The 57671-nt window shown below is 56.4% G+C and carries 43 protein-coding genes and 2 pseudogenes (2 of these 45 only partly in view); 19 read left to right on the forward strand and 26 right to left on the reverse strand.

The genetic code is table 11. From position 1 onward, the window contains the following. The 8 genes from K3169_RS01315 to K3169_RS01350 all read left to right on the forward strand — a co-directional run. Positions 1–3245, forward strand: the 3' portion of a protein-coding gene (locus K3169_RS01315) for a hypothetical protein (protein ID WP_263269648.1). The gene continues 94 nt to the left of window position 1, outside the view; 3245 of the gene's 3339 nt are visible here — the last part of the coding sequence; its start codon lies off the left edge, out of view; the stop codon is at positions 3243–3245. Continuing rightward, positions 3242–4459: an RHS repeat-associated core domain-containing protein gene (locus K3169_RS01320; protein ID WP_263269650.1), complete on the forward strand. Its 1218-nt coding sequence runs from the start codon at positions 3242–3244 to the stop codon at positions 4457–4459. The genes K3169_RS01315 and K3169_RS01320 overlap by 4 nt, the downstream gene beginning before the upstream one ends. Positions 4460–4651: 192 nt before the next feature. Further along, positions 4652–5434 carry a MetQ/NlpA family ABC transporter substrate-binding protein gene (locus K3169_RS01325; protein WP_231676515.1) on the forward strand — a complete coding sequence of 261 codons (783 nt, stop codon included), beginning with the start codon at positions 4652–4654 and terminating at the stop codon, positions 5432–5434. A gap of 316 nt (positions 5435–5750) precedes the next feature. Beyond that, positions 5751–6647 (forward strand): TauD/TfdA dioxygenase family protein, encoded by an 897-nt coding sequence (locus K3169_RS01330; protein ID WP_122705931.1) that lies wholly within the window; start codon positions 5751–5753, stop codon positions 6645–6647. 15 nt (positions 6648–6662) lie between these two features. Further along, positions 6663–7541, forward strand: a complete 879-nt coding sequence (locus tag K3169_RS01335) for an ABC transporter ATP-binding protein (RefSeq protein WP_027898470.1) — start codon at positions 6663–6665, stop codon at positions 7539–7541. 149 nt (positions 7542–7690) lie between these two features. Then, positions 7691–8557, forward strand: coding sequence for an ABC transporter permease (locus K3169_RS01340; RefSeq protein WP_027898471.1), 867 nt, complete (start codon positions 7691–7693; stop codon positions 8555–8557). Positions 8558–8698: 141 nt separating this feature from the next. Then, positions 8699–9706 (forward strand): ABC transporter substrate-binding protein, encoded by a 1008-nt coding sequence (locus K3169_RS01345; protein ID WP_099269193.1) that lies wholly within the window; start codon positions 8699–8701, stop codon positions 9704–9706. Between the two features lie 484 nt (positions 9707–10190). Beyond that, positions 10191–10403, forward strand: a complete 213-nt coding sequence (locus K3169_RS01350; RefSeq protein WP_095092925.1) for a DUF6124 family protein — start codon at positions 10191–10193, stop codon at positions 10401–10403. Positions 10404–10651: 248 nt separating this feature from the next. Here the strand turns inward: K3169_RS01350 and K3169_RS01355 are convergent, their stop codons facing one another. Together K3169_RS01355 and K3169_RS01360 are read right to left on the reverse strand one after the other, a co-directional pair. Continuing rightward, a complete protein-coding gene (locus K3169_RS01355; RefSeq protein WP_122397554.1) occupies positions 10652–11824 on the reverse strand; it encodes an AAA family ATPase in 1173 nt (390 codons plus the stop codon). 96 nt (positions 11825–11920) lie between these two features. Beyond that, complete coding sequence (locus K3169_RS01360) at positions 11921–12919, reverse strand: Abi family protein (RefSeq protein ID WP_255878985.1); 999 nt, start codon at positions 12917–12919, stop codon at positions 11921–11923. Positions 12920–13282: 363 nt separating this feature from the next. Here K3169_RS01360 and K3169_RS01365 point away from each other — a divergent pair, with 363 nt between their 5' ends. From K3169_RS01365 to K3169_RS01380, 4 genes are all read left to right on the forward strand, one after another. After that, positions 13283–14401, forward strand: coding sequence for an efflux RND transporter periplasmic adaptor subunit (locus tag K3169_RS01365; RefSeq protein ID WP_027899914.1), 1119 nt, complete (start codon positions 13283–13285; stop codon positions 14399–14401). Next, positions 14398–15465: an efflux RND transporter periplasmic adaptor subunit gene (locus K3169_RS01370; RefSeq protein ID WP_263269656.1), complete on the forward strand. Its 1068-nt coding sequence runs from the start codon at positions 14398–14400 to the stop codon at positions 15463–15465. The genes K3169_RS01365 and K3169_RS01370 overlap by 4 nt, the downstream gene beginning before the upstream one ends. Beyond that, positions 15462–18560: an efflux RND transporter permease subunit gene (locus K3169_RS01375; protein ID WP_263269658.1), complete on the forward strand. Its 3099-nt coding sequence runs from the start codon at positions 15462–15464 to the stop codon at positions 18558–18560. Before K3169_RS01370 ends, K3169_RS01375 begins: the two co-directional genes overlap by 4 nt. A 381-nt stretch (positions 18561–18941) precedes the next feature. Continuing rightward, complete coding sequence (locus tag K3169_RS01380) at positions 18942–19400, forward strand: REP-associated tyrosine transposase (protein WP_263269660.1); 459 nt, start codon at positions 18942–18944, stop codon at positions 19398–19400. Positions 19401–19524: 124 nt separating this feature from the next. On the opposite strand, the pseudogene K3169_RS01385 reads toward K3169_RS01380, so the two are convergent. The 14 genes and pseudogenes from K3169_RS01385 to K3169_RS01450 all read right to left on the reverse strand — a co-directional run. Next, positions 19525–19614 (reverse strand): annotated as a pseudogene (locus tag K3169_RS01385) (SAM-dependent methyltransferase); the annotation flags it as partial. Positions 19615–20087: 473 nt separating this feature from the next. Further along, on the reverse strand, positions 20088–20579 hold the full coding sequence (locus K3169_RS01390; protein WP_231676476.1) for a hypothetical protein: 492 nt from the start codon (positions 20577–20579) through the stop codon (positions 20088–20090). Between the two features lie 205 nt (positions 20580–20784). Then, positions 20785–21411 (reverse strand): class I SAM-dependent DNA methyltransferase, encoded by a 627-nt coding sequence (locus tag K3169_RS01395; protein WP_099269185.1) that lies wholly within the window; start codon positions 21409–21411, stop codon positions 20785–20787. 41 nt (positions 21412–21452) lie between these two features. Further along, on the reverse strand, positions 21453–22097 hold the full coding sequence (locus tag K3169_RS01400) for a methionine ABC transporter permease (RefSeq protein WP_027899910.1): 645 nt from the start codon (positions 22095–22097) through the stop codon (positions 21453–21455). Then, a complete protein-coding gene (locus K3169_RS01405) occupies positions 22087–23217 on the reverse strand; it encodes a methionine ABC transporter ATP-binding protein (protein ID WP_231676470.1) in 1131 nt (376 codons plus the stop codon). The genes K3169_RS01400 and K3169_RS01405 overlap by 11 nt, the downstream gene beginning before the upstream one ends. Before the next feature lies 1 nt (position 23218). After that, positions 23219–23956 (reverse strand): annotated as a pseudogene (locus K3169_RS01410) (MetQ/NlpA family ABC transporter substrate-binding protein); the annotation flags it as partial. A gap of 190 nt (positions 23957–24146) precedes the next feature. Then, on the reverse strand, positions 24147–25505 hold the full coding sequence (locus tag K3169_RS01415; RefSeq protein ID WP_263269665.1) for an LLM class flavin-dependent oxidoreductase: 1359 nt from the start codon (positions 25503–25505) through the stop codon (positions 24147–24149). Then, positions 25505–26710 (reverse strand): SfnB family sulfur acquisition oxidoreductase, encoded by a 1206-nt coding sequence (locus tag K3169_RS01420; RefSeq protein ID WP_263269667.1) that lies wholly within the window; start codon positions 26708–26710, stop codon positions 25505–25507. Before K3169_RS01420 ends, K3169_RS01415 begins: the two co-directional genes overlap by 1 nt. A 24-nt stretch (positions 26711–26734) precedes the next feature. Then, positions 26735–27982 carry an SfnB family sulfur acquisition oxidoreductase gene (locus K3169_RS01425; RefSeq protein ID WP_122396366.1) on the reverse strand — a complete coding sequence of 416 codons (1248 nt, stop codon included), beginning with the start codon at positions 27980–27982 and terminating at the stop codon, positions 26735–26737. A gap of 432 nt (positions 27983–28414) precedes the next feature. Further along, positions 28415–29149 (reverse strand): hypothetical protein, encoded by a 735-nt coding sequence (locus K3169_RS01430; protein WP_099269203.1) that lies wholly within the window; start codon positions 29147–29149, stop codon positions 28415–28417. A gap of 579 nt (positions 29150–29728) precedes the next feature. Next, the gene (gene tcyN / locus K3169_RS01435; RefSeq protein ID WP_027899903.1) at positions 29729–30472 is read right to left on the reverse strand and encodes an L-cystine ABC transporter ATP-binding protein TcyN; all 744 of its coding nucleotides are present in this window, start codon (positions 30470–30472) and stop codon (positions 29729–29731) included. 2 nt (positions 30473–30474) lie between these two features. Further along, positions 30475–31143 carry a cystine ABC transporter permease gene (gene tcyL, locus K3169_RS01440; RefSeq protein ID WP_027899902.1) on the reverse strand — a complete coding sequence of 223 codons (669 nt, stop codon included), beginning with the start codon at positions 31141–31143 and terminating at the stop codon, positions 30475–30477. Next, positions 31140–31937: a cystine ABC transporter substrate-binding protein gene (gene tcyJ, locus K3169_RS01445; RefSeq protein WP_263269670.1), complete on the reverse strand. Its 798-nt coding sequence runs from the start codon at positions 31935–31937 to the stop codon at positions 31140–31142. Before tcyJ ends, tcyL begins: the two co-directional genes overlap by 4 nt. A 289-nt stretch (positions 31938–32226) precedes the next feature. After that, positions 32227–33222, reverse strand: a complete 996-nt coding sequence (locus K3169_RS01450; protein ID WP_263269672.1) for a D-cysteine desulfhydrase — start codon at positions 33220–33222, stop codon at positions 32227–32229. A gap of 194 nt (positions 33223–33416) precedes the next feature. Between K3169_RS01450 and epsC the strand changes: the two genes are divergently transcribed. The 5 genes from epsC to betT all read left to right on the forward strand — a co-directional run bounded on the left by epsC (position 33417) and on the right by betT (position 44485). Beyond that, entirely contained in the window at positions 33417–34370 is a 954-nt protein-coding gene (epsC, locus tag K3169_RS01455) for a serine O-acetyltransferase EpsC (protein ID WP_099269177.1), read from the forward strand. Between the two features lie 130 nt (positions 34371–34500). Then, the gene (tssI, locus tag K3169_RS01460) at positions 34501–36582 is read left to right on the forward strand and encodes a type VI secretion system tip protein TssI/VgrG (protein ID WP_263269674.1); all 2082 of its coding nucleotides are present in this window, start codon (positions 34501–34503) and stop codon (positions 36580–36582) included. Beyond that, entirely contained in the window at positions 36582–37364 is a 783-nt protein-coding gene (locus tag K3169_RS01465; protein ID WP_263269676.1) for a DUF4123 domain-containing protein, read from the forward strand. The genes tssI and K3169_RS01465 overlap by 1 nt, the downstream gene beginning before the upstream one ends. A 3717-nt stretch (positions 37365–41081) precedes the next feature. After that, complete coding sequence (locus tag K3169_RS01470; RefSeq protein ID WP_263269678.1) at positions 41082–42152, forward strand: hypothetical protein; 1071 nt, start codon at positions 41082–41084, stop codon at positions 42150–42152. Positions 42153–42529: 377 nt separating this feature from the next. Next, positions 42530–44485: a choline transporter BetT gene (betT, locus tag K3169_RS01475; protein WP_206361689.1), complete on the forward strand. Its 1956-nt coding sequence runs from the start codon at positions 42530–42532 to the stop codon at positions 44483–44485. Between the two features lie 330 nt (positions 44486–44815). Here the strand turns inward: betT and K3169_RS01480 are convergent, their stop codons facing one another. The 8 genes from K3169_RS01480 to glnA all read right to left on the reverse strand — a co-directional run bounded on the left by K3169_RS01480 (position 44816) and on the right by glnA (position 52300). Next, complete coding sequence (locus K3169_RS01480) at positions 44816–45559, reverse strand: SDR family oxidoreductase (protein ID WP_263269679.1); 744 nt, start codon at positions 45557–45559, stop codon at positions 44816–44818. Between the two features lie 412 nt (positions 45560–45971). After that, on the reverse strand, positions 45972–47408 hold the full coding sequence (gene ntrC / locus K3169_RS01485) for a nitrogen regulation protein NR(I) (protein WP_027902131.1): 1437 nt from the start codon (positions 47406–47408) through the stop codon (positions 45972–45974). Beyond that, positions 47405–48490, reverse strand: coding sequence for a nitrogen regulation protein NR(II) (gene glnL / locus K3169_RS01490; protein WP_027902132.1), 1086 nt, complete (start codon positions 48488–48490; stop codon positions 47405–47407). Before glnL ends, ntrC begins: the two co-directional genes overlap by 4 nt. A gap of 23 nt (positions 48491–48513) precedes the next feature. Beyond that, positions 48514–48714 (reverse strand): hypothetical protein, encoded by a 201-nt coding sequence (locus K3169_RS01495; RefSeq protein ID WP_161628614.1) that lies wholly within the window; start codon positions 48712–48714, stop codon positions 48514–48516. A 101-nt stretch (positions 48715–48815) separates the two neighbouring features. Continuing rightward, a complete protein-coding gene (locus K3169_RS01500; RefSeq protein ID WP_263269683.1) occupies positions 48816–49463 on the reverse strand; it encodes a DUF4124 domain-containing protein in 648 nt (215 codons plus the stop codon). Beyond that, positions 49447–49971: a DUF4124 domain-containing protein gene (locus K3169_RS01505; RefSeq protein WP_263269685.1), complete on the reverse strand. Its 525-nt coding sequence runs from the start codon at positions 49969–49971 to the stop codon at positions 49447–49449. The genes K3169_RS01500 and K3169_RS01505 overlap by 17 nt, the downstream gene beginning before the upstream one ends. 78 nt (positions 49972–50049) lie before the next feature. Further along, complete coding sequence (locus K3169_RS01510; RefSeq protein ID WP_263269687.1) at positions 50050–50616, reverse strand: chorismate mutase; 567 nt, start codon at positions 50614–50616, stop codon at positions 50050–50052. 277 nt (positions 50617–50893) lie between these two features. Continuing rightward, positions 50894–52300: a glutamate--ammonia ligase gene (gene glnA, locus K3169_RS01515; RefSeq protein WP_095100975.1), complete on the reverse strand. Its 1407-nt coding sequence runs from the start codon at positions 52298–52300 to the stop codon at positions 50894–50896. Between the two features lie 334 nt (positions 52301–52634). Between glnA and thiI the strand changes: the two genes are divergently transcribed. Further along, positions 52635–54089, forward strand: a complete 1455-nt coding sequence (thiI, locus tag K3169_RS01520) for a tRNA uracil 4-sulfurtransferase ThiI (RefSeq protein ID WP_231667308.1) — start codon at positions 52635–52637, stop codon at positions 54087–54089. Between the two features lie 144 nt (positions 54090–54233). After that, on the forward strand, positions 54234–56054 hold the full coding sequence (gene typA / locus K3169_RS01525; protein WP_095100978.1) for a translational GTPase TypA: 1821 nt from the start codon (positions 54234–54236) through the stop codon (positions 56052–56054). Between the two features lie 189 nt (positions 56055–56243). Here the strand turns inward: typA and K3169_RS01530 are convergent, their stop codons facing one another. Then, positions 56244–56699 (reverse strand): YkgJ family cysteine cluster protein, encoded by a 456-nt coding sequence (locus tag K3169_RS01530; protein ID WP_027899672.1) that lies wholly within the window; start codon positions 56697–56699, stop codon positions 56244–56246. A 213-nt stretch (positions 56700–56912) separates the two neighbouring features. After that, positions 56913–57671, reverse strand: the 3' portion of a protein-coding gene (locus K3169_RS01535) for a GTPase/DUF3482 domain-containing protein (protein WP_263269690.1). The gene runs 630 nt beyond the window's last position; 759 of the gene's 1389 nt are visible here — the last part of the coding sequence; its start codon lies off the right edge, out of view — the gene reads right to left on this strand; its stop codon occupies positions 56913–56915.

Here is a 57671-nt window from a genome sequence, read left to right on the forward strand (position 1 = left end):
TCGCTGACAAAAAAGTTCAAGACTTGAAAACCAGTCGTGTCGGTGATGAATTGATTATCGAGCACAAATCAGGCGTCGTAGAGATATTGTCTAACCCGGCGCTTAACTGGGATGAGTGGATTGTTTCTAAACTCTATTCTCCGGAAGGTCGGGTTTTAAATTTCTCATACCGTGTCGTCGGCGGCCGGCGGATGCTGCGTGAGATTCGAGATGAAAGCCAGACGTTATTAACTGTCGATGTGCTTGACGGTTCATCGAGAGTCTCCAGTATCTCCCTATGGCCTGACAGCCCAACGGACAAGTTGGTGTTTACTCTTCAGATTCAGAATAACGAGCTTACCAAAATCACCCTGCCGCTGGAAAATGATAAAGCAGCGTCATGGCGTTTCACTTATCAACCTGTTGGTGGCCTGCGGCTAATCAGCAGGCTCGAGTTGCCCACTGGGGGCGCTGAGCAAATTACTTATAGGGCTATGGAGTTTCGGTTGCCTGCCGGAGCCCCGGTCAGGACTTTACCTGCGGTAGCTTCTCACGTCACTTATCCCCGCTCTAACCAGCCCGTGATAACCAGAAACTATAGTTACTCCAGCCGTAATTATCTGGGTAATGGGTCCAGCGCTCCTTGGCGAAATGACGGCGATAACCTTTATCGGGCGCCGGGTAATTACGAGTACGAGGTTAACGAACACCTGATGTTGGGGGTCGGATCCGCTGCGCGTGTTGTGCGCAGAACCAAGCGTGTCTACAACCGCTTTCATTTGCAGGTTGAGGAGACGGTCAATCAAAACGGCAAAACCGTGCGCACCCTTACCGAATATCACGCAAGGACAGGTGAGAGCTTTGAGAATCAACCCGGAAATTTCCAATTGCCCGCAAAGGTTGAGGTGTCCTGGTTTGATACTGCTAAACCCGATGTCATCCGCAAGGAAACCACGCTGACTGACTACGATGAAATGGGCAACATCCGCAGAAAAGAGTCGCCATCCGGGATTACAGAGGTTTTCAAGTATTACCCTGTAGGGGCATCCGACGGATGCCCGGCAGATACGTTCGCAAGAGAGCGCTGGCTCAAGTCCAAAACCCTGATACCCGCACCTGATTGTGCCCCCGCTCCCACGCTTGTCACGCAATACCGCTACACCGAACTCCCATCAGCCAGCCCCGAGCGGGGAAGCTTTTTGACACTGGAGCAAGAGTCTTTATTCCAGGGCGGTCAAGTAACGCCACTGGTGACCATCGCCCGACACTACGAAGCCGACCCCAAAAGCAAATTCCTGGGTCGCGTCAAGCGCAGGATCGAGACGGTTGAAGGCAGCAGTACGATTACGGAATATCGCTATGAGTTAAAGGGCGGCACTCTGTGTACGCAAACTACCTTGATGGCCAAGGATCGCACTGTCAGCACCCAATCCGTTTGGCAAAACGTTTTGACCGGGGCAGAAGTAAAAGTAGTCGAACAGATGGGCGTTGCCCTGGATACGATCTATGACCGGTTAGGGCGCAAAACCTCTGAAATGCTGGCACCTGAAACCCCCGGCCAGGTTTCCAGAACGCACAGCTACCAGTTGGCAAACACGTTGGCTGACGAGGTATCCACCCTCACCACAGCTCCCAACGGTGCTCAAACGCTGACACGGCTTGACGGGTTGAATCGAAAAATTGCCGTTGAGGTTCAGGACGTCGACGCTGTCGGTCAACCCATGCGTGCCGTTTACAGCGCCAACTACGATGGACTTGGCCAGTTGGCTGAAGAAACCAGCACTGACTGGCTCGACGGCGAAGCTGTTCAATTGAAGACCCGTTACACCTATGACGATTGGGGTAATCGCGTCTCGACCATCGGCCCGGATGGAGTCATCAGTCACGATCGACTCGATCCAGTCACGCTCGTCCAGACTCAGGGTATTGATCAGGCTGGTAAAACGGTCATCAGCAAAAATTTGTTTGGTAAAAACGACACGGTCGAACGCTTTGATCGCAAAGGTGTTTCATGTGGCGCCACGGAGTATATCTACGATGGCCTGGGGCGATGTGTTCAGCAAATCGATCCTCAAGGACGTACGACCAGGTTCGTGTACGACTTTGCTGACCGCCTGGTCATCACGCAATTGCCCGACGGCACACGGATCAAAAGAGCATTCTTGCAACGTAGTACGGAAGACCTGGCGACCCATATCTGGGTCAATGAATATCTGGCAGGTGAGCGTACCTACGACGGCCTGTTACGAGTGACCAGCATCACGGTCGGTGGACGCACTGAAATCTTCACGTACGTGGGTGCTCAGCCAAACCCGGCTACCCACGTCAAAGCCAGCGGTAAAGTCATTTCCTATCAATATGACCCGTCACTGAATAATCAGATGACTGAGCGCAGCGTTGCCGGTGACAGCAATCTCGCCGCCAGCTTCCGCTACGACAATGCTCACGCGAAATTGATTCAGGCCTCCTGCCCGGGCAACCATCAGCAGCGCATTTACCTGCCGTCCGGCAAGCTGCAAAACGACCAGATAACTGAAGCTCAGGGCACACTGGATGCCACGCATCGCACCTCTCTTAAAGGCTTGCCACTGGAATATGTAGATGCCGCGGGGGCTAAACAGATCACCCACTATGATGCGCTGTGTCGGATTGCCAAGGTCGTAAGGGGGGCTGTCACAGCGGACTACAGCTATGACTCATTCGGGCGTGTCAGCAAAATCGAAACGGTCGACAGCCAAAGTAAACGCACACTTGTCACGCAGCTTGAATACGACGACTTCGGCCGTGAGGTGCGTCGGGTGCTGACGGTTGACTCCAGTCAGCCGGAAGAACTGTCCCAACAATTCGACAATAAAGACAAGCTCATCAGACGCATCTTGCAGCGCGGAAGCACCGTGCTGCGTGATGAGCAATTTGCCTATGACTCTCGCGGTCGTCTGGAACACTACGAGTGCACCGGCCTGCATTTACCGGTGGATGCGGCGGGCAAAGAGATTCTTGTACAGGACTACTTGTTCGACGAACTGGATAACGTCCGCCAGTTGAAAACCGTGTTCACAGGTGGCGAGAACGTCGCTACTTATGAATATGAAAACTTCGACAAAACCCAATTAAGCCGCGTTCGCCATAGCCATCCGGACTATGCCGGGCAACAGGCGAAATTTTCTTACGACCGAGACGGTAACCAGCTCAATGATGAGCGCGGTCGTAGCCTGAGCTATGACGGCCTGGGCCGTCTGGAATCGGTCTCGGAGGCACAAGCATGAATCAGTTGATCAGTTATCGCTACGACGCTCTGGATCGCTTGATTGGCGTAGAGCCAGCGGGCGCTCCCGCCAGTACGCGAGTTTATCGGGATGGCCGAATCGCCACGCAATTGCAGGGCGCAAAGCAGCATAGCCTGATGGAGTCGGGTGGCCATGTTTTGGCTCAGTCGACCCACTCAGGTAGCACGGTGGTCAACAGCCTGTTGGGCTGCGATCAGCAGGGCAGCGTTTTGCAGTCGGTCACGGGCAATCAGATACAGCGCAGTGTCTACACCCCTTATGGCGGCAGTGCCATCGAAGGCGGGCTGCAAAGCTTGCTGGGCTTTAACGGCGAGCAACCCGACCCGGTGACCGGTTGCTATTTGCTGGGCAATGGTTATCGGGCTTACAACCCGGTGCTGATGCGTTTTCATAGCCCCGACACGATGAGCCCATTTGATTCAGGGGGCATAAACCCTTATGCCTATTGTGTGGGTGATCCGGTCAACATGACTGACCCGACCGGACATTTCTCTTTCAAGAAGTTTTTTAAAGCCCTGTTAGGCATCGCCATATCTGTCGCCGCCATCGCTCTTACTGCGGTCACCCTCGGCGCCAGTGCGCCGTTGACCGGGCCGGTTATATTCCTCGCGGCGCTTAGCATTACTGCTGACATTATCCAGATTGCAGGTGAGGTGGTGTCGTTGGCGGCTCCTGATTCCAAGGCCGGGGACATTTTAGGATACGTGGGCCTTGGCCTTGGGTTGGCGTCTCTATCGGGCACCTCTGCGGCGAAGGTGGCGGCCAAGCGAGGCAGTCAAGCGGCGGCGCGCTTCATCAACAAAGGGGCCGGTGCGGCTGCTGCGGCCCGGCAAGGGGCGATCAAAGTCAGTAACGGCAAGGCTATGCAAAGTTTTACCGGGACCGCAAAACTGGGGAAAGGTGCGAGGAATACGGTCGCGCTACAAAATCGCTTTCTTATGGCTACAAAGCTTTCCGGCTACGTGGAAATCGTCGATTACTCATCTGAAGCTGTCGACTTGATTGGTGACCTGACCAGCGGGAGTGACAAACCCGCAGTAGCCAGTGGGCAAGGTGAGAGTGTTTCGACCATTGACTCATTCTTACGCGGCGATCCGGAGCAAGGCGCGCCAGGGGTGAGGCAAGTCAATATCAAGCCAGGCGACTTCCTCACTGCGGATCAAGATCGCATGGTGGCAATACGTGAGTTCTGAATAGCGCCATGAGTTTCGATTGTTGGGCGTCTGTTCTTCAAAAAAAGCATAAGCAGTTAGAAAAAAAGTATTGTATTGGAATAAAAAATATCGGTAATGTCCGCTCCACGCCCCCGACCGCGCCAGCAGTCGGGGGCAACTCATTGAAGAGCTGTCGTACAGACCGACCTCGATTTTCTCTAAGGACATTGCATGAAAAAGACATTGCTGTTGACCGCTCTGGCGGCCGTATTTTCGGTAAGCGTGGCTCAAGCAGCCGAGAAACTGGTGGTCGGCGCTACGCCGGTTCCTCACGCGGAAATTCTCGAACTGATCAAGCCTGACCTCGCTAAAGAAGGCGTGGATCTGGAAATCAAGGTGTTCACCGACTACGTGCAGCCAAACGTACAACTCAATGAAAAGCGTCTGGACGCCAACTACTTCCAGACCAAGCCTTACCTGGATGGCTTCAACAAAGGCAAAGGCGCAACGCTGGTGACCGGTGTTGGCGTACACGTTGAACCGTTCGGTGGCTACTCCAACAAGTACAAGAACATCGCTGACCTGCCAGAAGGCGCAACCGTCGCCATCCCTAACGAAGGCAGCAACGCCGGTCGTGCCCTGCTGCTGTTGCAGAAAAATGGCCTGATCACACTGAAAAACCCGACCGACGCACTGGCGACTCCGAAAGACATCGCCACCAACCCGAAGAAGCTCAAGTTCCGCGAGCTGGAATCGGCCGTACTGCCACGCGCACTGGGCCAGGTTGATCTGGCGCTGATCAACACCAACTACGCGCTGGAAGCGAAGCTGAACCCGAAAAAAGACGCGTTGATCATCGAAGGCGCTGATTCGCCTTACGTGAACTTCCTGGTGACCCGTTCCGATAACGCTCACACCGACGCTATCGAGAAACTGTCCAAGGCCCTGACCAGCCAGAAAGTAAAAGACTTCATCAACAAGAAGTACGAAGGCGCGGTACTGCCAGCGTTCTGATTGCCAAGCTGAACACGAAATACCCAACGCCGACGCTGGTAACAGCGTCGGCGTTTTTGTGCGTGGGTTATCGCGCCGGCACAAATCCCTGTGGGAGCGAGGCTTGCCCGCGATAAAGGCACCGCAGATATCAGGTCTACCGCGTTCAGCCTTATCGCGGGCAAGCCTCGCTCCCACAGGGATTGGCGCCAAACCCTGCGTCTCAAATACCCCTAGCTCAATCCGGACTATCCATATGCAATAACGATATTTAAATTTCGATTCTTATACCTATAAAGTCGTGGCTCATTACCACCAGTCTTCTGGAGTCCGAGCCATGTCGTCAGCGTCTCTCGCGTCATCACCCGTTCAAGCTGCATCTCAACAGTTTGAAGTGCGTCCGTTCGCCGCTAACGTGGGCGCAGAGATCCTCGGGCTCGACCTGTCCCGACCGCTGAATGACGCCGACTTCGCTCGCGTACATCGCGCGCATCTGGATTACCACGTCGTGGTGTTCCGCGATCAGCAGATCACCCCGCAACAGCAGATCGACTTCAGCCGCCGTTTTGGCGTGTTGCAGATCCACGTGCTCAAACAGTTCCTGCTCGCCAACCACCCGGAAATCCTCATCGTTTCCAACATTGTGGAAAACGGTCAGCCGCTGGGCCTGGGCGACGCGGGCAAGTATTGGCACTCCGATCTTTCCTACAAGGAGCTGCCAAGCCTCGGCTCGATGCTCTACGCGCAAGAACTGCCAAGCGAAGGTGGCGACACCTTGTTCGCCAACATGCACCTGGCCTGGGACACCTTGCCTGAGCATTTGCGCAAAGCTGTTGAAGGCCGCTCTGCCGTGCACAGCTACACCTCGCGCTACCGCGACGGGCACAACGCTCAAAACTGGCGGCCAACCCTGACTCCCGAGCAACTGGCGCAAGTCGTTGTGGTCAGCCATCCGATCGTGCGCACACACCCTGAAAACGGTCGCAAAGCATTGTTTGTCAGCGAAGGCTTCACCACGCATATCGTCGGTCTGCCGGAAGACGAGAGTCAGCAGATTCTCAACGAACTGTACGCGCACAGCGTTCGGCCAGAAGGGGTTTATCGCCACAAGTGGGCACCCAACGACATGGTCTTCTGGGACAACCGCTCGCTGATCCACCTGGCGGGCGGCACGCCTGACCATCTGCGTCGCCGCCTGCATCGCACGACCATCCAGGGCGATGCGCCGTTCTAATACCGGGAGCTTTTAATGACTGTTCTGCAAAGCCACACGGCTAGCGCAAATTCGCTTGCGCAACAGGTCGATCAGCCCGCTGCTGAAGCCCTGCTGCAAGTCCAGAATGTAAGCCTCGAATACCGCACGCCCGAGCGTGTGGTGCGGGCGACTCATCAAGTCAGCTTTGAAGTGGATCCGGCGGATCGCTTCGTATTGCTCGGCCCTTCGGGATGCGGCAAATCAACCTTGCTCAAGGCTGTGGCCGGTTTCATCAAACCCAGCGAAGGGCAGATTCGTCTGGCGGGTACTGAAGTGCATGAGCCGGGCCCGGACCGGATCGTGGTGTTCCAGGAGTTCGACCAACTGCCGCCCTGGAAAACCGTCATCGAAAACGTGATTTTCCCGCTGCTGGCCTCTCGCACGTTGAAGCGCAAGGAAGCACTGGAGCGCGCGCATTACTACCTGGCGAAAGTCGGTTTGAGCGCGTTCGCAGATGCTTATCCGCACACCTTGTCGGGTGGCATGAAAGCCCGTGTGGCGATTGCCCGCGCCTTGGCGATGCAACCGAAAATCCTGCTCATGGATGAGCCGTTCGCTGCTCTTGACGCTTTGACCCGTCGCAAGATGCAGGAAGAGCTGCTGGAGCTGTGGGAAGAAGTGCGCTTCACCCTGCTGTTCGTCACGCACTCCATTGAAGAAGCACTGGTTGTGGGCAACCGCATCCTTTTGCTGTCGCCGCATCCGGGCCGCGTTCGCGCTGAAATCAACAGCCATCAATATGACCTGAAGAGCCTCGGCGGCGTTGGTTTCCAGCACACCGCCCAGCGTATTCACCGGCTGCTGTTCGATGAAGGCGAAGAGCAGGCGGTCGACCGCGAGCTGAACTTCCAGGACATCCGGATCGCTTATTAACTTCTGCTTGCTGGCGCTGTTCCCTGTGGGAGCCGGGCTTGCCCGCGATAAGGCTGGATGCGGTTTATTTTAGATCGCGTGGACCTTATCGCGGGCAAGCACAGCTCCCACAGGAGAACAGGGCCAGCAGATACCAAGAGAACACACCCATGAGCCTGTCCCCCCCAATCCGTGAAGAATACGAAGTCACGCTGGAGCCTTTCACACAGGAAGACCTGGCCCGTGACATCCCGTTGGTGCAACGCATCTGGCAAGTGAGCTGGGTGCGTAAAACTGTGATCCTGATCGTGCTGGCCATCCTTTGGGAAGTCGCCGCGCGGATTCAGAACAACGACCTGTTGCTGCCCAGCTTCCTGCAGACCGCTGCTGCTTTTTACGAAGGAATTCTTTCTGGCGAACTGATCAGCAAGGTCTGGATTTCCCTGACCGTGCTGATCCAGGGCTACCTGATCGGTATCGTCCTGGCCTTTGCCCTGACTACGCTGGCGGTATCTACCCAGCTGGGTCGCGACCTGCTCGGCACCCTGACCGCGATGTTCAACCCATTGCCTGCTATTGCGCTGCTGCCACTGGCGCTGCTGTGGTTTGGCCTGGGTCAGAACAGCCTGATTTTTGTGCTGGTGCACTCGGTGCTGTGGGCGCTGGCGCTCAATACTTATGCCGGCTTTCTGGGTGTTTCGGAAACCCAGCGCATGGCCGGTCGCAACTATGGCCTCAAGGGCTTGCGCTTTGTCTGGCACATCCTGATTCCGGCTGCGCTGCCGTCGATTCTGGCGGGCCTGAAAATCGGCTGGGCGTTTGCCTGGCGGACCCTGATCGCGGCCGAACTGGTCTTCGGCGCATCGTCCGGCAAAGGCGGCCTGGGCTGGTACATCTTCCAGAACCGCAACGAGCTGTACACCGACAAAGTTTTTGCTGGCCTGGCTGCCGTCATCATGATCGGCCTGCTGGTGGAAAACCTGCTGTTCGCCAACGTCGAGCGCCTGACCGTCAAGCGCTGGGGTATGCAGCGATAGATGAGTTGGAACATTGCTTCTGTGGGAGCTGGGCTTGCCCGCGATAAGGTCCACGCGATCTAAATTGAACCGCGTCCAGCCTTATCGCGAGCAAGCTCTGCTCCCACAGATATCAACAACATTTTTGATGTGGGGTTTCAAATGGCAATTCCTTTCAAGCGCTCAGCCATCATCGCGCTCGCCGCAACCATCGGCCTGCTCAGCGGCGGCGCACAGGCCGAAGGCAAGATCAGCATCGCTCAGCAATTCGGGATCGGTTACCTGATTCTGGACGTGGTCCGTGATCAAAAACTGATCGAAAAGCACGGTAAAGAGCAGGGCATCGACATCAAGGTCGACTGGAATAGCATTTCCGGCGCGACCGCCATGAACGAAGCGCTGCTGGCTGGCGCGCTGGACGTGGTGTCCGCAGGCGTACCGCCGATGCTGACCATCTGGGACCGCACCAAGGGCAAACAGAACGTCAAAGCCATCGCGTCGCTGGGCTCAATGCCCAACTACCTGCTGACCAACAACCCGAACGTGAAAACCCTCAAGGACTTCACCGACAAAGACCGCATCGCCGTGCCAGCCGCAGGCGTGGGTTTCCAGTCGCGCACCTTGCAGATCGAAACTGCCAAAGAGTTCGGTAACGAGAACTTCAAGAAATTCGACAACATCTCGGTAAGCCTGCCGCACCCGGACGCGACCTCTGCGTTGATCTCGGGCGGCTCCGAAATCAACTCGCACTTCTCCAGCCCGCCGTTCCAGTATCAGGCGCTGGAAAACAAGAACGTGCATAAAGTGCTGAGTTCGTACGACGTGCTGGGCGGTCAGGCAACGTTCAACGTGCTGTACACCACCGAGAAATTCCACGACGAAAACCCGAAAACCTACAAAGCGTTCTACGACGCACTGGCTGAAGCCGAGAAAATCATCAAGGCCGACAAGCCTGCTGCTGCCCAGACCTACATCCGCGTAGAGCAATCCAAGCTGGCACTGCCATTTGTAGAGAAGATTGTTTCCGATCCGGAAATCGACTTCACCATCACTCCGCAGCGCACCTTTATTTATGCTGAAAAACTGCAAGAGCTGGGCGTGCTGAAAAACAAGGCGGCGAGCTGGAAGGATTACTTCTTCGAAGAAGCCCATGGTGGTGCGGGTAGCTGATGGAATAGCACATCTACCGGTATGCGCTGATCCTGTGGGAGCTGGGCTTGCCCGCGATAAGAACACCTCGGTTTGCAGATACATCACCGATACCTTATCGCGGGCAAGCCCAGCTCCCACAAGGAAACTCGTTCCGGCTGGACAATTTTGTAACTTCAACTCACGAAAAACCCACCTTTGAAGGCCCTTTCCTGCGGCCGTTTCCCTTTCTTCTGTGCGAACTTTCCTAGAAAATCCTGAGCCCTTGCGCGTGCCAATTTCGGACACTAGGCTGCGTCCGTCACTGACTCATCAGTGATCGGGTTTAGCAGCCTGCTTCGTGAATTGACAGCGCAAGTACCGCGTTATGGCGGCTTTGCGTGGGGCATCTTCGGGTGCGCCGGTCTTGTTGATTCCACCGGTCTGCTAACCCGCGACAAAGCCGCCACCTTCTATTTGTTTAGCAGCGAACATTCGGTGGCTCCTTCAACACAAGGAATCAACGATGAAAAAATTAACACCAGATCCACCGCTGCCAACCCTCGAAGAATCGCTGCTCCATGTCAGCGACCTACTACGCTGCGCAGCCGCCACCGCCTATGAAACCGGCGACACACTCAACGGCCCCAAACGCGACCTGGCCTTCTCGGTCGTGCACCTGATCGCCATGGCCAAAGCCGAACTTGACCGCTCACTGGAACGCGTCGAACCCCGCTGAAGCCCGCATAACAACTCAATCCTGAGGCCGAACGCTATCTCTGTGGGAGCTGGGCTTGCCCGCGATACAGGCACCGCAGTTATCAGGTCAACCGCGTCCAGCCTTATCGCCGCCAAGCCCAGCTCCCACAAGTTCTGCGGATCCCGCGACACGCATGCACTCTGTGACAGTCGAGCTTGCTTGCGATACGAGCGCCACAGAGATCAGTCATGCCTATCTCCCACGTCTAGACCGCAAGCCCCGCTGTCTCAATCCGGCCAATGCCACGCCGGTGCATCCAGCATCCCTTGCCCGACGATCCCGGTTTGCCCCAACACCTTTTCAAGCTCGATCGCATTGCATTCCGGGCTTTGCTCCAGTGCGGCGATCAATCGGCTGGCATGGGATACCACCCAAACCTGACAGTGTTGCGAAGCTTTGATAATCAAACGCGCCAGCGCGGGCAGCAGGTCAGGGTGCAGGCTGGTTTCCGGTTCGTTGAGCACCATCATGGTGGGCGGTCGCGGGGTGAGCAGGGCGGCGATCAGCAGCAGGTAGCGCAGCGTGCCGTCGGACAATTCTGATGCCGACAACGGGCGCAACAAACCTTCCTGATAAAACTCCACCGCGAACAGCCCGCCGCGCACGACATTGATTTTCAGGCTGGCACCGGGGAAGGCATCACTGATGGCGGCATGAAGCGCCTCGGGCTCGCCGATTTCCAGAATGGTTTGCAGTGCTGCGGCCAGATCCCGGCCATCGTGATGCAGCACTGGCGTGCGCGTACCTAAATGCGCGCGGCGTGCCGGGGCTTCTGAGTCGGTGCGAAAGTGATCATAAAAGCGCCAGCCACGGATACTTTCCCGTAGGTGCAACACTTCGGGTGACGACCGCAGGCTGCCAATCTGATCGAACAGGCTGTCAAAGGTCGGCGTATGTTGCGCCAGAACGTCCCAGTTTCGACCGTCACGTGCTCGAATCATCGGGCCTGCACGGTCCACCAGCAGGCTTGCCGGCCGATAGACGTCCCCGGCCCAGATGCATTCGCGCTTTATCTCTGGATCAAGGGCAAACGCCGAGGGATTCAGACGTGGAGGGGGTTCAGGCAGCCCTAGCGAAATCGCATAACTGAAATCCTCTGCGGCAAAACCCAGGCGCAGTCGAGTGACCTTTTCCTTTGGCCCGCCTTGCACGTCTACCTCGCCATTGAGCATGCGCCTCGAGATTTTCTCGGGCCCGGCCCAAAACGTGGAGTCCAGGCCGCCCTCACGGGCCAGGGCATTGGTTACAGCGCCTTGCGCAGTTTCAGCCAACAACCGAAGGGCCCGGTAAAGATTGGACTTACCGCTGCCATTGGGGCCGGTAATGACATTAAGACGCTCAAGCGGCACGATCAGGTTGTTGATCGACCGGTAATTAGCGACCGCGAGAGTTTTAAGCATGGCTGCTTCCTTGCCGGTGAGAAGAAGGGAGTTTAACCAGATCGCTTGGCGAATGATGAGCCAAGCGGCATGCACGGATACCTGAATCCAGCGCAGTCATTGTCTCCCTCCCCAAAACGGATCCTGAAACCAGTCAATCGGGAAACCCATTGCATGGAGATCAATTTCAGGGTGCGCATCCATTAGCTCGTGCAACCGTCTGTCCCAGTTCGTATGAGGACTAACTTGAAACATCAAAATATTAATGATGCACAGGATCATAAACACTCGGGCATGTGACCCCGTTTGCTGCAGGTGCTGGGGCCATAAAAACATGGCCGTTTTGGGGAGCTCGGGCCGGATACCAAGTTCACGATTCCAAAGTCTTGCATGGTGAGCGCAGACGTTGCGGATAGCGGTCAAACTGTGCAGCCAGGACTGCAGCAACGGGCTTGGTAGCGCCAGATTTCGGGCGATGGCTTTCTTGTCCGAGTCACGAGCCAAGCCTTTAAAAAGGTGCGACAGATCGCCAAAGGTTATTTCTTCCATGGCCGCCCATGCAGGCATCAGGTCTGGCTCACAGTAAGTAAGGGCGTAGTGACGCGGGTAGCTTTCTTTGCTGCGCAATTTCTTTAAGTGGCTCTTACGCGACTTGGATGCGTTGGACCGATCAATGCGCTGGCATTCACGCTCGTAGTCACGTCTAGCTTCGGTCTGTTTGCGTCTGATGTTGTCGAGTAGGGCGCTGTGACGATATCCACGCTGGAAAAAAAGCGGGTTCAGATACCAATGGGACCCGTAGCGTGGCCCCATGTGGTTACTGATGACTGAGCGGATAGCGACTTCGATCCGCTCGATGGCATCAATTACCAATAGGCGTAGCCTGCGATCAAATTCATACAGACGAGTGAGATCCCGCAAGCTGGCGCCGGGCCGAAAGCCGTGTTCCACGTCATCAGTGACCTGGAAGGGACGCATATAAGGGGAAAAGCGGAAAAAGCTCACAGACGCCAGAAAGCAGCGTGCCTCGCTTTCGTCCTGAATCAGTAATCCGCGCATTTTCAGCAGGGACAATTGCTCGTCCACAGTGATGGCGGCCTTGCTAAAGAGCCTCACGGTGAGAAACTGGCGGGCATAAAAAACCCGCTCGATTTGTGCTTGGCTGCAGAGGCAGCCATAGGCATGGCGGGTGTGTTACTGGAAAGGTTATGGAGCATCGACCAGTTTTGCAAGGCTTTGATGAAATCGTTGCGGGCAGGAACGACATGCTACGGATATACCCGTGAAAACAGCGGTACATATGTCTATTTGAATTCGGCAAACGCTATTTCATCTTTTGCATGCCCCGCTTAATGTCCACTCACCTGCAACCAATCACGCACCTCAAGGAACCCTGATCTACGCTTAGAGTCGCATAGTCACGGCGCCACCCACTGTTTACAGCGAGGCACGCGCACGGCATCCGCATAAGGAGTCTGCATGCCCGCTTTCCCCCCAAGATTGGCGTTGTTTGGCCTGACATTGTCGCTGGCGATTCTGACCGGCTGCGGCGAGGAAAAACCTGCTGACGCCAACCTGCCACGTGTCTATGTACAAGAAGTCGCAAGCATCGATTACGCCGCTCAGGTTGCATTGACCGGTGACGTTCAGGCCCGGGTGCAGACTCAGCTTTCATTCCGCGTGGGCGGCAAGATCATTCAGCGAATGGTGGATGTGGGTGATCGGGTCACGGCCAGGCAAGTGCTGGCGCGACTTGATCCCAAAGACTTGCAGACCAACGTCGATTCCGCCGTGGCGGCTGTCGCCGCCGAGCAAGCGCGGGTGACGCAGACCCGTGCTGCGTTCGTGCGACAGGAAAAACTGCTGCCCAAGGGCTATACCAGCCGCAGCGAATACGATTCCGCACAGGCCGCATTGCGCAGCAGCCAGAGCGCGCTCAATGCTGCGCAAGCTCAACTGGCCAGTGCCCGTGAGCAATTGAGCTACACCGCGTTGGTCGCCGACGCGCCTGGGGTGATTACTGAGCGTCAGGCGGAAGTCGGGCAAGTGGTACAGGCCACCGTGCCGATTTTCAGCCTGGCCCGGGATGGGGAGCGTGACGCGGTATTCAACGTCTATGAGTCACTGTTCGCCCAGGCATCCGGTGATGAACCGGTGGTGGTGACGCTGCTCGATAACCCGCAAATCAAAACGGTCGGCAAAGTCCGTGAAGTGACCCCCGCCGTGTCAGCCGAAACCGGCACCGTACAAGTAAAAATCGGCCTCCAGAAATTACCCGCTGGCATGGACCTCGGCTCGGTGGTCAGCGGGGCGTTGACCACGCCGGGCAAGGCCAGCGTCGAACTGCCATGGGCTGCGCTGACCAAGGGGTTGGGCGATCAACTGGGCAAGCCAGCAGTGTGGGTAGTGGACGATCAAGGCAAAGCCAATTTGCGCGCCGTGACGGTAGGCCGTTACCTGACCGCCAAAGTCATCATCACCGATGGCTTGAAGTCTGGTGAGAAAGTGGTGGTCGCCGGGGGGCAGTTGTTGCACCCCGACATGCACGTGGAAATCGCCGCCAGTGAACAGCAGAAACCCGCGAAGGTGCAGCCATGAAGCGTTTGTCGTGGTTGTTATTGCTGCCGCTGTTGAGCGCGTGCAGTAAGGAAGAGCCCGCGCCGGAGCCAGTGCGCCCCGTGCTGCATGTCGAAGCCAAGGCGATTTCTGAGGAAAGCCTCGGCCGGTTTGCTGGCAACATTGAAGCGCGTTATGAAAGCACCCTCGGTTTCCGGGTGGCCGGACGAATTGCTCAACGCAGTGTCGACGTCGGCAGTGAAGTCGCCCAAGGCGCATTGCTTGCCACGCTGGACCCTACCGACCAGCAGAATAATGTGCGAGCTCGCCAAGGTGATCTGGCGCGCATTCAAGCGCAGTGGATCAACGCGCAAGCCAATGCCCGTCGCCAACAGGAGTTGTTTGACCGGGGCGTGGGTGCCCAGGCACAACTGGACATCGCTCAGACCGATCTGAAAACCACCAACTCATCACTCGAACAGGCACGCGCGGCACTGAGCCAGGCCCAGGATCAGTTGGGGTACAGCGAGTTGCGCTCCGATCACGCTGCCGTCGTTACCCGCTGGCAGGTTGAAGCCGGTCAGGTTGTCACCGCCGGGCAAGAGGTCGTGACCCTGGCTCGCCCGGACGTCAAAGAAGCGGTAATCGATTTGCCTGGCTTCCTGGCTGACCAGTTGCCCCAAGGCGTCGAGTTCAAGGTCGCCAGCCAGCTCGATCCGCAGATCAATACCACCGCGACGCTGCGCGAAATCGAACCGCAAGCCGAGCGCACCACCCGCACCCGCCGTGCTCGACTGACCCTGAAAGAGACGCCGGAAGCGTTCAGGCTGGGTACCGCTATCAGCGTCAGCCTGAGTTCAGCTATTGCTTCGCGCACTGAGCTACCGATCAATGCGCTGCAGGAAGTGGATGGCAAGGCGCAGGTGTGGATCATCGACAGGCAAAACCAGACGGTTAATCCTCGCGCTGTGAACGTCATCAGCCGTACGGGCGACAGTTTTGTATTGAATAACGGGATCAAACCCGGCGAGTGGGTGGTGAGTGCCGGGGTCAACAGCCTCAAGCCGGGCCAGAAAGTTAAAGTCGATGAGGAAAGCCCGCGATGAAAGGGAGTTTTAACCTGTCCGAATGGGCCATCAAGCATCAGTCTTTTGTCTGGTACCTGATGTTCGTTGCGCTGTTGATGGGCGTCTTTTCCTACATGAATCTTGGCCGTGAGGAGGATCCGTCCTTCACGATCAAAACCATGGTCGTACAAACCCGCTGGCCGGGTGCGACGGTGGATGAAACCCTTGAGCAAGTCACCGACCGCATCGAGAAGAAACTCGAAGAACTGGACTCGCTGGACTACGTGAAAAGCTACACGCGTCCCGGTGAGTCCACGATCATGATTTTCCTGCACGACACCACCTCTGCGAAGGACATTCCGGAGATCTGGTATCAGGTGCGCAAGAAGATTGACGACATCCGCGCACAATTCCCGCAAGGCACCCAAGGGCCGTTTTACAACGACGAATTCGGTGATGTTTACGGGTCGATTTACGCATTTACGGCGGATGGTTTTTCCATGCGTCAGTTGCGTGATTACGTAGAGCAAGTCCGTACGGAAATCCGCGAAGTGCCTGGGCTGGGCAAGGTCGAAATGATCGGCCAGCAGGACGAAGTGGTGTACCTGAATTTTTCTACCCGCAAGCTCGCGGCACTGGGCCTGGATCAAAGCCAGGTGGTGCAAAGCCTGCAATCGCAAAACGCGGTCACGCCAGCGGGGGTGATCGAAGCCGGGCCGGAGCGAATTTCGGTGCGGACCTCGGGGCAGTTTGCGTCGGAAAAAGATCTGGCTGAGGTCAACCTGCGTCTCAATGATCGCTTCTATCGTTTGAGTGATATCGCCGACATCACGCGCGGCTATGTCGACCCACCGAAACCGATGTTCCGCTTCAACGGCAAGCCCGCCATCGGCCTGGCCATTGCGATGAAGAAGGGCGGCAACATTCAGTCATTCGGCAAGGCGCTGCATGAGCGCATGGACGCCGCCACGGCCAATCTGCCGGTGGGCGTTGGCGTGCACAACGTCTCGGATCAGGCCGAAGTGGTCGAGAAGGCGGTCGGCGGCTTCACCAGCGCGCTGTTCGAGGCGGTGGTGATCGTGTTGATCGTCAGCTTCGTCAGCCTGGGTGTGCGTGCTGGATTGGTGGTCGCTTGCTCGATCCCGTTGGTGCTGGCCATGGTCTTTGTGTTCATGGAATACAGCGGCATCACCATGCAGCGGATTTCCCTCGGCGCGTTGATCATTGCTCTCGGCCTGTTGGTGGACGACGCGATGATCACGGTGGAGATGATGGTTACGCGCCTGGAAATGGGCGAAACCAAGGAGCAGGCGGCGACTTACGCTTATACCTCGACGGCCTTCCCGATGCTGACCGGTACGCTGGTGACTGTCGCCGGGTTCGTGCCCATTGGCCTTAACGCGAGTTCGGCGGGGGAGTACACCTTCACGCTGTTTGCGGTGATTGCCGTGGCGATGCTGGTGTCGTGGGTGGTTGCGGTGTTGTTCGCACCGGTAATTGGCGTGCATATCCTGAGCGCCAACATTAAGAAGAAGGACGAGAAAGAGAAGGAAGGGCGCATTGCCCGCGGTTTCAACAACAGCATGTTCTGGGCGATGCGGCATCGCTGGATCACCCTCATTTTCACCATCCTGATGTTTGTGGCGGCGGTGTTCTCCATGCAGTTTGTGCAGAACCAGTTCTTCCCGTCTTCAGACCGGCCAGAAGTTCTCGTCGACCTGAACCTGCCGCAAAACGCTTCGATCAACGAAACCCGCAAGGTCGTGGACCGCTTTGAAGCGACGTTGAAGGACGATCCGGATATTGAGCGCTGGAGCACTTACATCGGTCAGGGCGCTTTACGCTTCTACTTGCCTTTGGACCAGCAACTGGAAAATCCGTACTACGCGCAGTTGGTGATCGTCAGCAAAAGCCTTGAGCAGCGCGCCGATCTGACCGACCGTCTCAACAAGCGTCTACGCGAAGAGTTTGTCGGCATTGGCAGCTTTGTTCAGCCGCTGGAAATGGGGCCGCCGGTGGGGCGTCCGCTGCAGTATCGGGTGAGCGGTGAAAACATCGACAAGGTGCGCCAGCACGCCATCGAACTGGCCACACTGTTGGACGCCAATCCACATGTTGGCGAGTTGATTTACGACTGGAACGAGCCGGGCAAGGTCCTGCGCATCGACATCAACCAGGACAAGGCGCGTCAGTTGGGCTTGTCGTCTGAGGACGTGGCCAAGCTGATGAACAGCATCGTAAGCGGCTCGCCGGTGACGCAGGTGCGTGATGACATTTACCTGATTGATGTCGTGGGCCGTGCTGAGGACGCGGAGCGTGGGTCGCCGGAAACCCTGCAGAATCTGCAGATTGTGACGCCGGGCGGCACGTCCATTCCGTTGCTGGCGTTTGCGACGGTGCGTTATGAGCTGGAGCAGCCGCTGGTCTGGCGTCGTGACCGCAAGCCGACTATCACGGTTAAAGCAGCGGTAGCGGATGACATGCAGCCAACGGATCTGGTCAAGCAGCTCAAACCTGAGATCGACAAGTTCGCTGCAGGTTTACCGGCGGGCTACAAGGTGGCTACTGGCGGCACCGTTGAAGAAAGCGGCAAGGCTCAAGGCCCCATTGCCAGTGTCGTGCCGCTGATGATCTTCCTGATGGCGACGTTCCTGATGATTCAACTGCACAGTGTGCAGAAGATGTTCCTGGTCGCCAGCGTTGCACCCTTGGGCCTTATTGGCGTGGTGTTGGCGCTGATCCCGACGGGTACGCCCATGGGCTTTGTGGCGATCCTTGGGATACTGGCGCTGATCGGGATCATCATCCGTAACTCGGTGATTCTGGTGACGCAGATCGACGCGTATGAACGCGACGGCTACCTACCATGGGATGCCGTGGCCGAAGCCACCCAGCATCGCCGTCGCCCAATCCTGCTGACCGCAGCAGCCGCCAGCCTGGGCATGATCCCCATCGCCCGCGAAGTATTCTGGGGCCCGATGGCCTACGCCATGATCGGCGGCATCATCATCGCGACCTTGCTGACGCTGCTGTTTTTGCCAGCGCTATATGTGGCGTGGTATCGGATTAAAGAGCCGAGTGATGAGCAGCGGGAGCAGGCTGAGAAGGGTGGTGAACCAGCGCCTTCGAGTTAAATTCTTCGCGGGCAAGCCCAGCTCCTATCAAACAAAATATAACTATCTGATTTGGAATGCTTTTTACTGTAGGAGTGAGCTTGCTCGCGATAGCTCCAGTACAGGCAATATATTCATCGACTGAAAGGCCGAATCGCGAGCAAGCTCACTCCTACAGGGTCCGTGTTTGCTGCGCGACAGCGTGGTGTCAGGGACACCGGGGCGACTCCCACAGGAAGTTGCATTCTCAGGCTGGAAAGCACTGTGAATGTGGGAGCTGGGCTTGCCCGCGATACAGGCGACTCATTGTTGAGTCAGACACATCCAGCCAATTAATCCAGAGCAGCAGATCACCCCGCGTGACCTACCTTTTGAGTTCCCCTAAAGCTCAAAGGCAATGGAATGCGATCTCTTCATCAATCTCGACAGTTACGCATTGGTCGCCACAGTGAAAAGGGCCGGATCTATCTAATCACTTGCAACACTAAAGACCGTCAACCGATCTTTGGTGACTGGCGAGTAGGTCGTCTTGCTGCAAAGCAGTTCGTGTTGGCCGAGCGTGATGGCTTGGCTCGTTCTTTGGCCTGGGTAGTGATGCCTGATCATTTTCACTGGTTGCTGGAGCTCAAGAGTGGTTCGCTGAGCCGAATGGTTGCGCGTACCAAATCACGCGCCTGCGTCGTTGTGAATGCTGCCCAAGGCCGAACCGAAAGTATCTGGCAGCGCGGCTTTCATGATCATGCGGTTCGGCAAGAGGACGATTTGAAGGGCTTGGCCCGGTATCTGATCCTCAATCCTGTAAGAGCGGGACTGGCCGACCGGGTGGGTGACTATCCGCTTTGGGATGCTGCGTGGATTTAACCTGGCCTTAGATCGAGTCGAGGCTATCGCGAGCAAGCTCTGTTCCCACAGGAATCGCGTTTATCTGGCTGGAATGCGGTTGCTGTGGGAGCTGGGCTTTGCCCACGATAAGGGCGACTCGGTGTTAAGTCTTACGCCAAACACTCGCTAACCAGGGCTGTTGTTCCCGAGGTAGTTCAGCAGGGTGGTAATAGTGTTCCAGCTCAACAACCCCCCGAAGCAGTGAGTGGTTTTGCCAGAGTTCAGGATTTCGTAGATCGAGCCGAAGCTATCGCGAGCAAGCTCTGCTCCCACAGGAATCGCGTTTATCTGGCTGGAATGCGGTTGCTGTGGGAGCTGGGCTTGCCCGCGATAAGGGCGACTCGGTATTAAGTCTTACGTTAAACACTGGCCAACCAGGGCTGTGGTTCCCAAGTAGTCCAGCAGGGTGGTAATAGTGTTCCAGCTCAACAACCCCCCGAAGCAGTGAGTGGTTTTGCCAGAGTTCAGGATTTCGTAGATCGAGCCGAAGCTATCGCGAGCAAGCTCTGCCACAGGAATCGCGTTTATCTGGCTGGAATGCGGTTGCTGTGGGAGCCGGGCTTGCCCGCGATAAGGGCGACTCGGTATTAAGTCTTACGTTAAACAATAGCTAACGCTGATATTCACACTGAATAGGTGCAGCGTACTCAATAATTTCATGTGCTGTTATGAGTCGTCCTGCTCAAAAGAAAAATTTCTGAAGAGTACAGGTGTGATAACACCTATTTTTTTCATCGCCCTCTCACCATCTTCCTTGGACATGTCATAAACATCTACCATTACATAACCTGAAATAATTGGGTATTCGGACTCAGTCACGCTAATTGAAAAACGTTCCCACTCCGAGGCAACAGTCCGTTGTTCAAAATCTAAGCCTCCACCGCCGTTTGAATTTGTGTGAGAAACGCCCAACAGGAATTCAGCCGGTTCCCCGCTCTCCACCACACGTTTAGCTTCGAACTCAAATGTACCTGGCCCGGTCATCGGTATTATCTGTTCAAGCCATATGGGCTGCCCCTCGGGCCTGAGCTCAATGCAAAATCCGCCCGTGGTGCTATCGGGGTCAAGAATGAATTTGAATGACGGATTGGAGTTGCGGAACGTCCAAGGATGCAATTGGGCGTTTTGAAAGGTTCCGTTTTGTATGAGGTTAGCCATGATCAATGCCTGATGGATTTAATTAACTGCTATCAATCAGGTTAGTTGAGTCGCCTGAAGTTGCTGAGGGGGGTTATACGTTGTTGGAATGGTTAATTTTTATTAAATCGCTGTTTGCTATTAATAAAGGTTGCGGTGCAGATTAAATTTACACGACGCAGGTCGCCACGCTGCTGTCTTATCCTTCGACCCAGGCTAATTAGTATCAAACCTTACGCCAAACACTCGCCAACCAAGGCTGTTGTTCTCTCGGCAACCCTGCTGGGCGGTAGTAGTGTTCGAGCTCGACAAACCCCGCTGCGCTGAGCAATTCGCGCCAGGATTCCAGGTCGTGATACGAGCCATACCGTGGGCCGTTCCAGCCTTCCTGGTTGTCTCCACGTGGGTTAGAGCTGAACAGCACTCCGCCCGGTTTTAGCGTGGCATGAAGTTCACCCAGCACACGGAGCAGTTCCTGCTTGGGGATGTGAAACAGCACGGCGTTGGCGAAGATGCCATCGAAGCGCTTAGCAGGCAGGTCCAGCTCAAGGAAGTTTTGTTGCCAGACTTCGCAGCCCGTTTCAGCCCGAGCCATTTCAGCGAAGCGTTCGGAGCCGTCCAGACCCACCGGGACATGACCCATGGCGCTAAAGGTCTTCAAGTCGCGCCCTGGCCCGCAGCCGAAATCCAGGATCTGCCACGGTGCCTGGCCTTCAATATGGCGCAGCAGTGCGGCAATGTTCTGGCTGACGTCGTGGTCGCGGGTGCCTTCGCGGAAGTCCTCGGCCACCTGGTTGTAGTGGCCGAGAGTTTGGTCGGTGATTTGTGCGAGGTCTTGCGCTTGGAGCTTCATGGCGAGTCTGTCTGAGCAGTGAGGCGCCAAATATAACTCACTCAGCGCTTGTTCAGACCTCTGGCCAGACGATCGCCGCCCAGTTGAATGACGGCGACCAGAATCACCAGCAGCACGATCACGGTCAGCATGATCTGGGTATCGAAGCGCTGATAGCCATAACGGTAAGCGATGTCCCCCAACCCGCCCGCGCCAATCGCACCGGCCATGGCCGAGGAGTTGATCATGGTCACCAGCGTGATGGTGAAACCACCGACAATGCCCGGTAGCGCTTCAGGCAGCAGCACGTGCCAGATGATGTGCCAGCGGCGGCAGCCCATGGCTTGCGCGGCTTCGATCAGCCCGTGATCGACTTCACGCAAGCTGACTTCCGCGATGCGCGCAAAGAATGGCGTGGCAGCAATGGTCAGAGGCACCACGGCAGCCCAGACGCCATACGTGGTGCCGACGATCATCCGGGTGAACGGAATCAGCGCCACCATCAGGATCAGAAACGGAATGGAGCGGAACAGGTTCACGAAGCCGCCCAGTACCTGATTCAGTGCGGGCGCTTCATAAATCCCGCCTTTGCCGCTGGTGACCAGAATGACTGCCAGCGGAATGCCCAGCACCAGTGCGATGAACGACGAGACGCCGACCATCAGGAAGGTATCGATGGCGCCTTGCAGCAAGCGATCAAACCACATAGCCCAGTACCTCCGCGTGTTGCGCCTGTTTGCGCGCCTGGCTCAACAGTGTGTCGATGCTGTGCGGCGAGCCTGTCACCGACAGCAGCAGGTGGCCCAGCGCATGTCCCTGAATCCGTTCAACTCCGCCTTGTAGCAAACTGACGCGGCCACCCAGGGCCGCAAACAGTGCAGCCAGATCAGGCTCTTCGCCGCTGTCACCGGTGAAGTGCAGATCCAGCACGACTTTGGCGTCTGGCGTTTGCGGTTCGGCAGCAAGTCGTGCCCGCAAGTCTTCCGGCAAGCCGTGTTGCAGAGGTGCTAGCAGGGTTTTACTCACCTCATGCTGCGGGTTGCCGAACACTTGCCAAACCGGGCCTTGCTCGACAACGCGGCCCTGCTCAAGGACCACAACGCGGTCGCAGATATCGCGGATCACGGCCATTTCGTGGGTGATCAAAATGATCGTCAGGCCGAGGCGCTGGTTGATCTCGCGCAGCAGACCGAGGATCGATTGAGTTGTCTCAGGGTCCAGCGCTGAAGTGGCTTCATCGCAGAGCAGAATAGCTGGGTCATGCACCAGTGAGCGGGCAATGCCGACACGCTGTTTCTGGCCGCCAGACAATTGCGCCGGGTATGCCTTGTGCTTGTCCTGCAGGCCCACCAGTTCCAGCAGCTCGGTGACTTTGCGCTGGCGCTGTTCCTTGGGTACGCCTGCCACCTTGAGGGGCAGCTCGACGTTTTGCCACACGGTTTTGGCTGACATCAGGTTGAAGTGCTGGAAGATCATGCCGATGCGACGGCGCAGCTCCACCAGCTTGTCTTCGTTGAGCTCGCCGATGTCAGTCTGTTCGATCAGCACCCGCCCGCTGCTGGGTTGTTCCAGGCGATTAATAGTGCGGATCAGCGAGGATTTGCCGGCACCGCTGCGGCCGATGATGCCGAAGATTTCACCCTTCTGAATCGCCAGATCGATGTTTTGCAGCGCATCGACGGGGCCTTGCTGACCCTGATAGGTTTTACCCAGATTGATGAATCGCACGTGCGCGCGATTTAGTTCGGCGTGCAGTTCGGCCTTGGCTGCCGAATGCGCTGCGCCCGTGGTTTCGAGTGGCAGTTGGCGTTGCACGGATGCATTCATGTCAACCTTCCCAACCGGCTTGGTAGAGCTTGCCATTGACCTTGTCCAGGGTGGCGCGCACGACTGGCGAGTGCTGATAGATGTCGATGAATTTAGCCAGGCGTGGATCGTCTTTGCTTTGCGGCTTGATCACGAACTGGATGACGTATTCCGGGTGATCAAGACCATCAAAGAGAATCGCCGATTCTGCATCGAAGGTTTTCGACAGGCGAATATACGCTGGGTAGCCTTGGACCAGATCAGCGTCGTCATAGGCGCGAACCAGTTGTACGGCCTCTACCTGAATGATCTTTATTTTTTTCGGGTTGGCGACGATGTCTTCTTCGGTGGCCTTGTAACCCACGCCTTGCTTGAGGGTGATCAAGCCAGCCTTGGCCAGCAGTTGCAGACCGCGACCGCTGTTGATCGGATCGTTTGCGATGGCCACGGTGGCGCCGGTTGGCAGTTCATCGAAGCTTTTGTACTTCTTGGAGTACAGGCCGACGTTGTTGATGATCCCCGGCGCGTACGGTACCAGATCAAACCCGGCGGCTTCTTTGGCATTGGTCAGAAACGGAATGTGCTGGAAGTAGTTCACGTCGATATCACCCGCCGCGAGGCTGACGTTGGGTGCAATCCAGTCGGTGAATTCCACCAGCTCGACCTTAAGGCCTTGCTTGGCGGCTTCCTGAACAGCGGCTTCGAGGGGAATGGCGAACGCCGCGGTGGTGCCGACTTTCAGCGGCGCGTCGGCGGCATGGGCGGTGAGGGCTAACAGGCTCAGGGCCAGGGTGCTGATGATTTTTTTCATGGCGGATGTCCGGTGTGTTGCAGGGGTTAGTTGTGTTGTTTGTTTGGTTTGAACGCATTCCATTGTGGGAGCCAGGCTTGCCTGCGATTGGGTTTTCAGGCCATCGCGGGCAAGCCTCGCTCCCACAGGATCTACGCCATCAGCGGGATCTGTAACTGGCTCCGACATGCCGCTCTGGCAATCGCGCGCCGCCTTCTGGAAACAGCTTCTCGCGCAGGCTGCCGGTGTCGTAAGCGGTTTTGTATGAGCCGCGTTTTTGCAGTTCGGGGATCACCAAATCGATGAAATCCACGTAGCTTTCCGGGGTGACAATGCGGGTCAGGTTGAAGCCGTCCAGGCCGGTTTCGGCGATCCACGACTCCAGCTCGTCCGCGACGTGTTCAGGCGAGCCAACCAGGGTGATGTAGCGTCCGCCCAAGGCGTGTTGGTCGAGCAGTTTTTGCCGCGTCCAGTCGTTGTTTTTGAGGTTTTTGGTAGCTGATTGAATGGCGTTGCTCTTCACGTACTGAATGGGCTCATCCAGCTCGTACTGAGAGAAGTCGATGCCGGTTGAAGCGGCAAAATGCGCGACACCGGCCTCGGCGCTGGCGAATTCGCGATACTCCGCAAGCTTGGCCTGCGCCTCGGTTTCGGTTTTGCCGACGATCACGTTCAGGCCCATGAACACTTTGATGTCTTCAGGATTACGGCCAGCCGCTACGGCGCTGGCGCGGACTTTGTTCACTTGTTCCCGGGTCGCGGCCTTGTTCTGGCCGCTGATAAACACGCACTCGGCATGTTGCCCGGCGAACTGCAGGCCGCGCTCCGAACTGCCTGCCTGAAACAGGACCGGCGTACGTTGAGCAGAGGGTTCACACAGGTGATATCCCTCGACCTGATAGAACTCGCCCTTGTGTTGAATCTTGTGCACCTTGTCCGGGCGGGCATAAACCCGCTGCTCGCGGTCGTTGATGACCGCGTCGTCTTCCCAACTACCTTCCCAGAGTTTGTAGAGCACTTGCAGGTATTCATCGGCCTGATCGTAGCGACGGTCATGCTCGACCTGCTCGGTCAGGCCCATGGCCCGCGCAGCGCTGTCCAGATAACCGGTGACGATGTTCCAGCCCACCCGACCACGACTCAGATGATCCAGCGTCGACATGCGTCGGGCGAACAGATAAGGCGCTTCGTAGGTCAGGTTGGCGGTAAGGCCGAAGCCGAGATTTTTAGTAACCGCAGCCATCGCCGACACTAGTAACAACGGGTCGTTGACCGGCAACTGGATGGACTCTTTGAGCGTCACATCCACCGAGTTCTGATAGACGTCATACACGCCGACGATATCGGCGATGAACAGGCCGTCGAAAAGGCCGCGCTCCAGCAGCTGTGCCAGTTCGGTCCAGTATTCGAGTGTGTTGTATTGGCTCGAGTTATCCCGTGGGTGAGTCCACAAACCATGATTGATGTGGCCAATGCAGTTCATGTTGAAGGCATTGAGCAGGATCTTTTTCTTCGCCATCAAATCGTCCCCCGCAGCGGAGGATTCTTGTCATTGAGGTAGTAATTACCGATGGCGTGGAACTTCCAGCGTACCGGGTCGTGCAGCGTTTGGACGCGCGCGTTGCGCCAGTGCCGATCAAGGCCATGTTCGGCCAGAGTTGCCTGGCTGCCCGCGAGTTCAAACAGCGTGCTACCAGCAGCGAGCGAGATTTCAGTGCTGATCGCGCGGGCTTCGGCGACGGCAATCGATGCGGCTGCGACGTTATCGGCATTGCTGTCGGCCTGAGCGATATCAAGGATTTCCCCGGCGCGATCCAGTAATGCTTCGGCGGCGAATAAGCGAATGCTGAGTTTGCCAAAGCTGCTGAGGGTCAGTGGGTCGTCCACGGCTTTTTCGATGCCGGAATCGATCCATGGGCGGGTGCGGGTACGAACGAAATGCAGGGCATCTTCGAAGGCGGCGCGGGCGATACCGGTGTCGATGGCTGCGTGAAGAATCTGTGCCAATGGCCCAACGGTGGTCGGGCGCTCGAAAGCGCTCTGGAATGCCACGACATCGCGGGCATCCACATAGACGTTTTCAAATACCACTGAGCCGCTGCCGGTGGTGCGCTGACCGAAGCCGCTCCAATCGTCGATGACGGTCAGGCCTTCACTGTCAGCGGGCACGAATGCCAACTGCTGGACGCCATTTTCGTCGATCACTGAAGTGGGAATACGTTGCGCATACAGTGCGCCAGTGGAGTAAAACTTGCGGCCGTTGATGCGATAGCCTTCGCCGTCTCGAGTCAGGCGAGTGGTGCGATCGTGGGCTGTCTTTGTGCCTAACTCTGCGAGTGCATTACCGAAACGCAACCCGGCCAACGCTTCGGCATACAGGCGCTTCTGTTGATCGGCATTGCCGTTAACGCGCAGTACTTCCAGTGCGTAGAAATGGTTCTGCGGGATCTGCCCCAAAGACCCATCTGCCTCGGCGATCAGGCGGATGACTTTTGCCAGCGTGACGTTTGACACGCCCGCGCCGCCAAATGCCTTGGGCACGCTGATGCCCCACAGGCCGGAGGCGCTGAAAAGATCCAGTTCTGCATGGGGTAGGCGACGCTCCTGATCACGTGCCGCGCTCTCACGTTTGAAGTGGGCGGCCAGTTCCTGAGCAATGTGCAGGGCCTGTTGATCGTTTTCGATCAGGGCCGCACGGTCCCGCAGTGGGGAATGCAAACTCATAACGCTGTACTCCAGTGGTCTGGTTTAAATCCACGAATGGCGGGCGGGCAGGGTGCCGTTCAGGTGCCATGCGCCGACGGCGTGGTATTTCCAGCGCACGGGATCATGGAGGGTGTGGACGCGAGCGTTGCGCCAGTGCCGGTCCAGGTTGAACTCGGCCAGGGTGGCGCGGCTGCCAGCCAGTTCGAACAGCTTCTCGCTGGCCAGCAGTGACACTTCAGTGGTAAGGACTTTGGCGCGAGCCACTGCGATTGATGCGCGTGCTGCCGAGAATTCATCGATGGGACCGGCGTTGACCTCATCCAGGACTTTCGCCGCTTCGCGCAGCAGTGCTTCTGCTGCATGCAGTTCCAGCTTGAGTTTGCCGATGTCGGCGATCACATACAGGTCATCGCTGGCTCGTTCTACCTGAGCGTCAACCCAAGGGCGCGAACGCTCGCGCACAAACTCGATGGTGTCGTCGATGGCTCCACGGGCAATGCCTGCGTCGATGGCCGCCTGGATCAATTGCGAGACTGCGCCCTGAATATTGGGTGTCAGTGCCAGGCGCCAGTTTTCGACCACCAGTTCGCTTTGCACCTCTACGTTTTCCAGCAGGACCGTGCCGCTGGCGGTGGTGCGTTGGCCGAAGCCCGACCAGTCATCGACGATGCTCAAGCCTGAGCTGCCGCGCGGCACAAAGGCCATGATTTGCTGACCTTGGTCGTTCAATGCTTTGACCGCGACCCAATGCGCGAACAGGGCGCCGGTGGAGTAGAACTTCTGGCCGTTCAGGACCAGACGTCCTTTGTGATTAGTGATACGAGCCTTCAGCTCCAGGGTATTTTTAGTGCCGCGCTCAGGCCCGGCATTACCGATCCGCCAGCCGTCCAGCACGCTTTTGAGCAAGGCTCTTTTCTGCTGCTCGTAGGCACTGCCCAACAGCAGATGAATGATGCCGAACTGGTTCTGTGGGATTTGGCCCAACGCCGGGTCTGCTGCGGAGATAATTTTGAAGACTTCAGCGATGGTCACGAACGAGACTTGCGGCCCGCCATACGCACGCGGGATAGAAATACTGCCCAGGCCGCTGCGGGTGAATGCTTCGATCTGCTGCCAGGGGAGCGAGCGCTGAGCATCGCGCTCGGCAGCCTGCAAGCGGGCTTGTGCAGCCAATACATAGGCGGCTTCGATTGCCTGGGCGTCATTTTGTAATATCCGCGCAGGGTGCAATGGCGGCGCGATATCCGAGCCGTGCTCAGCCAAGGGGGTGTGAGACGTTGAAGCGACCATTCGAACCTCGCAAAAACGCCCTCCAAAGAAGGCGAAGAAAAAACACGATGTCCGGTGGTCCGGTGCATATACCCTAAGGCGACTAAAAAATTAAATATACGAATTTTTTGGAATAAGCATAGAAGACTAAATCATGCCTTCTCAGACGGTTTGTGCGTAAGTCAGGCATGAGCCAAGCAGCACAATAAGGATGCATAATTTTATGGGTTTACTGACTTTCATGAACGTATGTCCCTAATGACGACAGGTCGTTCAGATAAGCCTAGTCAGTTGTTTGTATATGTTATGAGTATGCTTGTAGGGGAATATGCAGTTGGCTGTAGGAATTGTCTTGGGAATAGTAGGTTTGTGAGGCAGTTCGCGCTTGCAGAGCGAGTAGGCCAATACACGAAGCTTTGAAAACTTCGCATATTGGCTGGTATTAAAAAGTGTTCAATCATACCCGGGGCGATTATCCAGAGTACTGACGCTAATTTCCCGTGGCGGTGCCCAGCGAGAGTTATTACCGACTCGATCAATAACGCAATACGTCACCTCCAGTTGCGGCTCATCACCCGCCTCGCGAATCAAGGTGGCGGGCACAATCAGCTTGACGGGTTTACCAACGTTATCGGCATCCAGGGGTTCCAGATCCATGCGCAGATCACCCCAGCGCAGAGTAATTTCATCGCAAGGGGCCATGTTCAGGTAGGGCTCGATGGACAGTGGCAGGCCTTTTTTGACGTCACTGGTAACCAGCCCGTTCCTGATCACAGCGTCCGGCAGGCAGACCGGTGCAAGCCCCTGGTTTTCTTCGCAACTGTCATTGATCAACAGCCCGCCGGGCATGTCCAGCTTCACTCTCAGCCTGCGGCAGGGCGAGGTAATGGGCGCGCCGCCGATCTTCATCAGCCGGTAGTAGGTCTTGACAGTGCCGCTTTGCAGAAAGCTTTCCGGTACTCGCAGGACCATGGTGTAGCCAATATCGGATTCATCCAGAACTTTCGAAGCGACGTAACAACCGCCCCAGTACAACTCGATCAGGTCGCCTGCGTCCATGTCCGGGTAAGGGTCGATGTTGACCAGCAAATGGGCAGCCGCGCGAATGCCGACACCATGCCTGTGGGCCTGTGGGACGTAAGGTGGGAACAGTTTTAGACCGCCTGTTTTGCCAAGTGTGTAAGTCATGTCTGAATGCCCGTCGTCATTAAGTTGATCATTGGTAGTTGTAACAAATTTATTGCTGGAGTCATTGCTGTGCACCTCGAGTTCAACCTGTGGATAGTTAACGTATAGTTCGAGCTTATGGGAAGCATTACAAAGTGTCGGTAAATGCCGCTTGCAACTATTCGAGGGCGTTAGAAGTTTCTGTTGTTCTTGAGCTAATGTCGTTTGCGCTTATCTGTCAAGGCGCTAATGGATTGACCTAGGCGTGTACGAATAAATAAGATACTTCCTACAAGGTTTCGTCGAACTGTTGACCGTATCGGCTTGGTCCGTCCTACTTGAGGAAATAAACAGTTATGTTTACGAAGGATGAAAACCTGCTAGCCGACCGACCAGGTAAAAGAATTGAGCCCCCAGCCGCTGCCCTCTCTATTTCATTGAGTGGGATCAGAGGAGGGCGTCTGTTCAGGTTTTTAGATGATTTTTTAGCGATTCTGAAAGTGCATCAACGACGGGTTTGATCGATTGATTGATGTACAAATGTAAAGCCAGCAGGAACAGCGCCAGAAGGCGCAGGTTTCTGCTCTGTGCTTTGTAGGATCAGTTCCTGCTTCGCTCCAGAAATTGCCGTGTCCGTTCTTCGCGCGGGTTGGCGAACAGCTCCTTCGCGTCGCCTTGCTCGACAATCACCCCCTTGTCGATAAACACCACACGGTTAGCGACGTCCCGGGCGAAATTCATTTCGTGAGTGACGATGACCATGGTGCGGTTTTCTTCAGCCAGGGCGCGAATAGCCGTCAGCACTTCACCTACCAACTCAGGGTCCAGCGCAGAAGTGGGTTCGTCGAACAGAATCACTTCCGGCTCCATGGCCAGGGCGCGAGCAATGGCCACGCGTTGCTGCTGACCGCCCGACAAACGCCGCGGGTAGGCGTCTTCCTTGCCTGCCAGTCCTACTTTTGCCAGTAGTTTGCGACCCAGTTCAGACGCCTTTTCACGCGGCATCTTCTTGACCACCACCGGGCCTTCGATGACGTTTTCCAGCGCGGTGCGGTGCGGGAACAGATTGAAGTTCTGGAACACAAAACCCACGTGCTGACGAAGTTCTCGAATCAGGCTTTGCTGCTTGCTGAGCGGGCGGTTGCCGTCTATTTCGATGTTGCCCACGATGATCTTGCCGCTGGTGGGTTCTTCGAGAAAATTCAGGCAGCGCAGCAGGGTGGTTTTACCCGAACCGCTAGGGCCGATGATCGCTACGACTTCGCCGGCCTCGACCTTCAGGTCGATACCTTTGAGCACTTGTTGACCCTTGAATTCCTTGGTGAGCTTTTCAACCACGATCATGTTCAAGACTCCACATCATGGCGGTTGACTCTCTCTTCCAGACGATTCTGCAGGTACGAAAGCGCCGTGGCGAGGATCCAGTAGATCAAGGCGGCGGCCAGGTACATGGTGAAAATTTCGAAGGTGCGGGCGGTGATCAGTTGTGCCTGACGGAACAGTTCCGGCACCTGAATAGTGGCCGCCAGCGCGGTGTCTTTGACCAGCGAGATAAAGCTGTTGCCCAGTGGCGGCAAGGCAGTGCGGGCGGCCTGAGGCAGAATGGCCCGGCGCATGATCTGCGCGCGGGTCATGCCAATACTTGCCCCAGCCTCCCATTGACCACGATCCACCGAGGCAATCGCGGCACGCAGGATTTCACAGGCATACGCACCCATGTTCAGCGAGAAGCCGATCAGCGCAGCGGTCAGCGGGTCCAGTTCAATGCCCAACTCCGGCAAGCCGTAATAGATCATGAACAGTTGAACCAGCAGCGGCGTGCCGCGGAAGAACGACACGTAAACCCGAGCGATGCCGCGCAGCAGCATCAGCGGTGACAGGCGCATGAGCGCCAGCCCGAAGCCCAGCAGCAGGCCGAAAAACATGCCGCCCAGGCTCAGGAATATCGTGTAGTACGCGCCCTTTATAAGAAAGGGCGCGGAGTCCAGCGCAAGCTTCAGACCCTCTTCAATCATTTGGTCACGTCAGCCTGGAAGTACTTCTGCGACAGCTTGGCGAGCGTGCCGTCAGCGCGCAGTTTTTCGATGGCCTTGTTGATGGCCGCAACCAGTTCAGGCTCGCCTTTACGGATGGCAATGCCGGACTCTTGGCGGGAGAAGGGTTCGCCGGAAACAGCCAGGCTGTCCTTGGTTTTGGCGATCAGCTCCAGTGCGGCCAGACGGTCGACCAGAATGGCGTCGATACGACCGACACGCAGGTCCTGATATTTGGTTGGGTCATCGTCGTAGGTTTTGACGATGGCGGCTGGCACGTTTTCCTTGAGCCATTGCTCGTAGTTGGTGCCCAGACCTACGCCCACTTTGGCGCCTTTGAGGTCGGCTGCGGTTTTGAACTTGTCTGCATCTTTCTTCTGCACCAGCGCCTGAATACCGGAGATGGTGTAGGGCTCGGAGAAGTCATACTTCTTCTTGCGCTCTTCGGAGATGGTCACCTGGTTGATCACTACGTCCAGACGCTTGGACTCCAGCGCCGCCAGGATGCCCGCCCATGGGGTCGCTTGCAGTTGCACTTTGACGCCCAGCTCTTTGGCCAGCGCTTCGGAGAACTCGACCTCGAAACCGGTCAGCTTGCCACTTTCATCCTGGAAGCTGAACGGAGGGTAGGTGCCTTCAAGGCCGACTTTGATCGTGCCAGCCTTTTTGATTTGATCCAGTTGCTCACCCGCAACCGCTTGACCCATCAAGGCGGAACCGAGCACCAGGCTCAGGGTGGAAAGCAGAACGGTGCGCCGAATGGCAGAAATAATCATGACGAGCCCCATTTAAGTTGTTTGGTTTCAGGCAAGAATCGGACCTGACGAACGCTACGTTGGCAGCGGATGTTTATCCAGCTTTTTCAGCGCTTTGATCCGTGCTGGCGGCGATCATAGAAGCAGCTGGTTATGGTTCAAAATAACTAAAAACCTGATTAATATTCGATTTTTGAATAATCAATCGCGTTCTTGTAGGAGCTGCCGAAGGCTGCGAAGCTCAATGTCTGACACTCCGCTATCGCAGCCTTCGGCAGCTCCTACAAAAGTAGCGTCAGGTATTGAGCCTTTACGCAAACACATCCGGGTAAGCAAACAGCGCAGGCGCACCACCGGTGTGCAGGAAAATCAGCGGGCCGTCATCAAAACGTCCACGGCCGATGCCATCCAGTAGCCCGGCCATGGCTTTACCGGTGTAGACCGGGTCCAGCAACAGACCTTCATGACTGGCTACTAGTTTTATCGCAGACAGAGTGCCGGCATTTGGCTCGCCATAGCGCGGGCCGAAATACTCGTCCCATAGCTCCACTTTAAAAGCGTCGGGCAACGTTACGCCCAACAACTCTGCAGTGCGCTCGGCGAGGCCTTGCACTTTCGGCCGCTGAGTCTCTTCGGGGCGCGACACCGTTACACCAATCACTGGCAACTGCGGCAAGGTTTCGGCCAAGGCAAGGGCCAGACCGCTATGAGTACCGGCACTACCGGAGGCCAGCACGACCGCGGCGAAATCCAGCCCGGTCTGCTTGATCTGCTCGGCCAGTTCAAAGCCTGCCTTCACATAACCCAGTGCCCCAACCGGGCTGGAGCCACCAATAGGCACCAGATAAGGCTTTTTGCCGCTGTTACGCAGGCGGGCGGCGAGTGCGTGCAATTGCTCGTCGGCGTTGTCGAGGTTTTCCACCATCTCGACCTTGGCGTCGAACAAATCCAGCAGCAGGCGATTACCGTTGTGCAGATAACTGCTGTCTTCGGTAGCGATCGGATTTTCCAGTAGAGCCACGCAGCTAAGGCCCAAGCGGGCGGCCAGGGCAGCGGTCTGACGCACATGGTTGGACTGAATCGCGCCCGCGGTGATCAGCGTGTCAGCGCCCTGCGCCAACGCATCGGCGGCAAGGTATTCCAGTTTGCGGACCTTGTTGCCACCTAGAGCCAATGTGGTGGTGTCATCGCGCTTGATATAGATGTCGCGGCCCGCCCAGACCGACAGGCGCTCCAGTTTTTCCAGTGCCGTTGGAGCACCGATCAAGTCCAGGCGATTAAATTGAGCGAGCTGTTGTTTGATCATGAGGATAAGTAAGCCGTACAGAGAGTCGCAGGACTATAAGCAGACACTTCCTACAGGGCAACTTCTCACTGCTTATGCCCTCAGAGGAGAAGGCCTACTCAAATTGTTATTTTTTCGCCTGAAATCTTTGCCGTAGAGTGGCCGTATCAGCGGCCACCACTAGAAAGCCGTATCCCGAATCGAGGAGAGTCAGCGTGAGTGATACCCCAGAGGCATCCGCCGAAGGCCGATCCAGTCACTGGCAGTTGCAGCAGATCGTCAGTGAACTGCGCTCCGCGCGTGATGATTGGCGGGCACGTAACAAGCGGGTCAGCGGTGAGCATGGCGGCCGCGAACTGCCCTCCCGCGCCGCCATGCGCGACATTCTTGAAGCGCTCTGCGGCGCGCTGTTCCCGATGCGCCTTGGGCCAGTGGATCTTCGCGAAGAGAGTGAAGACTTCTATGTCGGTCATACCCTCGACGTCGCTCTTAATGCGCTGTTGGCGCAAGCCCGCTTGGAACTGCGCTACGTGGCGCATCAACGCTCTGAAGATGTTCGTGCCCTCGATAAACAGGCACTGGACCTGATTCAGGGCTTTGCTCGGGCCTTGCCGGAGATGCGCAAGCTGCTCGACACTGACGTGCTGGCCGCTTATCACGGTGATCCGGCGGCGCGCAGCGTTGATGAAGTGCTGCTGTGCTATCCCGGCATCCTCGCCGTCATCCACCACCGCATCGCCCACCATCTGTATCGCGCAGGCTTGCCGCTGCTGGCCCGGATCAGTTCGGAAATTGCCCACTCCGCCACCGGCATCGACATCCACCCCGGCGCGCAGATCGGCCCGAGCTTCTTCATTGACCACGGCACAGGTGTCGTCATCGGCGAAACCGCCATCATCGGCGAGGGCGTGCGCATCTACCAGGCCGTCACCCTGGGCGCCAAACGCTTCCCGGCGGACGAAGACGGCCAACTGCAAAAAGGCCACGCCCGCCACCCCATCGTCGAAGACGACGTTGTTATTTACGCGGGTGCCACGATTCTGGGCCGCATCACGATTGGTAAAGGTTCGACTATTGGCGGCAACGTCTGGCTGACGCGTAGCGTGCCAGCGGGTTGCAACCTTACGCAGGCGAATTTGTTGCAGCAGGATGATGGGAGTCAGAAGTAGCTGTCGGCCTCTGATGTTTTGTCGCCTGTTAATAGGGATAAATCCTACGGATGCTGTTCGCAGCATCCGACTTCTTGTTATTGAGCGTTAGTGCAAAGTCCCGCCTTTTATTCAGGCCAAGGACTTGCCCATGTTCAACCCCGCCAACCGCGCTTCGTTCACGCTGGAAATTGCCGGGCTTGAGCATGACTTTCGAGTGCTGGCCTTTACGGCAAAGGAATCCATCAGCCGTCCGTTCAGTGTGCGCATCGAGCTGGTCAGCGAGCGGGCCAATCTCAAGCTGGAAGACGTGCTGCACCGACTGGCGTTTCTGAGGTTCGACGCTGACGGTAATGGTCTCCACGGACAGATCGGCGAAATCGCTCAGGGTGATTCCGGCAAGCGCTTTACCCACTATTTCATGCAACTGGTGCCCAGCCTCAAGCGTCTGGAATACCGCAGCAATCATCGGATCTTTCAGGGCAAGACCGTTCCTGAAATCATCGCGCTGGTCCTCAAGGATCACGCCGTTTTCAGCAACGGGTTTGCGTTCAGATTGCGCGAGCCCTCCAAACACCGTGATTACTGCACCCAGTATCAGGAAACCGACCTGCATTTTGTGCGCAGGCTGTGCGAAGAAGAGGGCATCCACTTTCACTTCCAGCACAGCCCTGACGAGCATTTGCTGGTGTTTGCAGACGACCCTATTCAGTTGCCGGTGCTAAAGCCAGCAGTCGCCTATGTGCAAAGCAGCGGACAGGTTGCAGCCGCGTCGGTTATCAACAGATTCAACGTGCGACTCGCCACGCGCTCGGGCAAGGCCAGCCATCAGACCTATCACTTTCAATTGCCCCAGGTGGACCTGCTCAGCAGTGCGGGCGGCGATGGTCGTAAGGAACTGGAGGATTATCAGTATCCGGCGCCGTTCACGGATCTCAGCGTCGGTACGCGTCAGGCGCAAAAGGCATTTGAGCGAAACCGCAGTGATGTCCGGTTAGCCAGTGGTTCGAGTGACCAAAGTGCGCTGGTCAGTGGCCACTTGTTTGAACTGACACATCCCAATCCGGCGTGGAGCCAGCAGTGGTTGCTGACGTCGGTGTTCCATGAGGGTAAACAGCCGCAGGTGCTGGAGGAGTCGATGCCTCGGACATCGGGAGCGTTTACTCAAGGCTATCGCAATCGTTTTGAAGCCATCCCCGGGAAGGTGCCGTTTCGTCCACCGCTCAGGCACCGCAAACCAAGGGTTTTAGGCAGCCAGCATGCGGTAGTTACAGGTCCGCCCGGCGAAGAGATCTACTGCGACGAATACGGGCGGATCAAGGTCAAGTTCTTCTGGGATCGTGAAGGCAAGCGTAACGAGCATTCCAGCTGCTGGCTGCGGGTCGCCACTGGTTGGGCCCATGAGCAATACGGCACGACGATGATTCCTCGAGTCGGCATGGAAGTGATCGTGGGTTACTTCGAAGCCGATCCCGACCAGCCTTACGTGCAGGCCTGTCTGCCCAATGCTGGTACGCGAGCGCCGCTGAACCTGCCTGTGCAGAACACCCAGACCGTGCTCAAGACCCAAAGCAGCCCAGGCGGCGTAGGTTTCAACGAACTGCGCATTGAAGACCGCAAAGGCGCTGAATCCATTTCCATCCGCGCTCAACGCAACTGGTCTGAGCATGTGCTCAACGATCAATCGATTCAGGTGGATAACCAGCGCAAGGTCAACGTCACCGGGCTGTCCAGCCACGAGCTGCATGGCGAAGAACACCACCTTACGCATGGGGCACGCAAAACCCAGGTGCTGGCCGATGACTCATTGACGGTGGTCGGTAATCAGCACATCAGCGCGGCTAATCATCTGGTCAGCGCTGCGCAGGAAATACACCTGTCCGCCGGGCAGAACATGGTCATAGACGCCACGCTGAGTACGACGATCAAGGCGGGTGGTCACTGGATATCGATTACTCCTGCGGGGATTTTTACCAGTGTGCCGATTTTGTTGGGTGGGGTTCCGGTGCCGGGTATGCCTGCGGTTCCCTCACTGCCGATGTCGCTGGACAAGCAAGCGGCAATCACTGCGCCCAAGTCTGCGGCAGATCATTCAAGTCTGGCGCTTCCTGAGCTACTGGTGGGCGACACCCCGATTGTCGAGCTTTGCCAGAAGCCTGAAGGCAAAACGCCGATGGAGTGCCCATTGACGCATTGCCCTTGTGCAAGAAAATTGCGCGAAGGGGGGCAGTGATGAACACCTGGTTACTGCTTGAACGTACGAATTCAGTTCTGCCACAGCTATATCGAAAGATAGGCGCTCCCCAGCTCTCGATGCTTTTCGACACCACTGAATTAGCAGCCTACACCGAGCAAAGCCCGCTTCTGGTAACTACAGATGAAAACTCGGACTTGCTCAATGCGGTGCAACAAACTCCTGAAGATTGGCCTGGTTTGATCATCCAGAGTGAGCAGCCGACAGTCGCGGTACTGGCTCATCTGCGTCAAATTTTGCTTGTCCGCTTCGAAGCCCTAGGCAGAGGTGTTTTGCGGTATTCCAACCCTGTCACCGCGAGCTATTTTTTCCCGGCCTGTCAGGCCGACTCACTCAAATACTGGCTTGGACCTATCAGCCGCTTGAGTTGGTACGGCGGAACATGGGGAGACCGAGCCTTGAACGCACGCTCCTGGCGAAGTCTTGAAAGCCCTGAAGGCGAAAACCGGGAACCCTTGGCCTTTGAATTCGTGCTCGATAGCCATCAACAACAGGCCCTTCGATGCCAGCAACAGGATCACTTTCTGTACCGGTGGTGGCTCAAACAAAGTGACCTTTGTTATTCGCATGGCCAGCTGTGGCTGGGCGAGGGGCTGCGTTACGGATTTACAAAGGCTGACAGTCTTGAGCGTTACCTGGACGTGCGTCGGGACCATCCATCGCCTGAGGTGCCTCAAGAGTTGCCGAAAGGCTCTGACGAAACCCGTTTTGCCTACTTGCTGCAGCATCTGCAAAAAACTTCCACCGAACAGGAAAACTGAGATGGCACATAACGTCGGCGATCTGAGTCGTGGCCCTTGCTGTGAAATCAATAAACTCATCGTTCAGGTGGTCGGCAAGTATCATCCCGCGACTCAGCGCCTGGCTATTTATGAACGCGAAAGCGATAAGCGCCTGGATGCAATTACCGCTCAGGCTTGTCCGGAAACCATTACCGCGTTTATGTGTGCTCCAAGCACGTTGCATGTCTGGGACTGGAGTGGTGAACCACGACATCGGATGATGCTAGAGGTTGAATCAGAGTACGGCCCACCGATTCTGTTGCCGCTGCCTGACGTCGGCATCACAGTCCGGCAACTGGACCAGCAGCACAACCAGATCGTCCCGATATTACCGTTCGTGGCGCTGCCCGGAATCAACAGTGTCCATGACCACGGCACGCCGGTGCTATGCCGCGCTGGTTACATTTATGTGTTCCTCGGTAATCGCCTGTGGCGCGAACTGGAAGTTCAGGTCACGGACGAAGGCACCACCTATCACGACATCGATCTGGATAAGTTCCGCATTGAGGGCGGGTACGCCGATGATGCCCGGCTAGCCACGGGCAAAGGACTGGACGACATCTGGCTGCCCGCCAACTGGAACAATAAGCGCGTTGAAGCCGAGTTATGTTTTAGCGAGGTGCAGCTCAATCATGCGCGACTCAAACGTCTGGAGCAGGATCCGGCACTGCGTAAACAACGCTGCCAGCGACCCGACCTCAGGGTTTTCAAGGAAGCATCCGACAGGCGTTTTCAGGACAAGCCCGATGGGGCGGCCATGCTCGAAACGTTCAGCGCCTTTGATGCGTTTGACGCCATCAAGCAGTCAGAAGCGGGTGCCGCTCATACCACGTGGTTGAACCTCAGGCAGCATGCCTTTCCCTTATCGGTTCCAGCGCCGCAACGGGCCCGGCAGACTGGTTTTGAATGGATGCTCGATCAACCGGCCCAGTATTTGTGTGACCTGAGTGGGCAATTTCTGACGACCGCTTTCAAGGCTGCACGGCAGCACGTTCAAACATGTGAAGAAGGGAAGGCCGCTTATCATCCGCAGCGCATCGAAACCGGTGCCTGGGCGCAGTGTCTGGAGCAAATCGTTGAGCTGACGGCGGAACACAACAGTGGGCTATGGGAGGCTCACCCACCCGCTGCGGACGTGTTATCGCACGCACGCGACCGCCATCTCTACGGCGTGATGCTGGAGGATACGCACTACCGGATGCGTCATCTGAACACTCGTATTCAAGAACAACAGCAGTTACTGGAATTGTGTGGCGCGCGGGCGCAACAGTACGGCCATCACGGCAGCGCTCTGTTGGTCCAGCAGTTGATCGTGCCCGCGTCAATTGGCGGCCAGAAAAACCCGATGCATCAACAGCTGGACCATCTCAAAGAGCAAGGTCGACTGGACATTAACCGCTTTACCGCTACCGGCGAGCGCACACAGTTGTGGCGTAGTCTGGAAATGAGCCAGTCGCTGCTCTGCGAGTGTTTGCAGTTGCCGCATGCCGAGCAGAGCCTCGCCGATTACGCGAGCCAGGACGGGTTCAAATATGCTGCATCTCTCTACTTCATCAGCCAGATGTTCGTCACGCTGGCGCTGCGCCCAGCGGCTTACGATCCATTGGCGGTCAGTGGTGACATTACTGATGCCGTAACCCTGCTCAGTCTTTACAGCCCGAAAGAGAGCGTCGGTCAGCGCTGGCTCGCTAAAGTCGTCAACGATCTAGAGCATCCGCTGCACCTGATGCTTTGGCCGGATGTCGAGCAGCAGGACCTCAGCGCTCCTTACCAGCCTCCCAGTACGCCTGAGGTTAATCAGGGCGACGGAGAGTTTCGCGCCACTGAGCTGGCGAAAATCGAGCGGAGCAACTTCCTTCCGCCTACAAGCCCAGGCGATATCAACAGCCTGTTCCTGGCGACGTTGCTTGAAAGCGGCAATCTCAACTCCACGCTCACGACAGCTGCCAAAGGTGCCGCTGGGGCACTCATTGCTGTCCATGAAAACCTGCAAGGCGCTGTCGAAGCTGCCGAGCAGGCTTTGCATAAAGCGAAGCAGGCGGGCACCCGGCAATCCTCCACGCCTTGGCGTGCAAGTACTGCGATACAACAGCGGGGCGTTGCACAGTTGCGCAGCATGCTGCCTGCCACCTTTGGCGATCTGCATTTCCTGAGCCGGGCCGAGGCCCATCACAAGGAGTACTACGTCTTCGGTCTGGACGACTTGCCCGAGCAGCCCAGCCGTTCTGCACAGACTTACGGGGTTTATCGTAACCAACACGAGGTAATGAAAAGTCCAGCTGAGCGACACGGCTATGCCGAGCAGCCGGTAATACTCTCGCCCGACCGAAAGGTGCTGGGCATGCCGGGGCAACACCTCACCGCAATATCGGTGCATAACGCGAATCGGCGCTTCAATGAGGCGTGGCAGAAAGAATTGATGGATAGCGCGGCGGATACGGCTGAAAAGGCAAGCGCTATAGAAAAGGCGGCGAAGCAGCTTAATGGGCTAAGCAATAACGGGTTTTTCGAGGTGTTGAATTCGACTCCATTTGCGGGGGTAGTGGTGGGGCTGGAGCTTTGGAATTTGAGGAATGAGTTGGAGGCTTATTCACAAACCAGCCGAGAAAAAAACAAGTACAGAGCGGTCGCTGGAATCGTTGGCGCAGGATTTGATCTCATAATTGCTATGGAGGCGCTCACTGTAAAGGTAGCGGGTAGCAAATCTGTTTTTACAGCGTGGCGCAAGACTTTGCTCACCATCTCAGAAGCCTCCGCCAAGTTTCTTCTGGGATCACTAAGCAATCGCTTGGTCAAGAAAATCAGCGCTCGCCTCCTTGGCCAGGTCGGTGCAGGTTTGCTGTTCGCCGGTCTTAACCTCTACGACGCTTGGTATTCCTACCGATGGGGTGACGATGGCTATATCGGCCACCTGCTTATGGCCGCTGGCGGGCTTATCGGCGCAGCCGGTAGTCTCATCGTCAGTAGCAGTGCGTTTCTCGGTTTATCGCCAGCGGGTTGGGCTTGTCTGCTTTTAATAGGTATAGGGGCCGCCTGGGTTTTTATGTTTAGCAGTAGCTCTGTGGAAGACTGGTTGAGAAAAGGTCCTTTTGGGGATGATCCCTACAACATGGCGGAGCACCTGCGTGACCCCCAAACAGCTTTTTACTACCTGGTCAGCCTGCTGGCCAACATCCGTATCGGCATAGATTGCAACCCGGATTTCAAGCCTGATGCCAAGCTGGATTTTCGCGACACAGTGCCCTTCGAAGTACGCAGTGCTAACACACGGATTCGTATTGAAAGCAATCTGAGCTGGCTATTCGGTGGGCCGAGTTCTTTAAATACTAAAGCTCTGCTTAACCTGAAAAGCTTCGAGGTTTATTTCGAAGCAAGCAGTGAGCGAAGCAGAACGAACAGATCCCAACTCGATGTGACGCCCGTTGCCCACAGGCTTTGGCCAGATGCCTTGGAACTGTTCGTGAACACGCCGTTTTCTTACAAGGCAGAACCTCTCGCGAACCTGCCCGAGGTTTATCACGTATGGCGAGTACGTGCCCAGTTCAGCTTGAACGACGGGCAGCGCATCTGGGTCTTTCCCGCCCCACTCCCCAAGGACCCAACGCCCTTCGAACCGTCCTATGCGAAGCCAGATTTTGAAAGCATTGAACGTCTGTTCTGGGCTGATGAAAAAACACACAGAGCGAAGACTTCGCTATGACGGCAGAGCAGACCTCTTACTACGCCCCGACAGCCTATCGGTCTGACAATATTCCCTTCCAATTGCCTTCCGAAGAGCGGTCCTGGTTAAACCGCTTCGGCAAACGCCGCTTGCCATGGGGATACACGCTAGACATTGCCCCTGATGATTTCTTGCGGGAGCGCTCGCCGGATAAATTGCGGTTTCAGGAAAAGATATTCAAGGAACGTGATGAAAAGATTGCGGCGGGCACTTATGTGCCAGCTCCTTACGAGCATGTGGACTTTCATGATCGACATGACCATCAGCGGTTCAGGTTTTCGTTGTGGTCAAAAAAATCGCAGTTTTGGCTATATCTTTTGATGTTTGGTAAAGGACTATTTCTGGTTGGGATTGTGCCATCGCTGTTTGCTCTCATATCAGCGGTATATCTGGATCCCGAACCATGGATGTTTGTTACGCTCGACTTGATTAAAGGCTTTTTTTCTTGGTTTCTGGGACTTCCTCTTCTCTGCTGGGCCATAGGCTCTCTCGTCATCCACAAATTCCCCAAACTCTGGGTTAAACCCTCACGTGGCCCCATCTGGGAGTTGAATCGTCGCACCGGTCTCGTCACCCTGTTCGATTACAAAAATAACGGCGAATACAAAAAGAGCGGCACCATCGGCGAGCTGACAGCCCCATTTTATGAGTTCGATGCTTACATCGTTTCCGTAGCAGAGCGGCAGGGCTCGATGAACCACGTACTGTTTCTCGCCCATCGTTACCGGGACATCGTTATCGACTTCTCCGCCCTGGTAAACCTCGATAACCGCTGGCAAATGCCCTGCGCGCTGTGGGATTTTCTGCAGAACTACATGGACACTAGTGGTCCGCTGCCGGAGTTGCCGCGTTACGAAGAATTCCGCCACCTCGATCCAACCACCGCTGCCTACGATCAGCAAACCGGCCGACCGCCGCGTTTCTGGATCGATATGGATGACGCGACGTACAAACAGCATCTGGACCATTTGCTGGACAACATTGATGCCATCGACACTTTTCAACGGCCAAACCTGATGGCGCAGCATGTTCGGTATGTGGATTGATCAAGTGTCAGCAATGACAGCTTTTAAGGTACTGGATAGGACTCAACTCACACTCCATGGATCCGCGTCGTTGTGAGTCGTTAACGAATGCTGGACCGTCAAATTCCCCAACCCGACAAGCGGTCCCACCACGGAACGATTCCCGTGAACCGGGCGTCATAACCTCCCTTGAGCCTGCCTCCATCGGCCTCGCGATTAGCCGTCGCGGGGCTTCCATGTTTTAATTGAACGCTCGTTCAATTAAAACCGGTGGTTCGCTGCCCGCTCATAACAGGAGGCTTACCCTTGCTTAATCCGTTTGTTGCTGTCTTTGCCTACGACCTTGAGGTGCATGGCTCATGAGTGCACCTGCTAGCCAATCCAGCGGTATGGTTCGTATGAATCCGCCGGTGTTTTATTTCGCGGCGACGGTTATTTTGCTGTTCGGTGTGCTGGTCATTTCTTTCCCTGAGACTGCTGGTCAGTGGTTGCTGGCGGCGCAGAACTGGGCGGCCAATACGGTCGGCTGGTATTACATGCTGGCGATGACGATCTATCTGGTCTTCGTGGTGGTCACCGCCTTGTCTGGTTACGGCAAGATCAAGCTCGGTGCCGACCACGACGAACCCGAATTCAGTTATCTGTCCTGGGCGGGCATGCTGTTCGCTGCCGGGATCAGCATCACGCTGTTCTTCTTCTGTGTCTCTGAACCGCTGACTCACATGCTGCAGCCGCCGCAAGGCGAGGGTGGCACGACTGAGGCGGCGCGTCAGGCGATGCAGTTGCTGTTTCTGCACTGGGGCCTGCATGGCTGGGGTGTGTTTGCGTTTGTCGGCATGGCGTTGGCGTATTTTGCGTATCGCCATAATCTGCCGTTGGCGCTGCGCTCCGCGCTGTACCCGCTGATCGGTAAGCGCATCAATGGCCCCATCGGTTATGCGGTGGATGGCTTCGGCATCATCGCGACCATTTTTGGTCTCGGTGCTGATATGGGCTTTGGGGTCTTGCACCTCAATTCCGGGCTGGATTATCTGTTTGATATTCCCCATACCCAATGGATTCAGGTCGGGCTGATCACGCTGATGATGGGCGCGGCGATCCTGGTGGCGATAGCCGGTGTCGACAAGGGCGTGCGCGTCATGTCCGACATCAACATGCTGCTGGCCTGTGCGCTTCTGCTGTTTGTGTTGTTTGCCGGGCCGACGCAGCATTTGCTTAACACACTGGTGCAGAATATCGGTGATTACCTCGGGGCGATCACCACCAAGAGTTTTGATGTATATGCCTACGACAAGCCCAGTGAATGGCTGGGCGGCTGGACAGTGTTTTACTGGGCCTGGTGGATTGCCTGGTCGCCATTTGTAGGCCTGTTCATTGCGCGTATTTCCCGTGGCCGGACCATTCGTGAGTTCGTGTTCGGTGTACTGCTGATTCCGCTGGGTTTCACGTTGGCGTGGATGTCGATTTTCGGTAACAGCGCCATCGATCAGGTGCTCAATCACGGTATGGTCGCGCTGGGCCAGTCGGCCATTGATGATCCGTCGCGCACCCTTTATTTGCTGTTGGAAACCTATCCATGGAGCAAAACTGTTATCGCGGTGACGGTGTTCATTAGCTTTGTGTTCTTCGTCACGTCGGCGGACTCGGGCACCGTGGTGCTTTCGACGCTGTCGGCCAAAGGCGGTAACGCTGATGAAGACGGTCCCAAGTGGCTCCGTGTGTTCTGGGGTGTGGCGACTGCGCTGGTGACCAGTGGCTTGCTGTTCTCTGGCAGCATCGATGCATTGAAATCAGCGGTGGTGCTGACGTCGTTGCCGTTCTCGCTGATTCTGCTTTTGATGATGTGGGGGCTGCACAAGGCGTTCTTCATGGAGTCCCAGCGTCAGATCGCACAGTTGTATTCGTTGGCTCCGGTGTCAGGCGCTCGACGTGGCGGTTGGCGTCAGCGTTTGAGCCAGGCCGTGCATTATCCGTCGCGAGACGAGGTGTACCGCTTCCTCGACCAAACCGTGCGCCCGGCTATCGAAGACGTGACTGCCGTGTTTGCCGAGAAAGGCCTGAACGTTGTCACTCAGCCTGATCCGGCTAACGACAGCGTTAGCCTGGAAATCGGCCATGGCGAAGAACGGCCGTTCATTTATCAGGTGATGATGAAGGGCTTCTTCACGCCGTCGTTTGCGCGCGGCGGGATGGGCTCCAAGCAGTTGAACAATCGCCGCTATTACCGCGCCGAAGTGCATTTGAGCGAGGGCAGTCAGGATTACGATCTGGTGGGTTATACCAAGGATCAGGTCATCAACGACATCCTCGACCAGTACGAACGCCATATGCAGTTCCTGCATTTGGTGCGGTAGGCCGGTTAACCATCTAACCTCGGTCCCACAGAGTTGCGTAGATTCTGTGGGAGCCGAGCTTGCTCGCGATAAGTCTGGACGCGGTTGCCAGTCAAATCGCGTCATCGTTCAGCGCTGGCAAGCACTGCCTACAGGCTGGCTTCGTTTGTGAAGGCGGTGTTTCAGTCAATATACGGCTGCGGATGTACCTGCCCCTTCGCGAATGAATTCGCTCCCACGGATTTGTGTGCGGCTTCAGGTTCATGATGAGCCTGTGGGACCGAATTCATTCTGCAGGCCAACATAGAGTCTCCTTCAGGGCTTAGAGTTGGCAGCTCGGTTCACATCGATCTACGCCAACCCGCCGTTGGCGCGCAGGATCTGCCCGTTGACCCAGCCTGATTCCGGCCCGGCGAGAAAGGACACGACATTGGCGATGTCTTCTGGCTGACCCAGGCGTTGCAGGGGCGGCATGTTTGCGAAGTTCTTGATTTGCTCTTCGGTTTTGCCATTCAGGAACAGCTCGGTAGCGACGGGACCGGGTGCTACTGCGTTGACGGTGATGTTGCGTCCGCGCAGTTCCTTGGCGAACACATGGGTGAACGATTCAACCGCGGCCTTGGTCGCGTTGTAGATCGCGTAGCCAGGAATGTTCAGCGCCAGCGCCGAGCTGGAGAAGTTGATGATCCGCCCGCCGTCGTTCATTCGAGCACTGGCTTCACGCAATGTGTTGAAGGTGCCGCGTGTGTTGATGGCGAAGGTCTGTTCGAACAGTTCGTCGCTGGTCTCGGCAATGGGCATGGTTTTCATGATCCCGGCGTTGTTGACCAGTACGTCGATCTTGCCCAGTTTTTGCTCGGTCAGGTCAAACATGGCGCGGACTTCGTTTGTGTCGGCCACGTTGGCTTTGACCGCGATGGCCTGACCGCCATCGGCGATCAGTTCTGCCACCAGTGAGTCAGCTTCGCTGGCGCTGTTGGCGTAGTTGACGACCACTGCAAAACCATCGGCTGACAAGCGTTTGGCGATCTCTGCACCGATGCCGCGAGACGCTCCAGTGACAATGGCGACTTTGCGAGGACTGTTCTGATTCATGATCCACCTCCATTTTGAATGTGCCGATACTTTTACATGCTGAACGCAGTTATAAACAGGTTCGGATTGGCATTGGCGTTCGGTAAACCTGAGCAAACACAGGACCTGTTGGAGCTGCCGAAGGCTGCGATCGCAGCGTGTCAGGATAAATGCTTCGCAGCCTTCGGCAGCTCCTACAGAGAGTGCATTTCAATCCAGTTGTTTTGCATTTTTGATGAGAGATTAGCTTGCTCGTGAAGCGTTGTAGCAGACAATCCGGTTATGACGGTGAGATCGCAATCGCGAGCAAGCTCACTCCTACAGGTGCCCATGGTTGATGCGAGACAACGCGGTGTCTGCATCCAGCAGCGTGCAAAAGCAAAAAAGCCCAGAGCTGCATGCGCAACCCTGGGCTTTTGGGTGAGGGCTTTAATCAGCCTTCATCACCCTCGTCATCGTCACCACCATCAATCTTCATGCCCAGTTCCTTGATCTTGCGAGTCAAGGTGTTGCGGCCCCAGCCCAGCAGCACGGCGGCGTCGCGACGACGGCCAGCGGTATGCTTGAGGGCGGTTTCGATCATGATGCGCTCGAAGGTCGGCACGGCGCTGTCCAGCAGACTGGATTGGCCGCGGGCCAACGCCTGATCGGCCCACTGGCGCAACGCTTGTTCCCAGTTGGTCACGGGCGCTGCATCTTGCGGCAGGCTCAGCAGCTCGGGTGGCAGGTCGCTAATGTGCACTTCACGGCCCGAGGCCATGACGGTGATCCAGCGGCAGGTGTTTTCCAGCTGGCGAACGTTACCCGGCCAAGGCAGGTGTTTGAGGTATTCCTCGGTTTCCGCCTTGAGCAGTTTCGGTTCGACCGCCAGTTCCTGCGCCGCACGGCTCAGGAAGTGTTTGGCCAGGGTCGGAATGTCTTCACGACGATCCGACATGCGCGGGATGTGGATGCGAATCACGTTCAGACGGTGGAACAAGTCTTCCCGGAATTTGCCAGCCTGCACCAGTGTTTCCAGGTTCTGGTGAGTCGCCGCAATGATGCGCACGTCAACTTTGACCGGCGTGTGGCCGCCCACGCGATAGAACTCGCCGTCAGCCAGAACCCGTAGCAAACGGGTTTGAGTGTCAGCAGGCATGTCGCCGATTTCATCGAGGAACAGCGTGCCGCCATCCGCTTGTTCGAAGCGGCCGCGACGCAGGTTTGCTGCGCCGGTAAATGCGCCTTTTTCATGGCCGAACAGTTCCGATTCCATCAAGTCTTTTGGAATCGCAGCCATGTTCAGCGCAATGAACGGCGAGGCCGAGCGTGGGCTGTGGCGATGCAAGGCGTGGGCAACCAGTTCTTTACCGGTCCCTGACTCGCCGTTGATCAACACGGTGATGTTGGAGTGGCTCAGGCGGCCGATGGCCCGAAACACTTCCTGCATCGCTGGCGCTTCGCCAATGATTTCAGGGGTGCGGGTCAGTGTCGGCGCAACGTCCATGCCTTGCTGTTCCTGGGCATGCAGGTTGGCACGCTTGACCAGAGAAACGGCTTCATCGACGTCGAATGGTTTTGGCAGGTACTCGAACGCTCCGCCTTGATAAGAGGCAACAGCGCTGTCGAGGTCTGAATGCGCGGTCATGATGATGACCGGCAAGCGCGGGTGTTGCTCACGAATGCGCGCTAACAGGTCCAGGCCACTGGCACCCGGCATGCGGATGTCGGAGATGATCACATCCGGTTGTTGACGAGCCAGACGACTCATCACGCCGTCGGCGCTGTCGAAGCTTTGTGTGGTCATGCCTTCTTGCTGCAAGGCTTTTTCCAGAACCCAACGAATGGAACGATCGTCATCTACGATCCAGACAGTTTCACTACGGCTCATGTCGAAGCTGCTCCTTGTTCCAGCGGCAGGAAGATCGAGAAGGTGGTGTGGCCAGGATGGCTGTCACACTCGATCAGCCCCTGGTGCTGACTAATGATGTTCTGCGTTATCGCAAGACCGAGCCCAGTGCCGTCAGGGCGGCCACTGACCATCGGGTAGAAAATGGTTTCCTGAAGCTCCGCGGGGATTCCAGGACCGTTGTCGATGATTTCGATTTTGCTGACCAGCCGGTGACGCACATGGCCGATGGTGAACTGACGCATCGCACGGGTGCGCAGGCTGATCCGGCCCAGGCGCAGCTCGTTCTGGCTGCTAATGGCCTGCATCGCGTTTCGCACGATATTGAGCACGGCCTGAATCATCTGTTCGCGGTCGATCAATACGTCGGGAATACTTGGATCATAGTCGCGCACCAGAGTGATGCACCCTTGGCTTTCTGCTTCGACCAGGCTGCAGACGCGTTCGAGCACTTCGTGCACGTTGGTCATGGCCAGCGAAGGCAACTTGTTCGATCCGAGCATGCGATCCACCAGATTTCTCAGGCGGTCGGCTTCCTCGATGATGACGTTGGTGTAGTCCTTCAAACTCTCTTCAGGCAGCTCGCGGGCCAGTAATTGCGCTGCGCCGCGAATACCGCCGAGTGGATTCTTGATTTCGTGAGCCAGGCCACGCACCAGCATTTTTGTGGTTTCCTGCTTGGACAGCTGCGCTTCTTCTTTGGTGATGCGCAGCAGACGGTCACGCGGATGGACCTCCAGCAGCAACAAGGTCTCGCCCTGGCTGAGGATTGGCGTTACCGCGTAATCAACCGTCAGTGTCTGGCCGGTAAGGGCGGTGAGCATGGCTTCGCGTTTGGTAAACGGGTGCGCTTGTTCCACTGCTTGGCGCAGGGAGCTCAGGGCTTCTGCAGATTCAGTGAACAGCTCGCTGATGAATTGCCCATGGCTGCGCTGACCGCTGATGGCCAGCAGCATCTCCGCTGCCGGGTTCATGTACTCAAGGCGCAGGTCGGCATTGAGCAGAATGGTGGCAGTGGTCAGGTTGTCGAGTAACAAACGGTGCAGCGCGTCGCTGATAGTCATTAAAGTCGTTGACCTCTTTTGGCTCATTGCGATTCCAGGCGAGCCTCGGGTCGCAGGCGCTGGTTGGTCTTCTCCAGCGTGGGTAACGCCACCGATACGTTTGTATCCAGTGCAGATAAAGGTGCTGTTATAGCCAAGTTGCAAAAACCAAACCAAGGCTCCGAAAAGAAGCGTTTAATCTGCAAAATCGGGCTTTTTTTGGACAGTGCGTTTGAATGGTTCATTGGTGCGGACCATTTTCGAACCAAAATGGGGTGGTGGGTCCGCTGGCTTGCAATATCTTGCACCAATTTAGGGCTTTGGTGTTTAGGGAGGGGAATCTGAATCAAAAGAAAGGCAGGATGCTGCTCTCTTCTTCTGGTTTGTCCTTTATAGGGCACTCAGGCCGGATGCCGTATTCGGCGGTTTTGCAGGGATTGGCGAGACGCTTTTGCGCCAGTGAAATACGCAGCAGGTGAAAGGGCTGATTCGGCGTTTTTTCCAGCACGCGTCCTGTCTCATCGAGAATCTCCACCGCGAGCTGGTGAGTACCTCGATCTACATTCTTCAACGGGAAGACAGGGCTTCGCCCGGCTTGGGCGTAAGGCTGACCATCAACCAGGAGCCGATAGCTATGACCCGGCTGCAAGGCGGGGTCGCTGGTGACGGTGACAATGAGTTCGCCCTGGGCGCTACGCACCGTTGCGTCCGGTTCTGGCACCAGAATCCGTAGCAGGTCGTAACGAAACATCGCTTTGGGTTTTGCCTTGGGCGGCGCGCTTTGCTGGACGGTGCGTTTGGGGGGCGATCCGGTGGTGTTATTGCTGGGCAGGATCTCCACGCGCTTCGCGTTCTTGTGAGGCTGATCGGTGAAGACCCGGTTACCTTGCGCGTCCGTGTAGGTATACACCTCCGCAAGCGCTGATGTGGACAGTGTAATCAGCAGGCAGACGAGCATGCTGATACTCAGCCGGGATTCAAGGTTTGCCGACATGAACGCGCTGCACGGTCAAGGTGATGGTAGGGCTTTGCTGGATGATGCGACCGTTATCCAGCACCGCCACCGCAAAGCTGTGCTCGCCACGATCAATATTGACGACCTGCAGGCGCGGCACGTTGCCCGGCTGGCCGTAGAGATTGCCGTCGACCATCAGTTGCAGTAAGTGCCCCTGCATCAATCTTGGTTTGATCGATACGCCAACGGTGAAGGTGCCGTTGTTGGCGCGTAACGCCTCTTCGGTCGGAAGATCGGCCAACTCTAGCGTTTCGTAGCCCGCTTGCGCCTGAGCCTGGGGTTGCGGGTTTTGGGGTGGTGTCACCGGTGTCGCCATTTTCCGGGTATCAACGCTATTGAGCGGCGTTAGCTCGACAACCTTGGCCTTCACACCATCAGGCGGCTGATTGCTGAACGCAGCGTTGCCGTTGGCGTCCGTGTATTTGTAGATCTGCGCCGCTGCGGGCAATGCGATCAACAGCAGCAGACAGATGAGGCTTCGGTGCATGCAGGCTCCGTGGCGTTGATGCGGTTGGCGGTGTAATGGGCGCAGCATAGAACATAAATCAGCTTAAGCGGCTCGTGATCATTTACGGATAACGCACAACTCGCCGACTGCGCGAGTCAGCGCAAGATCATGAATCGGGTCTTTGGCTTGCAGTCGGGACTGTTTAATCAGCCAATTTGGGCATTGCGGATCTTCACGGTATGTAGCGAAGGCTGAGTATTCGCGCAGTAATCGCGTCTGTAGCTGATCCAGTTGTGGGCGAATCTGCCCTACCAGATCCGGCCGTGGGGTGTCTGGCGCCTTACCGGCTTCGTGCCACTTCGCGAGAAGTGCGTACTGCACCAGCTTGTTCGCTTCGATCTGCGCAGCGAGGAATTGGCTGACGTCCTGTGGATCCAGATTGTAGGTCGGTGCGAGCGTTGCGGCAGCTGCGATGACCTGAGCTTCACGGGCGCTGTCCTGAATCGGTTTTCCGCTGTCCCATTTGGTCAGCGCGACCTGGTCTGCGATGGCAAGGCGTTCGCTGATGGTTACCATCAGAGGTGCTAGCGCCGCAGGGGCGGGCGAAGTCGTGGGTGTCACTGCGCAGGCGGTCAGGCTGGTGAAGGTGGCGCAGAGGAGAAGCAGGCGTGGTTTATTGGTCATCTCTCTTTTTCTCTTCTGAGTCGGGATGTAATTTGATAATGAATCTGTAGGAGCGCACGAGCACCGCGAGGCCGCGATAGCGGTACATCAGACAGAACGCTATCGCGGCCTCGCGGTGCTCGTGCGCTCCTACAGGGGCGGCGTTCGCGATACGACAGCATGCACTCGCGCAAAGCGCTTCAGGCAACAACTATGTACCGAATATCAAATCCCGCCCATAAAAAAGGCCTCCCGAAGGAGGCCTCTTTTGTGCGTCACGATTGCTGACGCGACTGGATCAGCAGCTGTAGTACAGCTCGTATTCCAGTGGGTGTACGAAGGTACGTACTTTGATTTCTTCTTCGCTTTTCAGAGCGATGTAAGCGTCGATGAAGTCGTCGCTGAAAACGCCGCCTTTGGTCAGGAACGCACGACCTTTGTCCAGCTCTTCCAGGGCTTCTTTCAGGCTGCCGCAAACTTGTGGGATCTCTTTGGCCTCTTCAGGCGGCAGGTCATACAGGTTTTTGTCAGCTGCGTCGCCAGGGTGGATCTTGTTCTGGATGCCGTCCAGGCCAGCCATCAGCAGTGCTGCGAAAGCCAGGTACGGGTTGGCAGATGGGTCCGGGAAGCGAGCTTCGATACGGCGGCCTTTAGGGCTGCTGACGTAAGGAATACGGATCGAAGCGGAACGGTTGCGAGCCGAGTAGGCCAGCATGACCGGAGCTTCGAAGCCTGGAACCAGACGCTTGTAGGAGTTGGTAGCCGGGTTGGTGAAGCCGTTCAGTGCCTTACCGTGCTTGATGATGCCGCCGATGAAGTACAGAGCGGTGTCGGACAGGCCAGCATAGCCTTCGCCTGCGAAGGTGTTCTTGCCATCTTTGGAGATGGACATGTGAACGTGCATACCCGAACCGTTATCGCCGTACAGAGGCTTAGGCATGAAGGTAGCAGTGCGGCCGTAAGCGTCAGCAACGTTGTGAACAACGTATTTCAGGGTCTGAACTTCGTCAGCCTTTTTAACCAGCGTGTTGAATTTCACGCCGATTTCGTTCTGACCAGCTGTCGCCACTTCGTGGTGGTGAACTTCTACGGTCTGGCCCATTTCTTCCAGAGCGTTGCACATTGCGGTGCGGATTTCGTGGTCATGGTCGAATGGTGGAACAGGGAAGTAACCGCCTTTGATGCCTGGACGGTGGCCCTTGTTACCGCCTTCGATGTCGGCGTCGGACATCCACGAACCTTGCTCAGAGTAGATCTTGAACATGGAACCGGAGATATCGGATTTGAACTTCACTTCGTCGAAGATGAAGAATTCTGGCTCTGGACCGGCGAATACAGTGTCACCGATACCGGTCGACTTCAGGTATTCCTCGGCGCGGTGAGCGATAGCGCGTGGGTCGCGGTCGTAACCTTGCATGGTCGAAGGTTCGATGATGTCGCAAACCAGGATCAGGGTTGGGTCTTCGGTGAACGGATCGAGAACGGCAGTTTCGTCGTCCGGCAGCAGGATCATGTCGGAGGCTTCGATGCCTTTCCAGCCAGAGATGGAGGAGCCGTCGAACATCTTGCCGACTTCGAAGAAGTCGTCTTCCAGCGCATCACGAGCCGGCATGGTCACGTGGTGCTGTGTACCTTTAGTGTCCGTGAAGCGCAGATCAATCCACTTAACGTCATGATCTTTGATGAGTTGAACCGACTTCGACATGGTGTCCTCCGGGTGGCTTCGGGCCTATTTAATGGTTTGGGCCCTTAGAATTTGGGTGATGCCGGCGCAAATACTCTGCCAAGGCAACCTGCCTCACAAGGGAGCAAATTGCATGCCAGTGCCCCGAGATGGGTTTTATGCCCGAAACGCTAGCAATTCAGGGATAAAAATCGTCGATTTGAAAATTTAACGCACCACAATGAGGCTGCATATTGTCCGACAGGTCTTTTTTGGTGCGTCGATGATTGGTTGCACGATAACTGGTTAAACCTTGAGCAATTTCCGCTATAATCCCGCCCCCTCTTTTTCGGCTGGCACCTCGCGCGCTGTTTTCATGAAACTAATCGTAAAAGTCTTCCCCGAAATCATCATCAAAAGCCCGCCGGTGCGTAAGCAATTCATCCGCCAGCTGGCCAAGAATATCCGTACCGTGCTCCGTGATCTGGACCCGGTACTGGTGGTGGATGGCTCGTGGGACAACCTCGAGGTTCAGACGAAACTGACCGACCCCAAGGTCCTGCAGGACATGACCGACCGCCTGAGCTGCATGCCGGGTATCGCCAATTTCCTTCAGGTGGCCGAATACCCGCTGGGCGACATGGACGACATCGTAGCCAAGTGCAAGCTGCACTACGCCGATCTGCTGCCGGGCAAGATGTTTTCGGTGCGCTGCAAGCGAGCGGGCAAACATGCATTCAGCTCCATGGATGTCGAAAAATACGTCGGCAGCCAGTTGCGCAAGCAGTGCGGTGCGGCCGGTATCGAGCTGAAAAAGCCGGAAATCGTGGTGCGAATGGAAATTCGCGACAAACGGTTGTTTGTCATCCACAGCCAGCACAATAGTGTCGGCGGATACCCGTTAGGCGCCCTCGAACAAACCCTCGTGTTGATGTCCGGTGGTTTCGATTCGACCGTGGCGGCCTATCAGGTCATGCGTCGCGGGCTGATGGCGCATTTCTGCTTCTTCAATCTGGGCGGTCGTGCCCATGAACTGGGCGTGATGGAAGTCGCGCATTTCATCTGGAAGAAGTACGGCAGCTCCCAGCGCGTGCTGTTTATCAGTGTGCCTTTCGAGGAAGTTCTCGGAGAAATCCTGCAGAAAGTCGATAACAGTCATATGGGTGTAGTTTTGAAGCGTATGATGTTACGCGCTGCATCCTCTATCGCTGACCGTCTTGATATCGATGTGCTGGTTACCGGCGAAGCGATTTCACAGGTTGCCAGCCAGACGTTGCCGAACCTGTCGTTGATTGACGCCGCGACTGACAAGCTGGTTTTGCGTCCGTTGATCACCAGCCACAAGCAGGACATCGTCGATCAGGCGGTTGAAATCGGTACTGCCGATTTCGCCAGGCATATGCCTGAGTATTGCGGGGTGATTTCGATCAACCCCAAGACCAACGCCAAGCGAAACCGCGTTGAGTACGAAGAGCAACAGTTCGACATGGCGGTTCTCGAGCGAGCGCTGGAGAACGCCAAGCTGGTTTCGATCGATCGTGTGATTGACGATCTGAGCCAGAGTGTCGAGATAGAAGAAGTCAGTCAGGCACTGGCAGGGCAGGTCATCGTTGACATCCGTCACCCGGATGCTCAGGAAGATCAGCCGCTGGTATTGCCTGGTATTGAAGTACAGGCGCTGCCGTTCTATGCACTGAACAGCCGCTTCAAGGAACTGGATAACACGCGCCAGTACCTGTTGTATTGCGACAAAGGCGTCATGAGTCGCCTGCATGCTCACCATTTGCTCAGTGAGGGGTATGCCAATGTGCGCGTTTATAGACCGAGCTAAGTGCCCGGGGCTGTTTGCCTGTGGCTTGCGTCACCGGCCCCCCGACGCCAGTCGTCTAGCCGTAACGGCTTTGGCCGACTCTGACGTTATAAATAGCTGTTTAGCAGTATTCAGCTAACCGAATCCTCTGATCGAGATACACAAGTGATCGAAAATCTACGCAACATCGCCATCATTGCTCACGTTGACCATGGTAAAACCACCCTGGTAGACAAACTCTTGCGCCAATCCGGCACTCTGGAGCGTAACGAGCTCAACGACGAGCGCGTGATGGACTCCAACGACCAGGAGAAAGAGCGCGGTATTACCATTCTGGCGAAAAACACCGCCATCAACTGGAACGGCTACCACATCAACATCGTGGACACCCCGGGCCACGCCGACTTCGGTGGTGAAGTTGAGCGCGTAATGTCGATGGTTGACTCCGTGCTGCTGCTGGTTGACGCTCAAGACGGCCCTATGCCGCAAACCCGTTTCGTGACCAAGAAGGCTTTCGAAGCCGGCCTGCGTCCAATCGTGGTCATCAACAAGGTTGACCGTCCAGGCGCGCGTCCGGACTGGGTTCTGGATCAGATCTTCGACCTGTTCGACAACCTGGGTGCTACCGAAGAACAGCTGGATTTCAAAGTCGTCTACGCCTCGGCCCTGAACGGTATTGCCGGTCTGGACCACGCTGAAATGGCTGAAGACATGACCCCGCTGTACCAGTCGATCGTCGACAACGTACCAGCGCCGTCTGTTGACCGTGACGGTCCTTTCCAGATGCAGATCTCCGCTCTGGACTACAACAGCTTCCTGGGTGTTATCGGCGTTGGCCGTATCGCTCGTGGTCGCGTCAAGCCGAACACCCCGGTTGTAGCGATCAGCGCCGACGGCAAACGCCGTAACGGTCGTATCCTGAAGCTGATGGGTCACCACGGTCTGCACCGCATCGACGTTGAAGAAGCCGCCGCTGGCGACATCGTCTGCATCAGCGGTATGGATTCGCTGTTCATCTCCGACACTCTGTGCGATCCACTGAACGTGGAAGCAATGGTGCCGTTGACCGTTGACGAACCTACCGTTTCGATGACTTTCCAGGTAAACGACTCGCCGTTCTGCGGTAAAGAAGGCAAGTTCGTGACGTCCCGTAACATCAAGGAACGTCTGGACAAAGAGCTGCTGTACAACGTTGCTCTGCGCGTTGAAGAAGGCGACACCGCTGACAAGTTCAAGGTCTCGGGCCGTGGTGAGCTGCACTTGTCGGTACTGATCGAAACCATGCGTCGCGAAGGCTTCGAAATGGGTGTTGGTCGTCCAGAAGTGATCATCCGTGTTGTTGACGGCGTGAAGCAGGAACCGTTTGAAAACGTCACCATCGACCTGCCAGAAGAATCCCAGGGTTCCATCATGGAGCAAATGGGTCTGCGTAAAGGCGATCTGACCAACATGGTTCCGGATGGCAAGGGCCGTGTGCGCCTTGAGTACAACATCCCTGCTCGTGGTCTGATCGGTTTCCGTAACGAGTTTCTGACTCTCACCTCTGGTGCAGGTATCCTGACCTCGATCTTCGATCGTTACGACACCATGAAGTCGGGCGATGTCTCGGGCCGTCAGAACGGCGTTCTGGTTTCGGTTGAAACCGGCAAGGCTCTGACCTACTCGCTGGAAACCCTGCAGGCTCGTGGCAAGCTGTTCGTTGAACACGGTCAAGAGATCTACTGCGGTCAGATCGTTGGCTTGAACAGCCGTGACAACGACCTGGGTATCAACCCAACCAAAGGCAAGAAGCTCGACAACATGCGTGCTTCGGGTAAAGACGAGACCATCGCTCTGGTTCCACCGGTCAAGTTCACCCTTGAACAGGCTCTGGAATTCATCCAGGACGACGAGCTGTGCGAAGTGACTCCTAAGTCCATCCGTCTTCGTAAGAAGATCCTGGACGAAAGCGAGCGTACCCGCGCTGCCAAGAAAGCCAAGAACTGATTAGTTTTTAATCAGGCTTGAAAAAACGCCCCCGACCGCAAGGTCGGGGGCGTTTTTGTTTGTGTGGTGCGAGGGAGTAGCGTTTGTCTTGGTAGGAGCCAACTTGTTGGCGAGGCTTCGGTCCTGCTTGATCAGAAATATTGCCTCGCGAACAAGTTCGCTCCTACCGGGATCCGGGTATAGATCCCTTTAAAACTTCGGAAACGGCGTGCTGGTGTTGTTCTTCAGCGTGCCGCTCGCCTGGCGAACCACATCTTTGGGCTTGTAAGCGCAGTAGCCGGGACGCGGCCCAACCTTGGGATGGTTGCGGCACGTATCCGGGCGTTTGTCGTAGATGGTGCACAGGCGGCTCTTGCGATCCAGATACAGGCAGTCGTTGTTGCTCATGCGCTGCAAGGTGAAGATTTCTGATTTCTGGTTGTAGCGCTCGACAATCCCTTCCTTTTGCAGACGCTTGGCGATGTTCTTCGCCGGTTCGCCGCGCTCGAAGTCATCGACGATGCCGATGCGGATCAGGTCCTTGATCTTCACTTCAACAGGCAGCGTGCAGCAGCTGGAAATACAGCCTCCGCACATATGGCTGGAGTATTTGGCCCAGGTATCGATACGGTCGATTTCTGCGGCGGCGATCAAGGTCGGTTTCATGAGCAATATGGTTCCGGGTGTATCGGGCGCGCGATGATACCGGTGCTTGTTGATTTCGCGTAGGCAAAACTTTGCAAAGCGACTACCGGTGGTGGGTGAGCGCTATTCCTGTAGCAGCGCGCTTGCCCGCGATGACTTTCCTCCATCCAACATCAAAGTGCCGGAAAAAACGCGATCGCGGGCAAGCGCGCTCCAACAGGCTGGGAAAATTTTTCAGGATTCGAATATCACTTTCGCCAATTCTTCAATCTGCTCCTGCCGCTCCGCCTGGTTCAGCTTGGCCCCAGGATTGAGCGACGACCACTGCGGATGTGCACGAGCCTTGTGCAGAGCTTCCGGCAGTTTACCTTCGCGCCAGGTTTTATCCTGTGGTGTGGTCAACTGGATGCTTTCCATCGCTGCGTGGCCCCGTGCGCCGAGGGCCAGCAGCAAATGGCGCTGACGCAGCGCAAGCAGGCGAAGTACAGCATCGTCCACCGTCAGTTCGCGCTGGCCTTTAATCTTGCCGAGCAATCGTCCACCGTAACTGCGTGCAGTCTGTAATGCACCACCGGCAATCGCCCCGGCCAAAGCCGCTGCGCCCATGGTGAGGCCACCCACCAGCAAATCGACACCGGCACCCGCTGCCGCGCCTGCCGCTATCCCGCCGCCGACTCGTACGCCCAGTTGCTTGAGGGTTTCCGGGTTGAACAAATCGTCACCCCAACGCCCGTCCAGCAGCGGCAAATCGCTGGCTGCCGCGTCCTGAACGCGAAACGCGTAAAGCTTGAGCAGCTCTTCCACGCAGCGCTGTTCGCGCTGGCGCACCGCTTTGCGCAACTCATCGATAGCTTGTTGCTCGTGGCCCGATTCAGTGGAAACGCTGCGGCGGCAGGCTGCGCAGTCGATGAGTAACTGCGCGATCAACCGGCTAGCACTTTGCCGTCGGATTTCGCGCTGGGCCTCAAGATCCAGAATCAGCCGTTCCAGTTG

Source organism: Pseudomonas phytophila (assembly GCF_025643095.1).
Lineage (GTDB): Bacteria > Pseudomonadota > Gammaproteobacteria > Pseudomonadales > Pseudomonadaceae > Aquipseudomonas > Aquipseudomonas quasicaspiana.

What these genes read in the sequence shown, in the direction of transcription:
- betT (WP_206361689.1), top strand. Translation starts at nt 42,530, where the DNA reads ATGAATCCGCCGGTGTTTTATTTCGCGGCGACGGTTATTTTGCTGTTC.
- K3169_RS01450 (WP_263269672.1), bottom strand. Translation starts at nt 33,222, where the DNA reads ATGATCAAACAACAGCTCGCTCAATTTAATCGCCTGGACTTGATCGGT.
- K3169_RS01320 (WP_263269650.1), top strand. Translation starts at nt 3,242, where the DNA reads ATGAATCAGTTGATCAGTTATCGCTACGACGCTCTGGATCGCTTGATT.
- K3169_RS01345 (WP_099269193.1), top strand. Translation starts at nt 8,699, where the DNA reads ATGGCAATTCCTTTCAAGCGCTCAGCCATCATCGCGCTCGCCGCAACC.
- K3169_RS01470 (WP_263269678.1), top strand. Translation starts at nt 41,082, where the DNA reads ATGACGGCAGAGCAGACCTCTTACTACGCCCCGACAGCCTATCGGTCT.
- tssI (WP_263269674.1), top strand. Translation starts at nt 34,501, where the DNA reads ATGTTCAACCCCGCCAACCGCGCTTCGTTCACGCTGGAAATTGCCGGG.
- thiI (WP_231667308.1), top strand. Translation starts at nt 52,635, where the DNA reads ATGAAACTAATCGTAAAAGTCTTCCCCGAAATCATCATCAAAAGCCCG.
- K3169_RS01370 (WP_263269656.1), top strand. Translation starts at nt 14,398, where the DNA reads ATGAAGCGTTTGTCGTGGTTGTTATTGCTGCCGCTGTTGAGCGCGTGC.
- K3169_RS01375 (WP_263269658.1), top strand. Translation starts at nt 15,462, where the DNA reads ATGAAAGGGAGTTTTAACCTGTCCGAATGGGCCATCAAGCATCAGTCT.
- K3169_RS01530 (WP_027899672.1), bottom strand. Translation starts at nt 56,699, where the DNA reads ATGAAACCGACCTTGATCGCCGCCGCAGAAATCGACCGTATCGATACC.
- K3169_RS01500 (WP_263269683.1), bottom strand. Translation starts at nt 49,463, where the DNA reads ATGTCGGCAAACCTTGAATCCCGGCTGAGTATCAGCATGCTCGTCTGC.
- K3169_RS01430 (WP_099269203.1), bottom strand. Translation starts at nt 29,149, where the DNA reads ATGACTTACACACTTGGCAAAACAGGCGGTCTAAAACTGTTCCCACCT.
- K3169_RS01405 (WP_231676470.1), bottom strand. Translation starts at nt 23,217, where the DNA reads ATGAATGCATCCGTGCAACGCCAACTGCCACTCGAAACCACGGGCGCA.
- K3169_RS01420 (WP_263269667.1), bottom strand. Translation starts at nt 26,710, where the DNA reads ATGAGTTTGCATTCCCCACTGCGGGACCGTGCGGCCCTGATCGAAAAC.
- K3169_RS01395 (WP_099269185.1), bottom strand. Translation starts at nt 21,411, where the DNA reads ATGAAGCTCCAAGCGCAAGACCTCGCACAAATCACCGACCAAACTCTC.
- K3169_RS01350 (WP_095092925.1), top strand. Translation starts at nt 10,191, where the DNA reads ATGAAAAAATTAACACCAGATCCACCGCTGCCAACCCTCGAAGAATCG.
- K3169_RS01495 (WP_161628614.1), bottom strand. Translation starts at nt 48,714, where the DNA reads ATGAACCATTCAAACGCACTGTCCAAAAAAAGCCCGATTTTGCAGATT.
- K3169_RS01340 (WP_027898471.1), top strand. Translation starts at nt 7,691, where the DNA reads ATGAGCCTGTCCCCCCCAATCCGTGAAGAATACGAAGTCACGCTGGAG.
- K3169_RS01335 (WP_027898470.1), top strand. Translation starts at nt 6,663, where the DNA reads ATGACTGTTCTGCAAAGCCACACGGCTAGCGCAAATTCGCTTGCGCAA.
- K3169_RS01480 (WP_263269679.1), bottom strand. Translation starts at nt 45,559, where the DNA reads ATGAATCAGAACAGTCCTCGCAAAGTCGCCATTGTCACTGGAGCGTCT.
- K3169_RS01425 (WP_122396366.1), bottom strand. Translation starts at nt 27,982, where the DNA reads ATGGTCGCTTCAACGTCTCACACCCCCTTGGCTGAGCACGGCTCGGAT.
- tcyN (WP_027899903.1), bottom strand. Translation starts at nt 30,472, where the DNA reads ATGATCGTGGTTGAAAAGCTCACCAAGGAATTCAAGGGTCAACAAGTG.
- K3169_RS01510 (WP_263269687.1), bottom strand. Translation starts at nt 50,616, where the DNA reads ATGACCAATAAACCACGCCTGCTTCTCCTCTGCGCCACCTTCACCAGC.
- K3169_RS01380 (WP_263269660.1), top strand. Translation starts at nt 18,942, where the DNA reads ATGCGATCTCTTCATCAATCTCGACAGTTACGCATTGGTCGCCACAGT.
- K3169_RS01325 (WP_231676515.1), top strand. Translation starts at nt 4,652, where the DNA reads ATGAAAAAGACATTGCTGTTGACCGCTCTGGCGGCCGTATTTTCGGTA.
- tcyL (WP_027899902.1), bottom strand. Translation starts at nt 31,143, where the DNA reads ATGATTGAAGAGGGTCTGAAGCTTGCGCTGGACTCCGCGCCCTTTCTT.
- glnA (WP_095100975.1), bottom strand. Translation starts at nt 52,300, where the DNA reads ATGTCGAAGTCGGTTCAACTCATCAAAGATCATGACGTTAAGTGGATT.
- K3169_RS01465 (WP_263269676.1), top strand. Translation starts at nt 36,582, where the DNA reads ATGAACACCTGGTTACTGCTTGAACGTACGAATTCAGTTCTGCCACAG.
- K3169_RS01505 (WP_263269685.1), bottom strand. Translation starts at nt 49,971, where the DNA reads ATGCACCGAAGCCTCATCTGTCTGCTGCTGTTGATCGCATTGCCCGCA.
- K3169_RS01365 (WP_027899914.1), top strand. Translation starts at nt 13,283, where the DNA reads ATGCCCGCTTTCCCCCCAAGATTGGCGTTGTTTGGCCTGACATTGTCG.
- K3169_RS01415 (WP_263269665.1), bottom strand. Translation starts at nt 25,505, where the DNA reads ATGGCGAAGAAAAAGATCCTGCTCAATGCCTTCAACATGAACTGCATT.
- ntrC (WP_027902131.1), bottom strand. Translation starts at nt 47,408, where the DNA reads ATGAGCCGTAGTGAAACTGTCTGGATCGTAGATGACGATCGTTCCATT.
- K3169_RS01390 (WP_231676476.1), bottom strand. Translation starts at nt 20,579, where the DNA reads ATGGCTAACCTCATACAAAACGGAACCTTTCAAAACGCCCAATTGCAT.
- glnL (WP_027902132.1), bottom strand. Translation starts at nt 48,490, where the DNA reads ATGACTATCAGCGACGCGCTGCACCGTTTGTTACTCGACAACCTGACC.
- K3169_RS01400 (WP_027899910.1), bottom strand. Translation starts at nt 22,097, where the DNA reads ATGTGGTTTGATCGCTTGCTGCAAGGCGCCATCGATACCTTCCTGATG.
- K3169_RS01330 (WP_122705931.1), top strand. Translation starts at nt 5,751, where the DNA reads ATGTCGTCAGCGTCTCTCGCGTCATCACCCGTTCAAGCTGCATCTCAA.
- K3169_RS01355 (WP_122397554.1), bottom strand. Translation starts at nt 11,824, where the DNA reads ATGCTTAAAACTCTCGCGGTCGCTAATTACCGGTCGATCAACAACCTG.
- tcyJ (WP_263269670.1), bottom strand. Translation starts at nt 31,937, where the DNA reads ATGATTATTTCTGCCATTCGGCGCACCGTTCTGCTTTCCACCCTGAGC.